Genomic DNA, 57,671 nt, shown 5'->3' on the forward strand with positions numbered 1-57,671 from the left:
TAATTTATTTGCCGCTATAGGTACAACTTTTGGAGCGGGAGATGGTAGTACAACCTTTAATCTGCCAGATTTAAGAGGACAATTTATTAGAGGTTTTGATGATGGAGCTGGAGTGGATAGCGGTAGAAGTTTTGGTAGTGGTCAAAATGATATGATAAAATCGCACAGGCATGATTTTTCAAACGGATATAGTGGAGGAAACTGGAATGCTGGTAATTATGGACAGTTAGCGAATGTAGGAAATGATGGTTCGGTACATCCATATTATGTTTCAACAACATATACAGGAGATGCCGAAACAGTTCCTAAAAATATAGCTTTACTATACTGTATTAAATATTAAGAAGGTGATTTTATGTTAGTTTATAATTATGGTTCAGATGGAAGGTATATATGTAGCGAAGAAGCGGACGAAAGTCCGTTAGAGCCAGGGGTTTATTTAATTCCTGCTAATGCTACTACTATAGAGCCACCCGAATATGATAGTCAATATATTCCTATTTGGAATGGTGAAACTTGGGATATAAAAGATATATCTTTGGGAGTACCTCCGTCAAATGATAATACAAATAATAATGGTGAAAAGACACAGGCAGAGATATTACAGCAGACAATAGATAGCCAAGCACAGCAAATTAAGACTATGCAGGACACAATAGACCAATTAGTATTATCCAGCCTATAGGAGGAATTTAGATGTTTGAAACATTAAAAAGATTGTATTTAGAAGGAAGATTAGCTGATGAAAAATTAAGTAATGCAGTAACTAAAGGCTGGATTACAGAAGATGAAAAACAGCAGATAATTAATGCTAAAAATGCAACAGTAGCCGATAGCACAAATATAGCAAGCTAAGGATTTTAGATTAATTTCTAAGTCCTTTTTCATGCTTAAAATGAAAAGAGACAGGAAAGGGACTAGATAAAGATACTATGGGCAGTTAGTGGTTGATCTAAAAATGTTAATCTCTTTCCTGTTACTGCCTATTATATATTTAGTATAAAATATTACAATGCATAAATTATGGAAATGAGGTGAGGCTTTGATTATAGCTTATGATGCAGGAAATATAGACTTTAATAACAATGGTCTTGCTGCACTTGATGAGGTCATATCCTGCGAAGTTACTGAAGAAAAGAATGGAGATTTCAGTTTAGAACTTGAGTATCCCATAACTGATAGTGGTAAGTGGCAATATTTATTTGAGAACAGTATATTAAAGATTCCATGTCCAAAAGGTAGCCAGCTTTTCAGAATATACAAGAAGATAAAAAACATGAGCAGCATTACAGTATCAGCCAAGCATATCTTCTATGATCTTCTGGATAATTTTATTGAGGACTGCAGACCAACCAATTTGAGTGGAAGTAGTGCCTTGAACTGGATATTTAGTCATTTATCCTATGGCACAAAGTTTACTGCATACAGTGATATATCCAATACTGCTTCAGCAGAATATATTCGCAAAAATCCAGTGCAAGCTCTTATATCTGATGATGATAACTCATTTATAAATAAATGGGGTGGCGAGATTGTAAGAGATAATTATGATATAAAAATGCTTGGACAGGTTGGAAGGGACAGAGGAGTCAAAATTCAGTATGGTAAGAACTTAGTAGGTATTGAAGAAGAATTGGATTTAAGCAATGTGGTTACAAGGCTTTACCCAACCTGCAGCGGTGAAGATAGCAATGATGTTATAACTGTAGACAGTAATACCTATACCAGTAAATATGTAAATAGCAAATACATTAACAATTATCCAAACTATAAAATAGCTGAAAAAAGCTACTCGGATATAAAGGTTGATGATGCCACCACAGTAGAGCAGGCAAAAGCCATGCTTTTAGCTGCAGCACAAAAGGAATTTACAGATAATAAAATAGATATCCCTCAAGTAACTTATACTATCAATTTCACAGATCTTAGCCAAACAGAGGAATACAAGGATTATAAATCTTTAGAAACTGTTTATTTGTATGATTATGTTACAGTAAAACATGATAAGTTAGGAATGGACATTCAGGCGGAAGTAATTGCATACAAGTGGGATGCGGTCTTTGAGAGATACAATGAAATTACTCTAGGAAACTATAAAACAGATTTTGCCAGCAGCTATAATAAAGAATTAAATACGGTAAAGCAGGATATAGTTACTCAAAAAAGTGACTTATTACAGGCTGTGGATAATGCTACAAACCTTATAACAGGCAACAAGGGCGGCTACGTAGTTATGCATAAGAACGCTGATGGTGAGCCTTACGAAATTCTAATAATGGATACTCCAGACATAAACACAGCTAAAAAAGTTTGGCGCTGGAATAACAGCGGATTAGGCTATTCTAGCAATGGATATAGCGGTGATTACGGTTTAGCTATGACAATAGATGGAGCAATAGTAGCAACTTATATAACCACAGGAATACTGAATGGTGATTTAATTAAAGTTGGGACTATAACCAGTAAAGACGGAAAATTATCCATTGATTTAACTAATGGAATAATGCAAATAAGCGGTGCGAGTAAATGGATAGGTAGTAATGGGAGTTATACCATGATGGACGGAGATAGCTTCGTAAGATATGATGGTACAACTAAGCAAAAATTATTTGATTTATACTACAGTCAAGTTGTTACAGTTCCAGCTAATCCACAAGGTACTGGAGGATACACTTCTACTATAGTTCAATTACCAGATAAATTTAAAAACAAAATGTTTTATCCAAAAGTAAGCCCTAAAGGCGTATCTACTAATTTTGTACCGAGTACATTTGGAGCTATAGGAGGATTAGATATCTCGGTTGGAGTTATAAGTTATGCAAATGCTACGGTTCAGGTAAGTGGCATGTTTGACGTATATGATTTGATGCACTTACCACAGTCTTATTCAGGAAATCAATATTTAGATATAAATTTAGATGTGTATGCATAGGCACTTACTTAATATAGGTGCTTTTATTATATAAATTTTTATCAAGGAAGGTGATAACATGAGCGAGAGCTACGAGGCTAAACTATGTGAGGAAAAGCACAAAAGAATTGATGAGAAATTCAATCTTCAGGAAAAAAGAATAAATAATCACTCGGAGAGAATTGACAGGCTGGAGCAGGACAGCAGGGAATATAAAACACATATTAAAAATTTATGTAGTCAGATGGAAAGCCTTATATCAACAATAAAATGGGGGCTTGGCATATTTGTTACAGTCTCTATTTTTGTTATAGGGGTTTTTATAAAAAAATAAATTAAATAATTGGAGGAATGTATTATGAACATTATTGAATCAAATTTACAATGGAATGGACAATTAACTCTTAATAACGTACCTCAAATGGTTGTTTTGCATCATGCTGAGGCTACAAACTGTAGTATAGAAGACATAGATAACTGGCATAAAGAAAGAGGATGGATAGGCTGCGGTTATCATTTCTTAGTCAGGAAGGATGGCAGCATATATAGAGGTAGACCTGAGAATGCAGAAGGAGCACATTGCTATGGTTATAATTCTAATTCAATAGGAGTATGCTTTGAGGGTAATTATATGGCGGACTCAATGCCAGATCCACAGAAAGCTGCAGGTATTGAATTAATCAAATATATATTGCAGAAATATAATTTAAGCAGGATTGAGCCTCACAGAGCTTTATATAATACAGCTTGCCCAGGAGATAAGTTCCCTTTTGATGATATAAAGAATGCAGCACTAAATAGTCAAGGCTCTACAGTTAACTATCAACCAATTCAAAACAGAAATTGGCTTCAGGTAGGAGATACAGGGGACAAGGTGAAAGACTTACAAAATAAACTTATAAGACTTGGATATAGCTTAGGAGCATATGGTGCAGATGGAGATTATGGTAAGCTTACAAAAAATGCTGTGTATAAGTATCAACAAGATAATGGACTCCAAGCTGATGGACTTGCAGGGCAGCAGACAATGAGCAGTATAAATGCTAAAATAGCAGAGCTGGATAAGCCAAAGCCTCCAGTGGTTAATGAACTTATAAGAGGCTTTCAGCATGTCTGCAATGTGATGGGTTATACTCATTTAGATGAGGATGGAATCAGAGGTAATTGCACTAATGCAGTTATAGCTAAAATATTAATACAAAAAGGAGCTAGGAATGAGCTTGTTAGATGGATACAGAATAGACTTATAAGCTTAGGCTTCTCCTGTGGAAGCTGCGGAGCTGATGGAGACTTTGGAAATGGTACATTAGTAGCGGTGCAGAATTTTCAAGCCTCCAGAGGGCTTTCTAAAGATGGCATAGTGGGAGCTAATACAATAAATGCTTTGCTCAAGTAAAGATTATAGGAAACTATAGTCTTTTTATTTTAAAACTTTGGAGGTAGAAAATATGAAAGATATAATAATAAATCAAATAATTATACCAGTTGCAGCTGCAGCTATAGGAACAATACTTGAGCTTGCCAGAAGGCAGCTAAAGAAATATTTAGATAGTAAGCAGGAGTTAATTGAAAAGCAAAAGGAAGCCTTGCAGCAGTCTATAGGCATAGATCAATATAATAAGGATAAAGCTGTGGTGCAGGATGCAGTTAAAACTGTAGAGCAGCTTGGTAAAGAATTTGATTGGCAGGGAACTCTTAAGCATTCTAAGGTATTAGAAATGATAGAAGGCAAAACAGGACTTACTGATGATGAAATATTTAATATAATAAAAGCTGCAGTTTTGGAAGTTAATAATATAAAAACACAGAACATTGCAGTTGTGAAAAACTAATGATTGAAAGGTTAGTGAAAAATATGTACTTTTATGCAATTTAAAACAAAAATATATATATAAACATAATAATGGTAAAAATTAATTATAACTATTTACTTATTTGCAGATGGGGAGTATAATAAATTTGTTTTTAAAAACATATATTGTAAAATAATAAAATAATTATAAAAAATGTGAAATTAGATATCTATACACAATAATAAACTATTATTAAAAAATTTTCATATATTGAATGTTAAATGAAGCAAATGACTTCATTTAGTTTTTTATATAAAAATTTTTTAGATATAGAAATAACGTAAACGGGAGTGTTATTGTATGAAAAAAAGAAAATTATTATCAGTAGTCTTATCAACGTTAGTTACATTTTCTATTTTATCTACGGCTTCAGTGGTGACAGCGAACGCTGCAACAAATGTAAAAGTACGAGCATTAAGCAATTGTTATGATTCTGATAGTTATATAGCAAGCATGCAGAAGCAAGTACATAAAAATAAATCAAATGTGAAGGTAGTAAGTTTATCTAGTCAATATATTAAATATCAGTATAAAAAAGATTCTGCTCATCCAGGTAAAATAATATCAAAAGCTATTGTAAGCAATCAACAAGAGTATTTAAAAGAAAATAGTGCAGAAATGTCAAAAAACGTGCAAGCAAATGATATTCAGCGATCAGATATATATCCAGGACACAACACTAGGGACTCAGGAGATGCTTATAGTTGGATTAAGTTAACACTGGAAGTAGATTATACAAGCCCTGGTAATTATGATGTTTATGGATTTTTTGATTGGTTAAAATCGCCTTATTATTACCAGACAGATTTTATTGCAATTCAACAGGATAGTAAATTAGCATTTACACATGGTAGTGGAGAAGCATATGTTTATATGGATAGTTTTCAGCCAAGCATAAATAATAATTTTTATGATTGCGGTGTTTATCCTGTGACAAATCATATTGTATCTGGACAACCAGGCTCAACAGATCAAATCTATGGAGTTGGAACTAGATTTGATTTGGAAAAAATGGTAACGGGTCCATATGCAATGGATCCTCATTGTTATGGTGTTGAACATGTAAAGGCTATAAGAGATACAAGTGATCCATTAGCAGAATTAGCAGTTGGATATGAGCATGAAGAAGAGAATTTGGCTATAGATCCGCAGTTAACTATAACTCCTGCTGGTGGAGATCTAAAAGTAACTGTAACAGGAAAAGCACATTATGATTCTGCTACTGTAGCGGGATCAGTTGATCTTTCTTACGGAGCTCAAATATAAAGTTAAGCCACTGTGTATATATTATAAAATAATAGTTTGCAGTGGCTTTATATTTTTTAGTCAAGTATAATATAATAAGTTAGAAAATAATTTATTTGTAAATACTGAACAGGAGGATAAAGTAAGTGAGTAATATATGGTTAAGAATTATAGTTTCAGTGATTTTGGCAATTATGATAGGCAACGTTTTTTTATATGTTACTTTATTAATATACAATACTGGTCAATTAGTAGCTGATGCTATGGGAGTAGCTTCAATAGCTACAATGATTTTTTGTACTTTTACAATTATAGAAGAAATAAAGAAAAATAAAAATCATTGATTTCTATAGTATATTTAAATCAGTATGCATATGAAAAAATTAATTAAAATATATTAAAGAATTGACGACATTTTGACGACTACATATATAATTTAGTATTATTTTATATTTTTTTCTAAATACATAAATTATGAGTAAGAGCAGTAATACCAATGGTTTTGTGCCTTTGTATTAATTCATATTATCTCTAATTTTCTAATTGGGAGTAATTCGTAATCAGTAGGTCAGCGGTTCGATTCCGCTTGGGAGCTTAGTGATATCAAGAGCTCTAGGATTTCCTAGAGCTTAAATTCTATTTAATATACCTAAATATACACCTACAAGTATAATTTAAAGTCAAAGTCAGATAGTAATGTGAATAAATTGAAACTGTGTATAGGAAATATAACTATACACAGCTTTCTAATAAGTATAATCAAATTGGGAAAGCTTGAGCAACATTTAATAAGCAATATACGACTGACTCGGCTCATTTATCATATTATTCAAAAACATTTCTAATTTACAAGTACCTTAAGCCTGTTTTTCTGGTGAGCTATAAGCCTAGGTATTCTTAGTTACTTTAATATCTTTATGTCCTATAAGTCTTTCAATTGTTTTAGAATCAACGCCTATAAATAATTAAGGCTTGTACCATGAATTCAATTAAAGTATCTAAAAAGTAAATCAGACAATTTGAAATAATCTAGTAGAATTGATAGTGTAAATCAGTACCTTCTAATAATTGATAAAACTGCTTCTAGAGGTGTGTTGAAAATATATGTATAGTACGTATATATACCATATATAAATATAAGTAATCTTATGGGATTATTGCCGAATATATACATTTAACGTATGTTATTTTATAATACCTATAAGGAGATATATAGTATGAAAATATACATAAATAAAAATACAATTTCTTTTATTATACTAGTTTTAGTTATAATAAGTATTTATGGTTTTTGTAGCATTTTATCACAAAAAGGAATTCCTTCACTTCCACCAAATGTTTTAATAAAATATTCTAATAAAGCTATCCCAACTACAATGGGGGAACATACTTGGCTTACAAAAAATGGCAGCAATAGTTATCTAACTGAAGATTCATATTCTCTAGGAGAATCAACTTCCATTTTTACAGCAAAATCATGCGATTTTATAGAAATACATTTCTCTTCAAAACCACAAAAAGTAAAATTATTACAATGGATTGGCAAAAACAACAGCTGCATATATAAGATATTAGATGGTGAAAATGACTATAAAGTGTCTTTGCCTTTAAAAAGTGGAGAATACATATTCGAAGTTTTGGCTTATTGGGATGCTAATGAGCATAACACTTCAAATATTTTTAGAGTTAAGATATTTCGATAGTAAATCATGGTAAAAACAAGAGCACCATAGAAAAATGTTGATATCACTGATGAAATTATCTTATCTTCCTCCGTTATAATGAATCATTTATGTTTTTTATACATTATAGAAAGTTAAAAGTACAATGTAAATATCAAAATTAATCTTTTGTATCTATTTACAATGAATTAAATTATTTGGAATTGAACTTGTAAATTTATTAATATATACTATATTTATGCAAGTAAATGGGGAGATTTAATGAAAAAATCAGTTTATGTAGAAGCTATATTAATAGCGAGCTTAGTATATTTAGTATCTGAATTTGGTTCAACTAATATTGGATTTTTATTTGATGGTGGATCAGTTGAAAATGCTCGAGCTTTTGTGATACAAGATGCAATTATTTTTCTTACTGCTGTGATTGCTTTTTTGGCTATATAATAATAAGAGAATTAAGAGAATTAAATAAAAAAAAGTGATTAAGTTGGAGATGAATTCATAGTTTTGATTTTAAGATGATTTTTTATAAGACGTTTAAAAATATCTTTAAGCTTAAAAGTAGATGTGAACGAAATTGATGACGAAAGAATTTATAATATATAAATGGCATATTCTCAAATTACACTATTAATATATTTATTAAAATATAGATATATTAGCAAAATAGAATTAGCTGAAAAATTAATTAAGACATTGCCTTCATCTAAAAATAAAGGTTATGTTTTGTGTAATAGTTGGTATGGTTGCAGGATATTTTTGACGCTTCGCTAGAAACTAACAAAGTTATTTATCTTAATGGTTATGAAAGACTATGAATTAAGCTTCATAAATTCCCATAAACACTAAATATAGAAGATTTTGAACTTGTCACCGTCAATAGACAACAATACTATATTTACAACTACATTGAGAATTTAAAAGATATAAAAAGTGTTTTCATAATATTTAGCTATCCCCAAAAATTCTTTCAAATGGAATGAGCTTTAAAAACATTTATTTCTTTAGATAACTATTTAAGCTCATTTGATTTCTTAATTCAGTACGCCGATAGGGGGAGCATAGAGCCATTTTTTTAAGATTTTAAATCTTACCTTGGCTTACATGGCTGCCGAATAAGAAGCGAAAGAAGCATTAACAGATATCTAATAATAATGATAACAAATTATACTTACTGTAAAATTATTTAAGTAAAAATGCACTAGTATAATAATATATTTTAAAGAGGTATTGAAAATGAATTATAAAGCTTTATTTATTGGAATAAAAGTATTTTTGGTTGGCTTTATCCTGTCTTGGGTTATTGTTGCTTACCTTGATACTAAGGCAAACTCAAATTAAGCGTACATAGGTTGTATTTGGATAGCCCTTTTATATATCACTTCAATAGTGAGCATAGGAATATTTTTGTTACTTGATAAAAAGGAATCTTGATATTTTTGCTTAGTGAATAGAATTTAGCATTAAAGATAAAAAGCTCCTTATTCAATAGGAGCTTTTTTATCACTACGCTTTTTCTTTATCATGTTATTTAGTGTATTTTTTTCTTGGAGCTGATTTTTAAGCTGAATATATCCATATCTAAATCTACGTCTGACCACCTAAGACCGCATATTTGGACTAATCTCATACTTGTTGTTGCAGCTAACATGACAGGCATATAAATAGTTAAATCTTTTATAGAGTATAAAAGATTGTCTAGTTGCTCTTGGTTATAGACTTTGAAATTGTTTTTGAATTTTTAGGCTTTTTCATTTTGGCACAAGGATTTTTTATTACATAATCCCTATCAATTGCCCAATTATATGCAATATTTAATAGGGTATAATAGTGACCAGCAGTTGTGAAACTTATACCATCTTCTAAAAGTCTGTTAATACTCAATTCTATATTTTCAGTTTTTAAACTAGGAACCTTGATTAGATTTCTTCTTAATTTCAAGCTCTCTTCTTTCGCATTCCTCACGAGCTGCTGTCTTTGTTAGAAAACCTCTTATTGCTTCTCTAATTCTTTTTTGTTGAGTTATGACTTCTATTTCATAGCCAAAAGTCTTTTTTTTGAACCTTTTCGAATAGTAATTAAGAACATGATTAGTTGTTAAATTGAAATAATTAGATATTCTATTTAATGTATTAAAATCAGGCTATCTTCCGTGTTATAGAATAATAGTGTTCAGTAGCTTTACGTTTTTAAAAAGTATTTTTATTATATATTTTAGTTAGGTATTGTATAATAGAATTGAGTTGAAATTAATTTATTTGTGAATATTTATATAGAAGGAAAAATAAAATTCATTTATTTTTTATAGTAAGATTAAGACCGTATAATTATAAAAGGCTTAACGACTTTTTCACAACGACACATATGAATTAGGGTTATTTTATATTGTTATTTAGAAATGGAGAAAGCATGTTATCATGAAAATTGATAGATTACTAGGAATTTTAAATATCCTTGCCAATATAGATAGAATTACAATACAACAATTAGCAGAAAGGTTTGAGGTTTCCAAACGTACAATTTTTCGAGATTTAGATACTTTGAACCAGGCGGGAGTTCCAATTGTTACATATTCAGGGATTGGTGGGGGAGTAGCAGTCAGTGAAGGATATAAACTCAAAAGCAGTATTCTTTCTAAGAACGATATAAAAAATGTATTTACTGCACTTAATGGACTCATGAGCATTGATGAAAGCACCGATTTAACAAATCTAATAGCAAAACTAATTCCAGAAGAAACAAATATAGTATTTTCAGAAAGTGATTATGTAATTGATTTGTCCTCATGGTTTCAAGACAGTATTACACAAAAAAAGGTATCTGCTTTGCATAAGGCGATTAAAAATCAAAATTATATTTGTCTAGAATATATCTCTAGAAGGTCACATTCATCAAGAATTATTCAGCCTCATAAACTTGTTTTTAAGCAAGCATACTGGTATTTATATGCTTTTTCCGAGGATGATCAGGAGTTTCGTTTGTTTAAGCTTAATAGAATTGTTGACTTTAAAATCATGAATTCAAGATTCACTTGCAAGGCAATTGAAGAAATAGTTTTTAAAAAAGATTTTGGCGCTGATTTGTTTTCATCTCAAGACCCGACAGCATTGTTTGAAGTTATACTACAATATGATTTTATTAATGAATTTTTTTTAACAGACAAGATAGATGCAAATTTTTTTCAAATGATAGACGATTCAAATGGAAAGGGTAACATTAGATTTTTTGCTTCTAATTTAGAATGGGTGGCCGATTTAGTTTTTAGTTTGCAAGATAAAGTTAAAGTTATAGCGCCGCTTCAACTAAAAGAAGCAATAAAAATCAGAATAAAAAGAATACAGAAACTCTATAAAGATGACATATAGGTGTCATCTTTTTCGTTGTACAATACTTAAGAAAGGAAGTGTTACAATGAAAAAAGAAGTGCTTGTATTTATTTTTGATGGATATGCAGATTGGGAGAGTGCTTATATTTGTTCAGAACTCAATGGAGCAGAAACGGATTATATTGTAAAAACTTTAAGCTTGGACAAAGAACCTAAAACTTCTATGGGAGGTTTTAGGATCATTCCTGACTATTCTGTAAGTGATTATCCAAAAAATTTCGAGATGTTGCTTTTAATTGGAGGTCACGCTTGGGTGGAGCATAAAAACAATGATATTGGACCTGTGGTTGAATATGCCGTTCAACAGCATATTCCAGTATCAGCGATCTGCAATGCTGCCAATTTTATGGCGGAAAACGGATACTTGGATAATATCAAACATTCAGGCAATACGCTGGAGTATATGAAGTCACAAGCTCCCCACTACAAAGGCGATTGCAATTTTACTGAAAAACAAGCAGTTTGTGATTCTGATATCATAACTGCCAATGGTACGGCTTCTTTAGAATTTGCCAAGGAAATCATGTTGTATTTGAATGTTAAGCCTGTAGAAAAAATCAATGAATGGTATAAATTTAACAAGTCAGGTTTCTACCAACAGTAGAGCATAGTTCTATTTTAAGACAAATTAGAAATGTGCGCTTGGAAAACAATTCAATCACTGTTGGAATTGTATTAAATTTGTAGTTAAGTATCTAGAATCGTTTTGGAAGCTATTCGATATTAATATCAAAAGTTATGTCAATGAATTCGCTATTTTTTCGTACCTTTGATTCATACCTTAAATCTATTTTTTCACTGCCAGCATTTAAGGTATTGAAGTAAAAGTTCTCTCTTGAATGATTAACACCGTCTTTGCCATAATCCGATTTTGGAGTAGGGATAGAAATAGAGCTCTTTTTATCAAATTTAATAACCTTGTTATTTAGGCTGCTTTTTATATTCCAGGTATAAGCTATAGTGGAGTTAGCATGAAGAGATATGATAAAATTATTATCTTTAGATATGGTTAAGTCTATGCTGCCGTTCTCATTAACTAAATATTGTTTCATGGAAGCCTTATTTTCTTTATAAGTAATGAGGGCTATATATACTTTGTCTGAGCTTACAGTGTAATAATAACTCTGCCTGCTCAAGGATTTATCCATATCCTTTAAGTTTGATATTCTAAAATCATAATTTACATGGTTACTATCTTTGTCATCAAAGTACACCTGCTTTAGAGAGTAGAATATTGCAAAAATAAAAAGCATAATTAACGGTACTAAAATTAACTTTTTATGTTTCATAAGTTTCCTCCTTGATTTAGTATTAAATTATTTATCATAATACAAAGCAGCTACTACGTCGGACAAGCTATTGGCTATCTTATACCATTTATCCGTTATTACCTTATGGTCTCTTTCCACTAAATAGTTGAAGGTATTTCCATATGGAATTACTAGTATAGAATTATTGGTTGGAGCCATAGGGATTATTTCTACTACATAGACTGCGCCTATGATACCGTCTCGGGAATCTATTGCCTTTTTAGAACTATTTGAATCAATAAGCTTAATAATTTTTTCTATATCTGAACTCTTTGATATTGTTATCTTTTTTCCGAACTGAGAAATAACTAATTTTTTTATTTCGTTGGAGCTTGGTATTTTATCTAACCCCACTTGATTAGACTTGGCATTTTCAGTGAAGAAAATGACTGAAAGTGCGGATATAAGGATAATTATCAAGGATAGAATACATATTTTAATAGATTTCGGCATGTTATAACTTCCCTTCAATATTTTAAAATATAGGGAAATATATTTAAGATAAGTATGGAAGATCTAATGAGTTATATGAAGTATTACTAAAAAACTTAATTATTGAATACTAACCATATATCATGATATCGCGATAACTAGTTAGCTTGATATCTAGTTATTAGCCAACTAAACTATTCACTAGTGCAGGTATTTACTAATATCAATCCTAACTATGTTAATATCTATATTATACCTTATATAACATATTATAGTAATAATAAAATTGATAAACCTAATGTAATTTATAAGTTTTGAAGACCACTAATTTTAAATTATAGTATAATATGGATATAATTTAAGTTTGGAACATAATTCTTAGAGAATTGCATAATCAGCTGCAATAACATATAGAAGCAATTTGGTAATATGAAAAATATTAATATTCGCCTGAGGAATAGTGTTATATTTATTGTTTGTTTTATTATAGTGATGCGTTTACTTGATATTAAACCAATAGATAATTTTATAAGATACAATATAAGTTATAAATTAACTTCATTCGTAAAATTTAAATGGGCAGATCGAGATATGAAGATAAAAAATAAGATATTAGATCTAAAAGAATTAAAGCCATTGAGCATTTTAGTTTTTTCCTCAGCTAGCGAATTTAAATCTTTTTTTCCTTCTAAAGTAAGAATATACAGTATGGTTTGATGAAGGCTTAGCTGAATATAGTACAGATTTAGTGACAAATGAAAATTTATATAAAAAACCTCCTGACAGAGTTAAAAATTTTAAGGAGCTAAATACAGGAGAAACTATTGAGAATATTGAAAATGTAATCTTGAATAAGAAAGCTTCCCAAGTTTCAATGGGAAACCTTCTTGTTTTATAGATAATTATATTCCGAAATTTGAAATATTATAAGCTCCAAAATATTTTACAGGATATGAACAAGTACTGTAATATTCTGAAGCTACGGATTCATAAACAACATATGCGTAAGTTGAACCCATTACAACACCCTCTGATAATGGAGGAAGAGTTGTTGTGCTCTTAAGTGTTTTTGTCTTAGAACTCTGATTCCAAGTATATGAATACAATGTAGAATTATTGTTTCTTCCATAAGAAGAAGAAATCATCATCCTATTATCTCTAACTGAAATACCCTGTGTTTTTAGAGGAACTGAAATTTGAGACTGGTAAGGTATGATTTTCACTTAGATATATCATTATGTAAAAATAATTATTTACATAATTTTATTTCATGGTATAATAGTTATGGGTAAGAGATTTGGTAACTTAAAATAAGAAGCTCCTTAATCTTAATATATAAGATTGAGGAGCCCTTATTTTAAAAATCTATATGAATAGTTTTTATGAAAGTTTAATATTATATAACAACCATATTTATAAAGGAATTTGATATGTTTAAAGCAATTTTAATAAAATCCTATCAATTAATGTGATAAAAGTACTTAGATTTATGATCTTTTATTTGCTGCATGTATCAAACTTTATAATATGATAAAAAAAATAAAAAATGTGAAAAAAATCCTTTACTATGGTATAATAATATATATTTTTATTACATGGTGGTGAGATATGATTGGAATGTAGAGTTATACCTGTAGGCGAGAAGATTAAAAAGCTTAGAGAAAGATACGGATTAAATCAAGATGAAATTGTAGGAACGGATATAACTAGAAATCTTATAAGTCAGATTGAAAACAGCAAAGCTAAACTGACCAAAAGTACCGCAGAAATAGTCATTAAACACGCGACAGAAAAGCTTAAAGAAAGAAATATTACTTTAGATGTAGATATTGAATATCTATTGGAAGATGAAGAAGCTCAAGCTCGAAAAATACTTGATGGATTTATAGAGGAGCTTAGCGAACTTGCTAAAAATAAAGATTCCAGCTATGTAGAAAGCTTTAAGAAAGCAGAAGAGTTTATGCTTAAATGGAATTTCATTGATAAGAAAATAATTATTTGTGAGATAACTGGTGACTATTTTTATGGCAAGAATGATTTTTACAAAGCTTCAGTCTATTATGAAAATACTAAGTGCCTTATGAATTTAGATATGGAAACTGAGCCATTAATTCAGCTGTTACAGAAGCTTTCTAACACTTATTATTTTATGGGTAATCTCAGCGAAGGAATAAATACTTGTAATTATGCCCTAGACAGATTTCCTGAAATGGATAATGAAAAGAAAGTAGGCTTTTTATTCAATATTGGACTTTACTATAATTATCTTCACGAGTATGACAAATCTGTAAGCTTTATAGATAAAGTGGCCAGTATGATTGATAAAAAGGAAAAAGGATATGCGAAAATATTGCTGCTAAGGGCTTCAAGTCTAAGCAGTCTGAAATTTTATGAGGAAGCTTTAAATATTTACAACGAATTGATAGAAATGACAGAGAGCAAGGACTATGCACATAGAGCGCTATACTATAATAATATTTGTGAAACTTATATAGAACTTCAGCAGTTTGATACAGCAAATAAGTATTTGCGATTAGCATTGGACAATCTTACACTTGTCCAAAAAGATTTTAGTATGCTTCCACATATATATTTTGATATAGCCAAATGGTACGTAAGGCTGCAAGATTCAGAAAAATCTAGTATATTTTTTAAGCAAGCCTTGAGTTTATCAAAAGATTTCAAATATTCGCTTGTAATAAAAGATATTCTCCATGAAATAATACATATAAATGATTACAAGGTAGACATAGATATAAAGGATGAGTTTAAGCAGCTGCTTATGGAAACTAAAACCTTAGACAATTTACTCTTAGTGGACATATTAAAATATTTTACTTCATTAGATGACAAAGAAAGTGTTTTAGAACTATGCGATTTTTGCAGAGTTAATTTTGAAAATATTAAGGAAGGAAGTGAGATAAATGTTTAAAAAACATAAAAAAATATCAGCAGTATTATTTCTATTGACAGTAACAGTTTTGACAAGCGCTCCAATAATTACTATTTTAGTTGCTGGCGTTCCATGGGGTGTAGACTAATAAAATATAAAAGCTTTTACAAAAATAGAGCGGTTCATGACCGCTCTATTTTAATTTCTGGGAAACTATTTACCTAGTCATAGTGATATTCTCTATTAGTAAACAATTATTTATAATCAAAGTACGGATATTAAACGTATTGATAAAATAATCAGAATAATATAAACTGATAATAATTGTTGAATAAAGTCGATGAATGTATGTTGATGTATTTATTTGTAGATTTGGGGGGGATGTGCACATGATATCTGAATTGTTTTTGAATTCTTGTATTTTGATAACTTTCTTAAGTATATCCCATATTTTTATAAAGAAAAAAGATATAAAGCTTAAATTATCCCTGCCATTAAAAGTTTCAATGGGAGCAATAGCTGGGCTATTAGGAATTTTGCTTATGAATTATTCCTTTAGAGTTGATAATGCTACAATAGCTGATTTAAGATCCATTTCAATTATGATAGCAGCCATCTATGGAGGCTTTTTTTCTTCAGTATTGGCGTCTGTTATTATAGCAGCGTATAGGATTTTCCATTTTGGAGCTTGTTTTACATCCATAAGTTCGGTAGCAGTTATCCTTTTAAGGGGTTTTGGCTTTGGAATAATTAGCTTTCTTAAGGTGAAAAGGAAGAGAAAGTGGGTTTATTGCATTATTTACTCAATTATATTAAGCTTATCCGCCATATTGATTGTTACAGATCGTTCAGCAGCTATGGTGAAGACGTTTATAATATTTAATATGTCTTTGAGTATAATTTCTTTTTTTACCTATAGCTATATAGAATATATAATTGAATCTGTAAAATTATACAGAAGATATAGAAATGAATCTATTGTTGATTTTCTGACTGGATTAAACAATGCTAGGCAGTTTAACAATATTTTTAATAATATAGCACAGCGTGCTGTGGAAAAAGGTGAATATTTATCATTATTATTTATAGATATAGATTTTTTTAAAAATGTTAATGATACCTATGGTCATGGTGCTGGTGATAGTGCATTAAAGAAAGTAGCTGAAATTTTGCGAAAGACTTGTAGATACTATGATATTGTTTCTCGTAATGGGGGAGAAGAATTCACTGTGATTTTGTTGGATTGTACATCTGCTCGTGCCGTGGAAATTGCAGAAAAGATAAGAAAAAATGTAGAAGCGAGCAAATTCTATGTTTCCAAGGATATAGAAGTGAGCATTACGATTTCTATTGGAATTTCCACATATCCAAATTTGACTGGCAATATAAATGAACTGTTAGAAGATGCTGATAATGCATTATATCAGGCTAAAAGTAAAGGAAGAAATAAAGTAGTATTATTTAATGATAAAGCTATGTTTTAAAAGAATGTTGATAAAGGCTTTGTTCACCTTGCATGGTTTCTCTCAGAACCCATAGAAGAAACTCTAAGGATTGTTTTATTATAATTGGCTACCCAAATTTATAAAAAGACGATAAATGATACAATCATCCACCGCCTGATCAATTACTCTAAGCTTACGCTTTCACTTTCAATGCTGCTTTTTCTTTTGAAATATAGAAGCATAAAGCCTAAAATTAGTGCAGCTATAAAGAAAACAGTGAAAAATCTAAAGCTAGAATCTATAGAGCTAACTAATCCTTCCTTTGCTTTTACATTATTAAAATGTCCTATTCCCACCATTGCTTTTGAAACTACATCTGCAGGTATAATGGCTTCTATAGTCAATATTACAAAGGTCTGGCTCAGAGCCTTACCAACATTCATAATAGTGTATTGCATGCCAGAAGCGGAACCTGTCTGATCTTTAGGGGCTGCTGATAATACAGTTTTAGCTAATGATGGCCAAGCTAAGCTGTTGGCTATTGACATTATGACTAATGGTGTAATTAAAGCTGGAATTGATAGCTCAGCCCCAATATTGCTAAGCATTATTATACCTAGGATGAGAAATATAATTCCGCCCACAAGAGTGTGCAAGGCTCCTGTATAATCTACTAGCTTACCTGCAAAGGGTCCAAGTATAAGCTGAGGCACTGAGAGAGAAATCATTAATAGCGCTGAAGTGCTAGGACTTAGATTGAGAACACTTTGCAGGTATATACTTAATAATAAAGGCAATGCAAAATAGGCGATACAATAACATAATGTAATAACTAATCCAATGGAATAATTCCTGTATGAGAGTAATTTGAAATTAAATAATGGATTTTCTTCATGCAATTCTGTAAATACAAATGCTGCCCATAGAATAATTGCAATTATGCTTGATATCACTGTCTCCGTAGATAACCATCCCCAAGATTGACCCTCTGAAAGTACTACCATTGTTAATATAAGACCTAAGCTGAAGGTTAATATTCCAAGCCAATCAGTTTTCTGATGAATTACAGCTGCAGTTTCTTTAAGAACCCAAAATGCACCTATTATGCAGATGATTACAAAAGGTACTGTAACGAAAAAGATTGAACGCCAGTTAAAGTGAGCAAGCAAAGCACCTCCAACTACTGGCCCTATTATAGCTCCAATTACCCAAGAGGTGGCATTGATGCCTAAGGCTAGGCCAAGCTGCTCATTAGGAAAGGTTTTTACTATGGTTGGACTAGCTGTGGCTAAAGCTAGAGCAGCTCCTGATCCTTGTATTATTCTGTATATATTTAAAGTTAGTCCTGACCCTGCAATTCCACAGAGCATTGTACCAATAGTAAATATAATTAGACCTGATATAAAAATACGTTTGGTGCCTACTGAATCTGCCCATTTCCCTGCTGGCAATATGAGCACAGTGCTGGCAATAATATAACCTGTAATAATCCATAACCCAGTGGTTATAGAGATATTTAATCCTTCCATCATTTTAGGTAAACCTATTATTACTATAGTGGAATCTAAGTTTGTAATAAATGAAACTAGGGTAACAACAAATAGAATAGTCCACTTGTGCGATTTTGAATGCATAATCTGATTCTCCTTATTCTTATAAATTTAATTTTCTATGTATAGTTTACAAGAGATTATATATCATGTAAAATGATTATAAACGATATGAATATTCATTTTTAGTGATTTATATAGAGGTGAAGAGATGGAAAGTAATGAATTGAGAATTTTCAGAGCTGTAGCTCAAACGGGAAGCATAACAAAAGCTGCACAAGCTTTAGGCTATGTTCAATCAAATGTTACGGCAAGAATTCGCCAATTGGAAAGTGAATTGAATACTCAATTATTTTATAGGCAGAGAGGCATGGTATTAACTCCTACAGGTGAGAAGCTGCTGGCTTATGCGGAAAAAATTATTTATTTGCTGGATGAAGCGGATAAAGCTATAAATGATTATTGTGATCCTTCAGGAAGCTTATCTATTGGAGCCAATCATACTATATCTGCTCTCCGTCTTCCTGAAATATTATCTCAGTACCATAAAGCTTATCCTAAAGTTGATTTATCCCTTATTACAAGTGACTCGGATGAACTTATTTACAAGGTAAATCATTTTCAACTGGATGGAGCTTTTGTTAAATCCTTATCCTTTAGCAATGAAAATATTGAAAGAGAGCTCGTATTTGAAGAAAATCTGGTGCTTATTTCTAGCCCTGAGTATAAGGAGGTTAGTGACTTGTATTCCAGACCGTTTTTAATGGCAAGCACCGGATGCCCTAATAGAACGCAGCTGGAAAACTGGCTTAGAACAAAAGGAGTTTTAAATATAAGGTATATGGAATTTAATAATTTAAATTCAATTATTGAAGGGGTAATGGCTGATCTTGGGGCTTCTTTTGTTCCCCAATCCACTATTGAAGAATATGAGAAAAAGGGTCTGCTTAAATCCTTTACAGCACCAGCTCAGTATAGCATCACAAGAACCTATTTCATAAGGCGTAAGGATTCTTTAATGACTAGTGCACTTTCAAAGTTTATTGAAATGATTGAGAAAAATACACCTTATGAAAAGCTGCTGAAGGAAGAAGTCCTATAGAAAAAAGTGCTATATGTTCGTCTTATAGCTTTAATGATATATCTGGCATTAAGATTAAGTATTTAGTTTGTTCTAGTTAAATATTTCCAAAATTATTTGATTTATACCATTTATTACATTATAATAATGTTATATATTAACATAAATGGGGGAGAGAATAATGGAAGAAAATAAACCACAAGGAGTAGGCGGAGGAATTAAAACCATATCCGTACTATATTTTATTGTTGCTTTTTTTATGATTCTAGGAGATTTAATACTGCTAGGAGGTAAAGACTTCCTTGAGAGTCAGTATAAGAGCATGGGAATCACTATGCCGTCAATATCGGATACTGCTATTGCTATAAGCTTATTATTGGAAGTTATATTAGTAGCATCACTTATTTTAATCTTAATGAAAAAAGCTGCAGGGGTATATGCTTACTTTGCCATTTCAATAATTGATTTTATTTATTCTATCATATCAAGCGGTTTTAGTTTCACAGTCCTTTTGGGGCTTATATTGCCTATTTTAATGGCAGTGTTCATATCAAAGAGGAAAGAAGTTTTTGGACTTGGAGTTAAGGATGAAAATATAAGTTCCAATTCACAAGTTTAAAGAAAGCTTACCAAACATATTTAAAGAGCTGCCAGGCTGGTAGCTCTTTTTGTTTTCCTCAAAAGACAATAATACATGCCTTTGCCCAAAAGTACATGTTTTTGCCCGAAGGTACAATTGCTGCAGCTAGCCTTAGGAGGTACCATAAATATATAGATATTTGTGAATGTGCAAAATATACTTTTAAAAATGAATGGGTGATTACTAATGCAGTATTTAAAAGATGAAGTGAAGGACAAAATATTGAAGGCTGCAGTGCTTGAGTTCAAGGAAAATGGTTATATGGATTGTTCTATAAGAAAAATTGCAGAGAGAGCGCACATAACCAGCGGAAATATTTATAGGTATTTTTCTAATAAGGAAGCTTTATTTGATGCCATAGTAGCCCCTGTTTATGGTGAATTTATGGAGTATATTCTCAATATCAAGAGTGAATTAAAGAGCTGCTCCTACATGAAAAAAGCTGAGGTGCTTGAATATATCCAAAAGATTAACAATACTTTTCCTAGACTTTTTGAGGAGTACGGCAATGAGCTAAAGATACTTTTAAACAAAAGCAAAGGATCAAAATACAGCAATGTTAAGGAGGAATTAATAGAGGTTATAGATGACTTGCTTAAAGAAAATATAGCTAAGGAATATTTGGAGGCAGAGGACTCCATCACTTATGTGCTTGCCTCTACTCTGGTAGAGGGCATGTGCATAATACTTAAGCAATACGAAGATACAGAAAAAATAAAAGTTGTGTTTGATAAATTCATAGTTATTTATTCACTTGGAATCAATGAAAGCTTATCAAAAAAGTAGCTTAATTAGTGTTTATAGGAGGAATTAAACATGAGAAAAATAATAAAAGGAAGATATGCAATCTTTGCGCTGTGGCTTGTAGCAACAATTTTGCTTACGGCTTTTCAGCCAGACATTAATGCAATACTAAGGATTAAAGGGCAAAAGGTTTTAAGTGACAGCAGTCCATCAGTAGTGGCAGATTCTATAGTAAGTAAGATGGAGACCACAAAGGGTTCCAATGACATCATAGTTTTTTATGATAAAAATAAGATTTCAGAGGAAGAAATGACGCAGATTGGGGATGGAGTAAAGGCACTTGCTGGCAGCAAGGCAGAGCTTGGCATAAATGACATGATTGACCCCTTCAGCATGCCTGAGGCAAAGGCTTCCTTAATTTCTAAAGATGGTACAACCCTTATGGTAAGCTTTAAGCTAGATAAAAAATCTAGGGAAGTATCCGATATAAAGAAGCAGCTAGACAGCAAGCTTACAAATATAAAGGCAGAGCATTATTTCAGCGGAGAGGACTTCATAAACGACGACTACCAAAGAGCGGCTGAGTCAGGAGTAGAGAAAAGTGCTGCCCTTACAGTTATATTTATTCTTGTGGTGCTGGTAATAATGTTCAGGTCGGTGATTACGCCAATTATATCCCTAGTAGCCGTGGCTTTTTCCTATATGTGCTCCATGGGAATCGCAGCTCAGCTTATAGATAAGGCTAATTTTCCTGTAACAAGCCTTACCCAGATGCTCCTTATACTCATTCTTTTTGGTATAGGAACAGATTATAACATTCTTCTCTTTAATAGATTTAAGGAGGAATTAGCTCATGGATATTTCGTAGATGATGCTATAGTAAAGACCTATAAAACAGCGGGGAAGACTATTTCCTTCAGTATATTAACCGTGTTTATTGCCTTCTTAAGCCTTATGTTTGCAGAATCCCCAACCTACCAGTCAGGGGTGGTAGTGGTAATAGGTGTAGCAATACTTCTTTTAGAGATACTCACGCTTACTCCTTTTATGATGAAGCTTTTAGGAAAGAAGCTATTCTGGCCTTCTAAGAGTATAGGAGGACATAAACCAAATAAGTTCTGGGGAAACACCTCTACCTTTGCTACTAAACACCCTATTGTTTCTGTACTCATTATATTGGCACTAATAGCGCCAACAATTTATTTTCATCAGCAAAAGCTTAACTTTGATACCATAGGTGAGCTTGGAGATTCACAGCCTTCCTCAAAGGGGTTTAATCTTATAGCACAGCATTTTGGCAAAGGTCAAGCTATGCCAGTTACTGTGGCCATACAGGCTGACAAGACAATGGATAATAATGAAGAGCTTTCTATAATAGATAACCTAACTGAAAGAATTAAGAATATCCAAGGAGTTAAGCAGGTAGCATCACCAACTCAGCCACAGGGCTCTCAGATAGAAGGACTTTATATAAGCAACCAGACTAAGTCTGTAACCGATGGACTTTCTAAAACCCAGGAGGGAGTAAATCAAATTTATGACGGACTAAAGCTTGCGCAGGATAAGCTTGGCTCAGCAGATTTCTCTAAGGTGAATCAAATGTTGGAGGGTACTGGAAAGCTTCAGGAAGGTATGAGTGGCCTAACTAACGGACTTCAGCAGCTACAGGCTGGTTTAGGGGATAACTCCTCAAATTCGCAGTCCATAGAGAGTGGCATAGCCTCAATACAGACTAATCTTCAGAGCGTGAGCAATGGAATAGGAATTTTATCTGACAATTACAGCAAAATGCAGGCTGGATATGCAGAAATGGGCAAAAACTATCAAGGAGCAGCTCAGGCTCTTCTTGGAGTAAAAAGTGGACTTGGACAAATGGACGCTATGGTTAAGGCTTTAGGAGAAAGTTATTCAAACTCACAAAATGATAATAATTATAAGGCATTAAAGCAAACCCTGCAAGGACTAGAAGCTGCTTTAAGTCAAATTACTCCTGAGGGAATAGAAAAGCTAAATCGAGGCTATAATGATACAACCTCTGGCTTTGATACTGCAAATAAAAATCTTAAAGCTATGAGTGCAGGTTTAGCGCAGATGGCAGCTGGACTCAAGCAGCTAGAAGCTGGCCTTAGCCAGGCCTCCTCAGGCATAGGAACCATAGTTACCAATATGAATAGTGTAACTAAGGGGCTAGGGGATATGAAAGCCGGTCAGCAACAGCTAGTAGATGGCTTAAATGGCTTCAGTACCTTTGGTCAAAAGCTATCAGAGGTAAACACTGGCTTAAAGCAGATATCTGATGGACTTGGTCAAACTAATGGTTTTCTTATGCAGCTTAATACAAATAAAACCTTCTTTATGCCAAAGGAAGCTTTAACAAGTGCAGATTACAAGAAGGTATTTGATAACTTTATGTCTCCAGACAGAAAAATTACAAAGCTTACGGTCATTTTAGATAATGATCCATATTCAGAAAAGGCTTTGGCTACCGTGGATAAAATAAACCAAACTGTTGCAAGCGGACTAAAAGGCACAGCGCTTTCAAACGCTAAATTTGGGGTATCAGGACCAAGTGCCACTACAAACGATATGAACAATGTACTTAGCAGAGATTTAAATAAAACCACCATTGTAGTAATCATAGGAGTGCTTTTGGTACTACTTCTAGTTATAAGATCTTTATGGGAGCCTGTGGTAATAACTGCAGCACTTATGGGAGCATACTATGCAGCTATGTTTGTGTTAAACTTTATATTCCTAAATCTTAAAGGTCTAGAAGGTATATCCTCCTTTGTGCCCTTCTTCTCCTTCATAATAATAGTAGCCCTGGGAGTGGATTATAGCATATTCCTAATGATGCGCTTTAAGGAATACCCTAATATGTCACGTAAGGAAGCAATAGTTTTGGCTTCAAAGCATATAGGCGGTGTGGTAATGTCTGCAGTTATAATCCTTGGAGGTACCTTTGCAACCCTTATGCCTTCAGGCTTGGTGCTTCTAGCAGAGCTAGCTGTAGCGGTAATTACAGGACTTATAGTACTTTGCTTTATACTGCTGCCTGTATTTCTTCCAGCTATGATTGCTCTTCCTGCTGTTATAAAGAGGCTTACACAAGCAAGCAAGGAAAGCAAAGAGGATACTGATCTAGAGGAAAAGAATGCATAAATTTTAAGCTTAATAAATTGCTGCATAATAAAATGATAAATTGTTATGCAGCAATTTTCTACTGCCTAAAGGTACAGAGACTTTTTCCCCAAGGTACAATTGTTAGCTAATAGCTCTTCCATATATGATAAATATATAGCCGGCTGCGGAAGATTAAACATTTTATTTATCATTAAGGAGGAAAACTAATGGCAAGATTACTATATAAACTTGGGGCTTGGTGCTATAAGAGACCTAAAAGAATTATTTTATTTTGGATGATGATCATAGCAGTTGCAGTAGGGTTAACTTTGAATTATGGTATTAATTTTAAAGGGGATATGACTATTCCTGGCACAGAATCTGAAAATGCTGGGAACTTATTAAAAGATGCCTTTGGACAAACTAAAGATTATGGCAGCGTAAGAGTTATTTTTAAAGTTCAGGACGGCAAAACCGTAGAGGACGATTCAGTAAAGACTGCAATAAATAATACTCTTGAAAAAATTCAAAAGGAAGATTCAGAGGTTAAGGCTGTAACCAGTCCATATACTTCTAAGACCATTAGCAAGAACAATAAAATTGCCTATGCTGATATAACCTATAAGGAGGAATCGGATAAGGTTACTAAGGAATCTAAAGATAAAGTATTGGAAGGGCTTAAAATAGCTAATGCTGCAGGTCTTGAAACAGGTGTGGGCGGAAGTGTCAGCTTCTCACAAACCGAAATTGGCGGAAACTCTGAGCTTGTAAGTATTATTACCGCCTTTGTTATTCTTGTTTTTACTCTTGGCTCCTTTTTAGCAGCAGGACTTCCTATAATAACAGCTCTTATCGGACTTATGGCAGGCTTAATGGCAATCATGGCAGGAACCAATGTGGTAGATATGTCTTCTTTCTCATTATCTCTAGCTTCCATGGTAGGTCTTGCGGTAGGTATTGATTATGCTTTGTTTATAATCTCTAGATATCGTCAAAATCTTTCTGAAGGCTATGACATGAAGGAAGCAGCAGCCATAGCTATGGGAACAGCAGGCAGCGCAGTTTTGTTTGCAGGAGTAACAGTTATCATAGCTTTATGCGGACTATCCTTAGTGGGGGTTCCCTTCTTAGGAGTCATGGGAAAGGTTGCAGCCTTTATGGTGCTCATAGTAGTTATGGTTTCCCTTACTGCGGTGCCAGCAGTTATAAGACTTGCAGGGCGTCATATACAGCCCAGGAAGAAAAATAAAAATGAAGTTAAGGAAAAAAATAATCTCAAAGTTTCAAATTCAAACTTCTGGGGAAGGCTGGTAATTAAGCATCCAATAATTATGATTATTAGTGTTATATTGCTCACAGTTTTGCTTGGTTATTCTGCACCGGATATGGAGCTAGGGCTTCCTGATAATGGCATGCTGCCTAAGAACTCTGTGGAAAGAACAGGCTATGATTTATTATCTGAAGGCTTTGGAGCAGGAGTTAATGGATCTCTAGTAATAGTGGAGCAGGTATCAGGCTCTGGGGATAACGCTATGCAGAATCTTCAGGCCACAGCAAATGAGATTAAGAGCTTACCTGGAATAGCTAACCTTTCACCAGTGATTCCAAGCAAGGATGGAAAAATAGCAATGCTTTCTCTGACTCCAACCACAGGCCCTAATGATAAAGAAACTAAGGATCTGGTTAATGCTATCCGTGAAAAAAGTAAGGATACAGAAAAAAATTACAAGGTTAAGCTGATGGTAACAGGAAGAACTGCTGTTAACATAGATACTGCCAGCAAGCTGTCAGATGCAATTCCTACCTTTGCTATTGTTGTATTAGGACTTGCTTTTGTTCTAATGGTATTAGTTTTCAGATCTATACTAGTACCAATTAAAGCGGTTTTAGGCTTCTTGATGACTTTAGTAGCAACTATAGGCTTTGATGTTTTAACCCTGCAAAAAGGTAATTTCAGCGATTTATTAGGAATAGCAAAGCCGGGACCAATATTATGCTTCATACCTATCATAGTTATAGGAATTTTATTTGGATTGGCTATGGATTACGAAGTGTTTTTAGTAAGCCGTATGAGGGAGCATTTCAGCAGAACAGGTAATGCAAGAGAGGCGGTTACTTCTGGTATTAAGAGCAGTGGAGTTGTGGTAGCTGCAGCTGGATTAATAATGACGGTGGTTTTTGCAAGCTTTGCCTCTCAGGTAGACGTGAATATTAAATCTATGGGAATTCCTATGGCCTTCGGTGTTTTATTTGATGCCTTTGTTGTTAGGATGACCTTTGTACCAGCAGTTATGACACTGTTTGGAAAGAGTGCCTGGTATATGCCAAAATGGCTGGATAGACTTCTGCCTAAGTTTGATATAGAAGGAGAAGCTTTAGCTAAGGAAGAAAACATAGCATAATCAAAAATGTATTAAGAAATAAAAAGCTATAACATGGAAAAACTTTAAATGTTATAGCTTTTTAAGTATTATATTAGTATGTGTCATAATTCATAGAAAGGCAGGTGACAGCTTTGAAAAATAGGTTTAAAGAGATTTTTTCTATAGAAAATGAAGAAGTAAATATGACAAAAAAGCCTATGCTTTTAGGCATTGTTTTAATTTATGTAGCCACAATATTTGTCCAAAAAGTCTATGGTTTAGGAGTACATTCTTATATACTTTTTACTATATTTATGCTTCTTCATACCTTGCTATATATTTTTTCTAATAGATGGTTTAAAAATAAATATTGGCTCTATTTTACGCTACAGGGAATAATTATTTTTGATTGTGCTGTTATAATGCCTAAGGGCTATGAGGCTATATTTATTGGACTAATTCCTCTTATGGTTTTTCAAAGCATGATAGTCTACTATGATGCTATGAAGGTAATAATCACCTCAGTTTCATTTTATATTATATTCTGCGGTACAATTATATGGTTTGATGGTACTCGAGAGCTGATTGCTAAGCTGCCCATACTTGTAATAATAACTATTGCAGTGCGTGCCTATGCGGGTTTTTTCATTAAACAGGTAAAGCTGCATTTGCAAAGTAAAAAGCTTCTGAAGGAATTAGAGCTGGCCTATGAAAAGGTGGAAGAGCTTACTTTAATTAATGAAAGACAGAGAGTTGCAAGGGATCTTCACGATACTTTATCACAAGGCATAGCGGGAATAATAATGCAGCTGGATGCTATAAATGCAAATTTGAACAATAATAACGTAAAAAGGGCTCAGGAGATTGCAAAAAAGTCCATGGAGCATGCAAGAAAAACCTTGGCGGACTCTAGACTTGTTATAGAGGATTTGAGATTTAAGGCAAGCTCAGAAATCAATTTTCAAAGGGCAGTGGAAAAGGAAGTAATGCAATTTAAGGCTTTGTCAGATATTTCTCTGGATTCAAGCATAAACATTCAGGCAAAGCTTTCTTTAAATACGGGTAAGCATATGCTATATATCATTAGAGAGGGTTTAACTAATATAGCAAAACATTCGAAGGCAACACATGCAAAGCTTAAGATTTCAGAAGAAAACAATCAAATCAATATAAATATTGTAGATGACGGCATAGGCTTTGATGTAAAGCTTTTAGATAAGCTGCTAGGTCATTATGGCATAGTTGGCATAACTGAACGGGTTAAGGCAATTCACGGAAAAATTAACATAAGCAGCATAAAAAAGGCTGGTACCAATATAAATATCAGCATACCAATTGAGAAAGGAATATATGATAAAGATGAATAAGAAAAAGGTGTTTATCGTAGATGACCATTTAGTGGTTAGAGAAGGATTAAAATTAATTTTCGAAACTGAGGAAAGTTTTGAAGTAATAGATGAGGCGGAAAGCGGGGAAAAAGCTTTACTTCTTTTGGGCCAATTAAAACCAGATGTGATACTGCTTGATTTAAAAATGCCTAAAATGAATGGCTTAGAAGTGATAAAAGCCTTAAAGGAAAGAGGCTCTGCAGTACCTATAATTATTTTAACTACCTTTAATGAAGACAGCTTAATCAGAGAAGCACTTTTCTTAGGGGCTAAAGGATATTTGCTTAAAGATACTACCCGTGAGGAGCTGATTAGGACAGTAGAATCTGCCATAAGAGGAGAAGTGCTGCTTCAGCCTGCCATCACCAATACTCTTTTTGGGATAAAAAACGAGAATAAGCCCCAAGATAGTTCTGATAATAATTCCATAGATTTTGGAATCACGGAAAGAGAATTATTTGTTCTTCAAGCTATTGCAAGAGGCTGCACCAGCAAGGAAATAGCCTTTGACATGGGAGTTTCCGAGAGGACAGTGAAGGCACATTTAACCAGCATTTATGGAAAGCTTAATGTGGATTCAAGGTCAAGAGCTGTTGCAGTAGCTATAGAGCAGGGCATAATTCATGTGGAAAAATAACATTGCTGGACTATATTGCATATTATGTACCAGGGGATAATGCTTAATTTGTTTAAAAAGCCTATAAATGTGCAATAATATATCTGAGGTGACTGTTGTTATGTCAAAATATATTAAGAAAGCAATAGCAATTGAAGCCGAAGAGTATAAATTCGGCTTAGAGGATGGTTTCGATGAAATTGAATCTGCAATAAAAGCTGGATTGAATACGGATACCTATGTAAGTCCAATTAGCCCAAATAAGATTCCGTTTATCGTAACCCTTGAAGGAAAACATTATATTAATGATGGGGATTATATAATAACCGGAGTTGATGGAGAAAGGTATCCTTGCAAAAAGGAAATCTTCTTAAGAACTTATACTTTAGCAAATCAATGATATTTTTATTATCATGAACTCTTAGATACTTTTGGATTATTAAGTAAAAGGGATCTCCAATTTTTATTTTCTGTCTCAATAATTGAATGAATATTGGATATGAGGATGTGGTCACGGTTATCTTCATCATAGGGAGAAGATTTGGTCTTATAAAGGTATCTATGAAATTTTAATATTTCTGAGGTAGTTCGAAAGCCTACCCAGTTTTTTTGAAATGCAAAGGTAGCCTTTAAAGTAGATAAAATGGTGGCGATAGAACCCATAAATGCAATTATATATTTAATAGAGGAAAAGCTATCCATGAATAAAGTAGCGAAAGGTATGAAGGCTGATATAACCGTATCAATTATAACCAGGGTAGTATACCATCTCTTGTTTGAAACAGCCTTTGTATCATAATAATTATAAGTCTCTTCCAAATATTCTTCTGCAGTATATTTGTTACTGTCCTTCATCCTAATACCTCCATATATCAATATTTATTTGTTATTTCTTCAATTATTTTAGCTGCTTTTGCTGGCGAAGCTGCCCTGCAAAAGTGGCTTTTTATGCAACCAGGAATTCTATTATCAACTTCTACATTAATCTTATTATCAATTAAAATAGGATAAATACCTTTTATTATGCCTTCCTGAGTGAGGTTGATAGCTTTGTCTAGTTCTTTTTGCACATAGGGGCTGTTTAAAGAGTTATCAGAAGCTATCAGAATGAATAAATCTGTAGCTGACAATTTTTCAAGTATTTCTTCCATGGACATTTTAGAAATGGGATTATAATACCAAAGTTTATATTTGGAGGCTGATAAATTCAGTTTATCAATAGTGGCATCTACTGTATTTTTATCCGTTCTGCTATAAGATAAAAAAATTTCTATCATTGCATTTTACCTCATATAAAGTAGTAATATATTTTATGCTGAGTTTTAGCTATACATGCCAAAAATTAAATCTATGTTTTGTTTTTTTTGAGTAGATTCTAACATATATGTTATAATTTTTTATAAAGAGGTGGAAAAAATGATAGAAATTATTGATACGTTTTTAGATTATAGAGATTGTTTTAGAGATAAGCTAGATGCCCCTATAGATGAGAAAATTGACTTGTGGGAAAAGAAATATATGATTAAGTATCAAGAACTTGAAGCAAAGTGCAAAAATGATTATGAAAACTGTGGTTATTCCTGGAGAGATATAGCTGTTAATATGGTATTTAACAGGATTAAAGCTGATTTTAATAAAATGCTAGAGGCCTACAATAATATAAATAGGAGTCTCAAGGACATAAATCATAAGGTTCATCAGGTGTTTGAAATTGAGCCAAGCCTTTACATAGTTTTATATTGCGGGTTATGTAACAGCGCTGGTTGGGTGGATACCTATAATGGAAATAGAGCTATATTATTGGGTATAGATAAGATTGCTGAATTAGGATGGCATACTGAAGAAAAAATAAAACCTTTGATTGCCCATGAACTTTGCCATGTTATACATTTTGAAATAAGAGGAGAAGATGAACTAACAGCAGTGGAAGCAAATAACTATAACAAGGGCATATGGAGGATTTATGAAGAAGGTTTCGCTCAGTATTATCAACAAAAGCTCACTGGAGACAGTATAGATTCCAGAGGAGAAGAATGGATAAAAATATGCAATGAGAATCAATATAAGCTTAAGAACTTGTATCTAAAAGCTTTGAGTGATGAAAAAGAAGGTACAAAAAACTTTTTTGGAGATTGGTTTAAGGTTATAGGAATAAGCGATGCAGGGTACTTTTTAGGAGCGGAATTAATTAAAAAGCTAAATGAAACTTATAGTATTCAGGAAATAGCTAAGCTTGAGTTTAAAGCTATAGAAAAAGAGGTTATAAAATTTTTAAAACATAGTTCCTTCATTTGATAAAATCATTGAAATACTGCTGAGAATATTTTAATATTTATTATATTAGTGATTGATGGCAGCACAAAATTCATTTGAAGAGGATGAGTGTAATATTATGAAAATAGCAGTGTATGAAATGAGAGAAGACGAGATAAAAGAGTTTTATAAGGCAGCAGACGAATTAAAGGTAGAGATTGTAACAACTAAGGAAGCCTTAAATTCAGTGACCATATCTTTTGCTAATGGATGTGATGGCGTTACAACCTTAGGACACAGCATTTTAGATAGAGATATGCTTCAGCAGCTAAAAGCTATGGGAATAAAATATATATCTACCCGATCTATTGGGTTTAATCATATAGATATTGAAGCAGCCAAGGAGCTAGGACTTAGAGTTAGCAACGCAAGTTACGCTCCCAATGGTGTAGCGGATTATACTATCATGCTGATTCTCATGACTTTGCGTAATTATAAGCCTGCGCTTTGGAGAGGTCAGGTAAATGATTATTCCTTGGAAGGCCTTCAGGGAAGAGAGATGAGACATTTAACCATAGGGGTTATGGGAACAGGGAAAATCGGAAAGACTGTAATTCAGAATTTAACGGGCTTTGGCTGCAAAATTCTTGCTTATGACCTCTATCAAAATGAAGAGGTTAAAAAGCTTGCAACCTATGTAGATTTGGAAACGCTTTATAAAGAATGCGATGTTATCACTCTTCATACACCATTATTAGATAGCACCTATAGAATCATAAATAAAGCAGCTATAGAAAAAATGAAAAGAGGAGTAGTTTTGATTAACTGTGCTCGTGGTGAGCTTATGAATATCCAAGATATTATAGAAGGAATAGAAGAGGAGAAAATAGGAGCACTGGGGCTGGATGTATTTGAAAATGAAGAGGGAATTTATCATCAGGATAGAAGAACTCATATAATTAAGAATCGAGAAATGGCGTATTTAAGACAGTTCCCCAATGTAATACTTACTCAGCATATGGCTTTTTATACGGATGAGGCAGTAAAGAGCATGGTTCGCTGCGGTGTTAAAAGCTTATTAGAATTTCAAATTAATGGACAAAGTGTTAATCAAATAGTATAAATCATTTAAGGAGTCTGACATGAGTTTATTTGTTTTTGCATTAGAGATAATTGGCACTATTGCTTTTGCAGTATCTGGTGCCATGACAGGGATAAAGAAAAATATGGACATCCTTGGGGTAATAATCCTTGGGATGACAACAGCTATAGGTGGAGGAGTTATAAGAGATTTGATCTTAGGAGTAAGGCCGCCAAAAACTTTTTTAGATCCTTCTTATGCTCTTATATCAATATTTAGTTCAATAATCACTTTTGCTGTTATATATTATGGCAGGGAAAGAGCCTCTAAGGAAGAAAGCATATTTTATGAAAGAATATTATTCATATTTGATACTATTGGACTAGGAATTTTTACTGTAGTTGGTATGGATGTTGCTTTTAGTACAATAAATAATTGCGGCATTTTCATATCGGTATTCGTAGGAGTCGTTACTGGAGTTGGCGGAGGCATACTAAGGGACATGATGGCTGGGAACACCCCTTATGTCTTTGTAAAGCATGTGTATGCCTCAGCTTGCATTGTTGGAGGAATAATTTGTGCTTTTACATGGCACACTGCAGGAAAAACTTTTTCTATGATACTGGGAATGGCATTAGTTATAATCATAAGAATATTAGCGGCTTACTATAAATGGAACCTTCCTAAGATAGCCAAGACTGAATAGGCTTATTCAGAAAGGCTGTTTTTTACTTATTTTTAGGAGTAGTGCCGCTTATAGCTTATTCCTACGCAGCTAAAAATTCAAAGAGAATGTTAGACATAATCAGGCATACGGCTTTTTATATTGCAATTTTGGTGATATTAGTTTCCTCTATATTGATGATTTTCAGGGTTCAAGTTTTTCATATGTTTACAAGAGATGTGAAGGTTATTAATATTGGGGTTTTCATATTTATGGCAATGCTGTTTTCTTCGCTATTTACCAGTATCTCTGGATTATTTATAGGTATTTTTCAAGGACTCATATGGTCATTAACAGCTTCAGAGGTATTAGCAGCCTTAATGGGAATTAAGCTATGGATGAATTTTAAAGCTAAAAATATAATTTAAGCTTTTATCAATACTATATTGACAGTTAATTATCAGTGGCTTAATATAGTTCGTAATAAAACTGTTTATAAATGAACTAAATTAAAGGAGGTCCCTTTATGGACTATAATGAGCCAAAAGCAAAACAAGCAGCTGAGGTTGTTCAATCCTTTATGAGCATAAGCAAAACTTTAGCTAAATTTACTCAGCAGAATGCAGAAAGTCTAGGGTTAACATTACAGCAATTAGGTATTTTAAATACAATTTATTCCTCTCCGTTAATAACGCTTAAGGGTATAACAGAAAAACTTATCGTTCCTAAAAGCGCTGCTAGTGTTGTGGTGGAGGAACTTGTTAAGCTGGGACTTATCGAGAGAAAAGTATCAGAGGCTGATAGGAGAGAAATTAATTTAATAATTACTAGTGCTGGCAAAGAAATTTCTAAAAAATCTGCGGAGACCCCTAAATCGTATATTGCCATGCTTAAGGCGCTGGAAAAGCTTTCTGATGAGGAAATTGAGCAGCTGCTGCTGCTTCATAAAGAACTTTCAAATGAGTTAAAAGAAATTGAAGAACAATCAAATTAGGTAATAGTTCAACCATGGTATAAAGTTTTTAATAATGAAAGCTAGAAATCTACACAAATGTTAATATATAATATATATTATACTATATGAACAAGGGTGGATGGAAATGTGGTGTATTAATTGTGGAACTAAGCTTCCGGATAATGCAAAGTTTTGCATGAATTGCGGAACAAAGGTGGAGGATGTTGCTATTAATGAAAATGAAAAAGAACCTATAGATACTGACAAAGATATAGTAGAAAAAGATATCGTAGATGAATCTCAAGCGGCTATGCCTTTAGAAGATGAAGAATTAGATTTAATGTTTGACATACCAGTAAAGGATTTAGATAAAAGCTTAATGAAAAATCCTATATATGCAGCTATTAGAGCTAACATGCCAGATAATTTATATGAAATTATAATCAAAGCTTATAATTCCATACAAGATATATATATTAAGAAAAACATACATTTAATAGATCCTTATACCAACCCCAAAACAAAAGACAAGCTATCAATCGCAATGAAAACTTATGCTAGTATTAGAGATGAAAATGTAATAGCTTTTTATGATTCAACTACCTTCGGAAGTGGTAAAACTGGATTTATAATTACAGATAAAAAAATATATGTTCATAATTCCCTCCAAACAGCTTGGAGTATAAGCATTAAGAATTTAGAGACGGTTAAATTAGTTAAAGATTATGTATTTATAAATGATAAAAAACTTTCAATAATAACTACAAATAATAAAACTAGAGAAGATGTACGGGACTTTCTAGAGGTTGTTTTGTTTCTGGGCAAGTATTCTCGTAATTATAATATGGTGGCATATTCTTTAGAAGAGCAGAAAAATTTAAGCAGAGCAAAAACTCAGCAAAGTGTAGAAGAATTTTTTGAGGATAATTCAGCAGAAGGAGTGCTTAATTATATACATAACGTTGTGGCCAATATGAAGGAAACTAAAATTAAAAATTATTTATATGTATATAATGAAAACTCTCTTGCTAACAAAAAAATACAAGTAGCAATTGATATTTATGCACATATTTCTGAAGAAGAAAAGCCAATCTTAGTTTATGACAATACAGTAAATTCAAATGGCAAAGATGGGTTCTTATTAACTGATAATTGTATTTATGTGCATAATATATGGGAAAAGTCAGTAAAAGTGTATCTGAATGATATCAAATCTATTGAGATTAAGGGAGCAAACTTGATTATAGATGATAGTAAGATTTCTATAACTATGATTGATAAAAATTATAGAGAAAAATTCAAAGACTATATTCAAGACTTTATAACAAGATTAAATTTAATAATATAAATGAATTTTTAATTGCGAAATAAATTTAAAGAGCTATAGGGGTGCTTTCTAAAAAAGAAGTGCTTTTATACCTCTTTTTTCTATATGACAAAAGGTAAGTCCATCTTATATAATAGTAACATGCGAAAACTTTTGGGAGAAGGGTAAAAATACCATGAAGAGAATAAATGAAGTTTTTGGTGATTATAAATCAGAGGGAAATATAAGCACTGCCATGGTAGAAGGGGTGGTGCTAAGCAAAAAAGATAAAACTCTTGAGATGCAGATAAGCTCTGATAAATACATCGATATAAAAGAATTTGAATACCTTAATAAGTTCATAAGGAAGAGATTTTCCTTGCAGGATTCAGTGATTGCAGTAAGGTATGCTGAAGGTACAGATAAAAAGCCTATTGAAGATGAGCTTGAGAATATAACCTTCCTAGTGGCAGATAAGTATCCTGCGCTGAAATCAGTTTTGGCGAATAATTGTGAATATCAGGTATCCGGCAATACTATAAACTTTAATTTTAAGATTGCCGCAACAGGCTTTTTAAAGGCTATGAAGTATGATAAAAAAATACATAAGGCTATAAAAAATCTTTATGGCTCAGAATATAAAATAAATTTTATTGATGATGTAAGCGCTGAGGAATTACTGAAATTTGAAGAAAGTCAGCGTGCCAGCGAAATGCAGTTTATCAAACAAGAGGTTAGTGCACCTAAACAGAACTATGCTCCTAAGGCACCAAGCATAGCTGCTGAAAAGAGTCCCATGACACAGGAAACAGAGGGTAGGAAGATTTCTAATCCATTCCTTATAGCGGGCAGAAATGCTAATATCAAGGAGCCTGTGATAAAGATAATTGAAATTACGCCAGATGAAGGTAGGATTGCCTTGGAAGGTGAGATATCAAATATGGAGGCGAAGGAATTAAAGAGCGGTAAAACTCTAATATCCTTTGATTTATATGACGGTTCAAGCTCAATGACCTGTAAGACTTTCTGCAAACCTGGCGAAGGAGAGGAAGTATTATCAAGACTTAAAAAAGCTAATGGAGTTAAACTTTCGGGAAATGCAGGCTACAGTAAGTTTTCTCAGGAGGTTGAGCTTATAGCCAATACCATAGTAGAAACAGAAGGCATAAAGAAAACTAAAAGGCAGGATAAGGCAGACCTGAAGAGAGTGGAGCTTCATATGCATACACAAATGAGTCAGATGGATGCTATGAGCAGTGCTACAGATTTGATAAAGAGAGCAATGAGCTGGGGTATGAAGTCCATAGCCCTGACAGATCACGGAGTAGTGCAGTCCTTCCCGGAAGCCCATAAGCTTTTAGGAAGAGATAATCAGGATATGAAAATAATCTATGGAGTGGAGGCCTATCTTGCTCCAGATAAAAAGCCATCTGTGACTAACGCTAAGGGTCAGAGCATAGATACTACCTACTGCGTGCTAGACTTAGAAACTACAGGCTTTTCTGCCGTAACTGAGAAAATTACAGAAATAGGAGCTATGAAGGTTAAGGATGGAAAAGTAATAGAGGAATTCAGCTGTTTTGTAAATCCTGAAAAGCCAATTCCTTTAAGAGTTGTAGAGGTTACTAACATAACGGATGATATGGTAAAGGATGCAGAAACCATAGACCAGGTATTCCCTAAACTCCTAGAGTTCATTAAGGACAGCGTTTTAGTTGCACATAATGCAGAATTTGATGTTGGATTTTTAAAACATAATGCAAAAGTATTAGGCTATGATTTTGATTTTACATATGTGGATACCTTATCTTTAGCAAAGGAAGTCTTTCCTGACTATAAAACTTATAAATTAGGGAGAATAGCTAAAAATCTTGGTATAAAGGTGGAGGTAGCTCACAGAGCTTTAGATGATGTAGACACTACTGTTAAGGTATTTAATGTAATGCTTCAGATGTTAAAGGATAGAGGCGCAGAGACTTTGGAGGAGATAGATACCTATGGCTCCGATGAGGAAGCTAAGAAGGAAGAGTATAAGAAGCTTAAGACTTATCATGCCATAATACTGGCAAAGGATTATGTAGGATTAAAGAATCTATATAAGCTTGTATCTTACTCTCATTTAGACTATTTTTATAAAAAGCCTCGTATACTTAAAAGCGTATTCAAGAAATATTCTGAGGGCTTAATCCTAGGAAGTGCCTGCAGCGAAGGAGAGCTTTATCAGTCCATACTTTTAGGAAAATCTGATGATGAAATCGAAGCTATTGCAGAGGAATATGATTATCTAGAAATACAGCCTTTGGGGAATAATGATTACTTAGTAAGGACAGAACAGGTACCTGATAAGGAATACCTGAAGGAGATAAATAGAAAGATTGTTGCCTTAGGAGAAAAATTAAATAAACCTATAGTAGCCACAGGAGATGTCCACTTTATGGATCCCGAGGATGAAATCTACAGGCGTATACTTGAGGCGGGACAGGGCTTTAAAGACGCGGATAATCAGGCACCGCTATATTTGAAAACCACTGAAGAGATGCTTAAAGAATTCTCCTATTTGGGAGAAGAAAAAGCTTATGAGGTAGTAGTTACAAATACTAATCTTATATCGGATATGTGCCAGAGAATTAGTCCCATTTCACCAGAGAAATGCCCTCCTCACATAGATGGCTGCGAACAGACCATTAAGGATATTGCTTATGAAAAGGCCCATGAGCTCTATGGTGATCCTCTTCCTGAGATAGTTCAGCAAAGGCTTGATAAGGAGTTGGATTCCATTATAAAAAACGGTTTCTCAGTAATGTATATCATAGCTCAGAAGCTGGTTTGGAAATCTAATGAAGATGGATATCTGGTTGGTTCCAGAGGATCTGTAGGTTCCTCCTTCGTGGCTAATATGACGGGTATAACGGAGGTAAATTCACTTCCTCCTCACTATAGATGCCATAAGTGCAAGTACTCAGACTTTACTGACTATGGAGTTAAAAACGGTTTTGACTTGCCAGATAAAACTTGTCCAAAATGTGGAGAGAAGTTAACAAAAGATGGCATAGATATACCTTTTGAAACCTTCTTGGGTTTCAATGGAGATAAGGAGCCGGATATAGACTTAAATTTCTCTGGAGAATATCAGGCAAAGGCTCATAGATATACCGAGGTTATCTTTGGAAAGGGCACTACCTTCAAAGCTGGAACCATAGGAACTATAGCAGAAAAAACAGCTTTTGGCTATGTAAAAAAGTATTTTGAGGAAAAAGATATAACTGTGAACAAGGCAGAAATAATGAGAATTTCCAAGGGATGTACAGGAATCAAAAGAACTACAGGGCAACATCCAGGAGGAATTATAGTTGTGCCAAAGGGAAGGGAGATTTTTGAATTTTGTCCAGTACAGCATCCAGCAGATGATCCTACCTCAGATATCATAACTACGCATTTTGACTACCACTCCATAGACCAAAATCTATTAAAGCTTGATATACTTGGGCACGACGATCCAACGGTTATAAGAATGCTTCAGGATATAACTGGTATAGATCCTCAAAGTATACCAATGGATGATAAGGAGACAATGTCTCTATTCTCTTCCACAGAGGCTCTTGGAGTAACCCCTGAGCAGATAAATTCAAAGGTAGGAACCTTTGGAATCCCTGAGTTTGGAACTAAGTTCGTAAGAGGCATGCTTCTAGATACAATGCCTAAGACTTTTTCAGATTTAATATGTCTTTCAGGACTTTCCCATGGTACTGATGTGTGGCTTGGAAATGCTAAGGACTTGATTGATGCTGGTATAGTTACACTTAGTGAAGCAGTATGTACAAGAGATGATATAATGATTTATCTTATCAAGAAGGGACTGCCGCCTAATACATCCTTTAAGATAATGGAAACAGTTCGTAAAGGTAAGGCTCTGAAAGATGGTAAGTGGCCAGAGTATGAGGCGCTTATGAGAGAGAACGGAGTTCCTGAATGGTACATAGACTCTTGCAAAAAGATAAAATACATGTTCCCAAAAGCCCATGCGGCTGCTTATGTTATGATGGCCTTTAGAATAGCCTGGTTTAAGGTTCATATCCCTAAAGCTTATTATGCAGCTTACTTTTCCATAAGAGCAAAGGCCTTTGACAGTGAATTTATGATCTTCGGAAAAGAAAAGGTCAAAATGAAAATGAAAGAAATAGAAATGATGGGAAATCAGGCAGCTCCCAAGGATAAGGATATGTATGATGACTTAGAAATAGTTTTGGAGATGTATGAGAGAGGCTTTAAGTTTTTACCTATTGATTTGTATAAGTCCCATGCTACTAGATTTATAGTGGAAGAGGACGGCTTAAGACCTCCTTTAAACAGTATAGCCGGCATGGGAAATGTAGCAGCTGAAGGTATATACAAGGCTGCACAGGAAAAAACCTTCCTTTCCATTGATGATGTTAGAAAGAGTGCAAAGATAGGAAACGCGGCTATAGATTTGTTAAGAAGCTTTGGATGCTTAAAGGGACTTCCTGAAAGCGACCAAATAAGCTTTTTTGATGCTATTTAGCAGTAATTATATAGAATATTGGAGAAAATGTATGAAAGTATTAAAAACTATAATTTTATTTATTATTTCAATAGTTACTGCTATTTTAGGATTTTTAATTTTTGCTTTGCTGATATCTCTTATTCAGCAATTAATGTTGGAACCAAAAGAATATATTATGAGTGTTTATAAAGATCCTAATAGAAATTTAATATTTATTTATGAGATATATTTTATAGCTTTATCTTTTTGTATATTTAATAAAAGCTTCAGAAATCAAATGAATGCAAGATTGGAGATTTTAATGAAGCATAAGAAAATTTTGGGCTCTTTTATAATTATTAACCTAGTGATTCTATATGCTTCTATTTTTGATATATCAGTAATAACCCAGGATAAAATAATAGATTACCGATTTTTAGCTCCACAAGGAAAGACCTATTCCTATAATGATATTGTTAAAATAGATACTGGAATCTACGGAAGAAAGTCTAGCTTTATTTCTTCACATTCAAAAGGTGATTTTTATTATGTTATTGAGCTTAAGGATGGGAATAAGATAGATTTAGGCGACTTTGCAGGTTCTAACAGTGATGAAGATTATAGATTTACATTAGAAAGGCTGGATAAAAGGCTCGTAGGTATGAATATAGATAAAGTATCAAGCACGGCTAATCTTAATGATTGTGCTGAAAATTTAGATAAAGTATATGTAGATAAGATAAAAAATATATTAGAAAATATAAAAAAGTAATTATAAACTAAAGTCTTGCAGATAATAAACATGCAAGGCTTTAATTTTTATCAAATCAAAAGGAATTATAAGATAACAAGAAATAAAAATGATTACATGAGGTGTGTTTAGCTGAAATTGTCTAAAATAGGGGTTTTAAACTCCTTAATAAAATAGTAGAATATATTTTGCACACGAAATATTTATACAATAAATATTTACTAGCGAAATGTTTACATTGAAAATATTTAGGAGGGAGAGAAAAATCTGTGGAGGAAGTCGATAGCAGTATAACCTTGATTAAATCGATGAAAAGAATAATGCAATCAATAAAGCGTTCTATGGACCAGGAATTTAAAGATATAAATATGACTGGACCACAAGGTATGCTAATAGGTATATTACTGCATTTTAATAAAATGAAAATCAGTGAGTTAAGCGAAAAGCTTCAATTGAGTAATAGCACTGTATCAGGAATTATTGATAGATTAGAGAATCAGGGCTTGGTAGAGAGGACTAGAAGCAAGGAAGACAGAAGGGTGGTATATGTAAATGTAACCCCTGAGTTCAAAAAAAACGCTGAAAATCATTTTAAAAAAATAGAAGCTAAGTACGAAGAACTAATGAAAGAAGCAACTCCTGAGGAAGTTGAATCAATCAGAAAAGGACTAAGGACTTTAGAAAATGTATTAGAAAGACAAAAATTGATAAGGAGTGAATGTGACGATGTTTAAGTTGGCAAAATATTTAAAGCCATTTTTAGGGCTAATTCTTGCATCCCTTGTACTTTTATTTATTCAGGCCATGTGTGACTTATCTTTACCAGATTATATGTCAGACATAGTAAATAAGGGTATACAGCAGGGAGGAATTGTTAATGCTGTACCAGAAGCCATAAGACAGTCCCAAATGGATAAAGTGACTTTATTTATGAGCGATAGTGATAAAACTAAGGTGTTAAGCGATTATACTCTCGTAGATAAATCAAGCTCAGACTATGATAAAGATGTTAAAAAGTATCCAAATCTTTCAAAGGAATCAGTTTATGTATTAAAAGATGTGGATTCCTCAGAAATTGATAAATTGAATCCATTGATAGGAAAATCACTTATGACTATAACTGGTATTCAGCAAATGCAGGCTAATGCTAAGAATGGAGTCATTGAAATACAAGGACAAAAGATGCCTGCAAAGACAGATTTATTTGCACTTTTGGCAAAGATGCCTACAGATAAGAGACTAGATTTAATGAAGAGTGCAAGTACAAGTAATACAATAACAGATACTAACCTAATTGTTCAGGCTGCATCATCTTCAGTGAAAGCTGAATACAAAGCCTTAGGCATGAACACTGACAAGATTAAGAATAACTACATTGCCATTGCTGGTGCTAAGATGCTTGGAGTCTCCTTGATAAGTGCATTATGCGTTGTATTGGTTGGTCTATTAGCTTCAAGAGCAGCAGCAGGACTTTCAAGGAATTTGCGTAAGAATGTATTTTCAAAGGTAGAAAGCTTCTCCTATACAGAATTAGATAAATTCTCTACAGCTTCACTTATAACGAGAACCACTAATGATATTACTCAGATACAGATGCTGATGGTTATCATGATAAGAATGATATTCTATGCACCTATTTTAGGTGTTGGCGGTGTAATAAGAGCTATGTCAAAGAGTACTTCCATGTCATGGATAATAGCTGTGGCAGTTATAGCATTGTTAGGTTTAATAGGATCAGTATTTGCAGTAGCACTTCCTAAATTCAAGATTATACAAAAACTTATAGATAGACTTAACCTTGTAACCCGTGAAAATCTATCTGGTATGATGGTAATAAGAGCCTTCAATACTCAGAAGTTTGAAGAAGCTCGTTTTGATAAGGCAAATAAGGATCTTACAGATACAAATTTATTTGTAAACCGTGTTATGGTAGTTCTATTCCCATTCATGATGCTTATAATGAATGGAATTACTCTTCTTATAGTATGGGTAGGTGCTCATCAGATTGCAGATTCAAAGATGCAGGTTGGAGATATGATGGCCTTCATGCAGTATGGCATGCAGATAATATTTGCTTTCTTAATGATGTCCTTCATGTTTATAATGCTTCCAAGAGCTTCCGTTGCTGCACAGCGTATCTCTGAAGTTTTAGAGACAGATCCAGCAATTAAGGATCCAAAGAGTGCTAAGAAGTTCACTGGAGCAAGCAGAGGCTTAATAGAATTTAAAGATGTATCCTTCAGGTATCATGGTGCTGAAGAGGATATGCTGAAGAACATAAGCTTCACTGCAGAGCCAGGCAAGACGACCGCTATAATAGGTTCTACAGGAGCGGGTAAAAGCACTCTTATCAATTTAATACCAAGATTCTATGATGTAACTGGCGGACAAATTCTTGTAGATGGCATAGATGTAAGAGAAGTTTCACAGAGTGATTTAAGAGATAAAATTGGTTATATTCCTCAAAAGGGTTCTTTATTCAGCGGTACCATAGAGTCAAATTTAAGATACGCTAAGGAAAATGCAACTGAAGAAGAATTAAAGGAAGCATCTGATATTGCTCAGGCTATGGAATTTATAGGCGAAAAACCAGAAGGCTTTAAGACAGAGATCTCTCAGGGTGGAACCAATGTATCCGGTGGTCAGAAGCAAAGATTATCAATTGCTCGTGCCCTTGTTAAGAAGGCAGCAATATATATATTTGATGATAGCTTCTCCGCTCTTGACTTTAAAACAGATTCAGCTCTTAGAAAGGCTTTAAAGGCTAAGACTGGTTCAAGCACAATGATAATTGTTGCGCAGCGTATATCAACTATTAAAAATGCTGAACAGATAATAGTTCTTGATGAAGGTAAGATGGTTGGAATAGGAACTCATGAGGAGCTTATGAAAAACTGTGAAACTTATCAGGAAATAGCATTATCACAGCTTTCAAAGGAGGAATTAGCATGAGTGAGGAAAAAAAATCACATGGCTCAAGAAGGCAAGGGCAACGTCCTGGCGGCGGACCAATGGCAATGATGCCCGGACAGAAAGCTCGTAATTTTAAGGAAACCATGGGAAAACTTATAAAGTACTTAAGCGCTTATAAAATTTCCATAATTGTAGTATTTATATTTGCAATAGCAAGTTCAGCCTTTAACGTGGCTGGTCCTAAGATATTGGGTCATGCGACTACTAAGCTTACAGAAGGTATCGTAGCTAAGCTAACAGGCAAAGGTAATATAGATTTTGATTACATCGGCCAAATAATGTTGATTCTAATAGCATTATATGTGCTAAGTGCATTGTTCGGATATATCCAAGGATGGATAATGTCAAATGTGTCCATGAAGGTGAGCTATGATTTCAGAAAGCAGATTTCAGAGAAGATAAATAGAATGCCTCTTAAATACTTTGATGGTACAAATCACGGTGAAGTGTTATCTCGTGTTACTAACGATGTAGATACATTAAGCCAGACCCTTAACCAAAGCTTAGGGCAAATAATTACCTCAGTTACTACTGTAGTAGGCGTACTTATAATGATGTTTACTATAAGCTGGCAGATGACTATCGTGGCTCTTTTCATAATTCCTATATCTATGGGACTTATAATGTTCATTGTTAAGAAGTCACAAAAGTACTTTAAGCAGCAGCAGGATTTCCTTGGAAATGTAAATGGTCATGTAGAAGAAATGTATGGTGGACATGTAGTTGTTAAGGCTTTCAATGGTGAAAAAGAAAGTATTGAAAAGTTTGACAAACTAAATAATCAGCTATACGGAGCAGCTTGGAAATCTCAGTTCTTAACAAGTATCATGATGCCTCTTATGAATTTTGTAGGTAATTTAGGATATGTTGCAGTATGTATACTTGGAGGATACCTGGCTTCCAATGGAAGCATAACTGTGGGCGATATTCAGGCTTTCATACAATATGTTCGTCAGTTTACTCAGCCAATTGCACAGATTGCAAATATTTCAAATATACTTCAGCAGACAGCAGCTTCAGCAGAGCGTGTGTTTGAATTCTTAGATGAAGCTGAAGAAGTTGCTGAAACAGATAAACCTACAAAGCTTGAAAATGTTGAAGGAAGCGTTGAATTTAAGGATGTTCACTTTGGATATAATCCAGATAAGATTATCGTTAATGACTTCTCTTCTAAGGTTAAGCCAGGTCAGAGAGTTGCTATCGTTGGACCTACTGGTGCCGGCAAAACAACTATGATTAAGCTACTGATGAGATTCTATGATGTAAACTCAGGTGCTATACTTGTAGATGGTCATGATATAAGAGATTTCACTCGTAATGATTTACGTTCAATGTTTGGTATGGTTCTTCAGGATACTTGGGTTTACAATGGAACTATCATGGAGAATATAAGATACGGAAGACTTGATGCTACAGATGAAGAAGTGAAAGCAGCAGCTAGGGCCGCTCATGTAGATAGCTTCGTTCACAATCTTCCAGATGGATACAATATGGTGCTAAATGAGGAAGCTTCTAATGTGTCACAAGGTCAGAAGCAGCTTATAACTATAGCAAGAGCAATACTGGCAAATCCTAAGATATTAATTTTGGATGAAGCTACAAGCTCTGTTGATACTCGTACAGAAGTTCAGATTCAAAAGGCTATGAATAATCTTATGAAGAATAGAACAAGCTTCATAATTGCTCACCGTCTATCAACCATTCGTGACGCTGACTTAATACTTGTTATGCAGCATGGAGATATTGTTGAGCAAGGTACTCATAATGAGCTTCTTGAAAAAGGCGGAGTTTATGCTGGTCTTTACAACAGCCAGTTCGAAACAGCAGAAGTGGGTTAATAAAAAAGCAGTGGATTTGTGTCCACTGCTTTTTCAATTTATTGACTGCTAAAATTGCTATATTAAGAAAGTATACTTAAAATTTTAGATATGTCTCCATCCCAAATCGCATATTTGCTTGTTACTTCAGTTATTTTTCTGGACTGATTACTATGGATATAAAGGCAATCCAAAGATGCAGCTTTTGCACCTTCCACATCACAGATATGATCATTTCCAATAAAAACGCTCTCTTCTTTAATTAGATGTTCACTTTTTACAAGGTAATTAAAAAAAGTCTTATCTGGTTTACAGATTTCTATATCAGAGGAACTATATAAACCATCAAAGTAATCATGTATTCCTAGGTATTTCAGCTCATTAGGCTTATAATTGGCTCCATTATAACTATAGAATAGAGAAAGCTTTTTCCAAACAATGCTCTTTTCTTCATTTGTATGTATATTTATTAGAGTTCCATATAAATCAAATACAAAATTCCTATACATAAAAAATCTCCTCTGCATTTTAAATACATATTTATATTACCATAAATTGCTGTAATGGGATTAATATCAAAATATAAAATATCCATTGACAGGGTAAGTATAAGGGAGTAGTATATATTTAATAATTAATTCCGATAGGATTAGTAGGAATAATGCTGTGATAAGAAATAGTAGCATAGGGAAACTGCCAGAGAGAAATTCTTTAAGCTGAGAGGAATTTTAAGTGTAAACTATGTGAATGCATCTTTGAGCACTGCTTCGAAATTTAGTAGACAGCAGCAGGTACGCCTGTTAAAGCGTTAGGGTATGTATGTGCCTGAATGGACGAGATGCCATAAGCATAAGTATTTTGGCAAGTAGAGTGGAATCGCGGAAGTTAACTTCTGCCTCTATAATTAGAGGCAGATTTTTTTTACAAAAAATAAATTAATATTAAAAATGGGGGTATAAAAATGAAAAAGAAAGGTTTATTTTTAAGTATTGCATTAGCACTAATTGTAGCAGTGGGGGCAGCGGGCTGCATATCCAAGACAGGTCAGAATACTGGGTCAACTTCATCAAAAAACCTTCTAGAACAAATAAAGAGTGAGGGCAAAATTCGTATTGGTACTGAAGGAACTTATGCTCCTTTCACATATCATGACAGCACAGGAAATTTGACTGGCTTTGATGTAGATATAGCTAATGAAATAGCAAAACGTATTGGAGTAAAAGCAGAGTTCGTTGAGACGAAATGGGATGGTATGTTTGCAGGTCTGGATGCCAAGAGATTTGATGCAGTTGTAAATGAAGTTACAATAAAAGATGACCGTAAGGAAAAGTATGATTTTTCCACACCATATATAACTTCAAGAGCGGTGCTTATAGTAAGACAAGATAATAATAGTATTAAATCCTTTGAAGATTTGAAAGGGAAAAAGAGTGCACAGTCGCTAACCAGTAATCTAGCTGACATTGCAAAAAATTACGGAGCAGAACTTGTACAAGTTGACGGCTTTAATCAGGCTATTGATCTTCTTTCATCAAAGAGAGTAGATGCTACTGTAAACGACAGCTTATCTTATCTGGATCTAAAGAAGCAGAAGCCAGATGCTCCAGTAAAATCAGTGGCTGATTATGATAATGCATCTCAAAGTGCAGTACTGTTTAACAAGGGGAATAAAGAACTTGTAGATGCAGTAAATAAGGCACTTAAGGATATGACCTCAGACGGCACATATCTGAAGATATCAAATAAATGGTTTGGTACTGATGTATCAAAATAGTAAGGTGATAGCATGAATTTCGATCATAACACATTAAGAATATTAAATATATTAAAAGATTCTTTTTTCCCATTATTGAAGGCGGGACTAGAATATACAGTCCCTCTTGCTGTTATATCTTTTATACTTGGATTAGCATTGGCTCTTGTTACTGCACTAGCAAGGATATCAAATATGAAACTCTTGTCTTTTATAGCTAGAGTTTATGTTTCCATCATAAGAGGGACTCCTCTTCTGGTTCAGCTTTTCATAATTTTTTACGGGCTGCCAGATATAGGAGTAACTTTACAGCCATTAACTGCTGGAATAATAGGATTTACCTTAAGTGTAGGAGCTTATAATTCAGAGGTTATAAGAGCGGCTATTTTATCTATACCTAAGGGGCAGTGGGAAGCGGCTTATTCTATAGGCATGAATTATAATCAGGCCTTAAGAAGAGTTATACTTCCTCAGGCGGCAAGGGTTTCGGTGCCGCCGTTAGCAAATTCTTTTATTGGACTTGTTAAGGATACTTCTCTTGCTGCCACTATAACCGTTACAGAAATGTTTCAGGTAGCCCAGGTAATCACAGCAAGAACCTATGAACCTCTTTGGTTGTATATTGAAGCAGCAGTAATATATTTTATGTTTAGCAGCGTACTGACAGCATTTCAGAATAGAATTGAGAAGAAGCTCTCTATGTATGTAACAAGGTAGATTGGAGGTTGCTATGATAGAAATAAATAATTTACACAAAAGTTTTGGAAATACAGAAATTCTAAAGGGAGTAGACCTTCAGGTTAATAAAGGAGAGACAGCAGTTATTATAGGTCCATCTGGTTCCGGAAAAACTACCCTTTTAAGATGTATAAATCTGTTGGAAACTCCTAATGAAGGGCATATAGCTATTGCTAATTTACGATTAGACTTTGATGGTAGAAAGAAAATTTCTGCTAGTGAAATAATAAATCTCAGAAAGAAAACAGGTATGGTTTTTCAAGGCTTTAATTTATTCCCTCATATGACAGCGATAGAAAACATAATGGAAGGGCAAGTAACTGTGCTGAAACGTTCAAAGCAAGAGGCTAGAGATAAAAGCCTTATTCTTCTTGAGAAGGTTGGACTTTCAGAAAAGAAAGATCAATATCCTTATGAGCTTTCAGGAGGTCAGCAGCAAAGGGTGGCTATTGCTAGAGCTATGGCTATAGAGCCTGAGGTGCTGCTATTTGATGAACCCACTTCCGCACTAGACCCTGAATTGGAAGCGGAAGTTCTGAAGGTAATGAATGAACTGTCTCAGGAAGGCATGACTATGATTGTAGTGACTCATAAAATGAGCTTCGCAAGGGATGCTGCTCACAAGGTAGTATTCATGGATCATGGGGCAATTGTGGAGGCCGGAACTCCTGACCACATATTTAAGGATACAGATAATCAGCGATTAAAACAATTTTTAAGTATCGTAAGTGATTAAAGTTTTAGTATGGTTATGGCTTTTAATACAAGCTGCTCTATTTTAACATGGTTTTAAGGCGGAAAAATATATTAATTTCCGCCAGCAAACTGCCCTCCGAATATGTCTTTTAAATCATTAATAATTTTGGTGTTATTTCCTGCATATAGAACTATAATATTGCCTTTCTTGTATAAATGAGGCGGGTAAGCATAATCTACTTTAGTTATTTTATTGTCATTTGTAAATGTACTCCCAGTGTTATCTATATATTTGGAGTGCTTTTCCATTTCTTTGTTGCTTTCAAATAAGTATATGCTTAGGATATCTTTATTAATTATCATAACCTTCCTTGGAGCATCAATGAATTCTTCTCTTGCTGTATCTTTAATTTCAAAACTATAATTCTTAGCTTTCATCTTTTCTTGGAGTTCATTAATGCCAAAGGTACCTCTGGCGGCTGTCTTATTTCTACAACCTGCAAAGCTGCAGAGAACAATTATAAATGATATAAATAATACAATAGAACTATTTAACTTTTTCATAACAGCACCACCTGTAATATAGACTCATAAAGCCTAGGAAGGGTTCACTGTGTTATAGATAAGTTTTCAAATTGTATTATATTTTAATTTCAGATATATATTTATGATTGTAAGTTCTCTTGAACCTCTTGCTTTACCAATTCAGGTTCCTTAAGAGAGAAACACATAAGTACACCTATTATTAATATGGCAATAAGCAGATTCATAGGCAGGGACATGGAGTCTGTCTTAGGTGACTTCAAGGCATCTATTCCTACGATGAATATAACACCTGCTATTTGTCCCATCATCATCAATAAGCCTGTAGAAGTTCCTTCAGGTGCAGGAAAAGCAATTTCTGAACCATATTGGAAACCTAATGGAGCGCAGCTTAGCATGAAGAATCCAAGTATGCAGGCTGAAATCATCACTACTAGGAAGCTGGTTCCGTAGGTTATTCCTATGAGACCAGGAATAGATCCTGCCAAGGCTAAAATTATGACTTTCACTCTGTTTTTTACTATGTCAGAAAACGTTGGAATAACAGCAGAACCAATCACACCGCTGGCGATCATCCCTCCTCCTATTATTCCTGCTTGAACTGAAGTGAATCCATGTGGCTTTAATATGTCTTCAATCCAAGTGGAGATACCGTTAAATATGCCTAGGCATACGAAAAATACTATCATAAGCATTAAAAAATCTTTTTTCTTCAGCATCTGCTTCAAGCCATCAAAGACTAAAGATCTTTCCTCTTCCTCAGGCTTGCATTGCGGGGTAGGCGGATTTTCTTTTGTAAGCAGGATAAACAATATTGCAGAAGCAAAGGCAGCGGCTCCATATATAACAAGCATTGATGGTATGCTACCAGAAGCTATGAGATAGGGAGTCAGAACCAGCCCTATGATTAATCCTGAATATCCGGCAAGCCAAGATAGGCCAGAAGCAAGTCCTCTTTCCCTTATAGGAAACCATCTAGTTGAAACAGTGGTTACCGCATTAACAACAAAAGGTTGTCCAATAGCTATGCCAATTTGAAAAATTAATACTAAGGTATAGTTAGCGGCAAAAACTCCTCTCAGAAGTCCAAATATGCCTGTTAAAAGGGCACCTATGCCAACGCCTATACGAAAACCAAAGGTATCGATTATCCAAGATGCAGGTATTGATACAAATATGTATACCACCATAAATACCATTGATAATAATCCTACATCTAATTCAGATATTTTATAGAAGGCAGCTGTATCACTAGTGATGGCTGCGAAGGTTATCCATAAAAGTTGCTGCATGGCCATCATAAGCATGAAAATAAACAGGATGATCCATCTGTATTTATAAGTCTTGATTTTATAAGTCTCCATAATATATTCCTCCCATTATTAATATAATTTCCTTAATACCATATATATTTTAATACTTTTTTAGCTGAGTAGGTGTATAAAAATAAAAATTTTAAATATTTGAAAATTAACTATAAAAGTGGTTTTAAAATGTAAAATTACTAGTTATAATACAAAAATTAGAAGTAAAATGGTAGTTCGATAATGAACAAAGCTCCATCTTCAGAGTTTTCAGCCATGATTTTGCCCTTTGACTTTTCAATTATATTTTTGCTTATGGACAGCCCAAGCCCGAAGTTTCCCTTTTTCCCTTTATAGAATCTTTCAAATATATTTAAAAGCTCGTTAGCGTTAAAACCTGGACCATCATCTGATATTTTCAGTATAGCTAGGTTTTCATTTTCTAAATTTAAGTCCACTTTTACATAGGAGTTAGCATATTGTATGCAGTTGCTTATAATATTTATTATAGCTCGTGAAAGTCTTTCCTTATCTCCAACAATGTTTATTGCATTATAAGGGAAACTAGAAAGTATCTGTATATTTTTTTTAGCAGCTATTAGATTCATTCGGCTTACACAATCATGGATGAGTTCATTAAAGTTCACGCTGCTTATATTATAATTTTCTTCAATAGCTTCTAGTCGTGACAAATATAATAGATCCTCAACTAATTTAGTCATTCTGCTGGTTTCATCCATTATGATTTCGGCAGCACTTTGGCTTTCGACCACATCATATTTTATGCCTTCAGCATAGCTTTGAATGGACATCAATGGAGTCCTAAATTCATGAGATACATTTTCAAGAAAGGTTTTTTGAGCCTTATCATAGTTTTCAAGTTTTTCAGACATTATATTTATGTTTTCTACCAATTCATTTAATTCCTCATACACAGGAGTTTCTATTTTATTTCCAAAGTTTCTCTCAGCAATAGCTCTTATATATTTATTAAGGTAGGCAAAAGGCTCTGTGATTTTTTCAGAGATTCTTAAAGTTATGAATGTAGTTATTATAGCGGAAAAAATCAAGATGGAGAGCAGAATAATATTTACATCAAGCTGAAGCTGATTTATTTTTTCAAGACTTGAGTATATTATTATCCAGCCTAAACCAAAAGAATTCTTGTCAGATACAGGTTTCACTACTGCTATGTATTTTATATTAGATAATTTAAAGGTTAAGTATCTATCTTTATTAGAAGCCATGGATTTATCAATTTCATCCTTCAGCTGTTCCATAACATTTTCGGGTATGGAGGCGCTTTTTTCTGAATAGGGAACTACTCTGTTTTTATTATTGTCTAATAAAATAAAGTCAGCATTTAGAAGAGTGAGAGGTTCCTTTAAGGAATGCTCAAGCATGTAGTAGTATCTAAAGGGATCACTACTAGGCTCAATAGGATTTGAAATAAATTTATTTTTTTTATCGGAAGGAGGAGTTTGAGGAGTAGGAAAGAAATCTGGACCATGCTCTAAGGCAGTAAATTCAGCGTTAGAAGCTATTTTATTTAATTGAGTTAATGTATCTTTTTTCATGTACATGTGCGCTGCAAAATTAAAAATTATAGTAGTTAGGGTAATCAATGTAATGATAGCTATTATGTTATATTTAAAAATTCTCCATTTAATTGAGTTACTTTTCATCAAATCCTTCCCTTTCGTATAGTCTAAAGCCAAAGCCCCATATAGTATGTATTTCTACCTTTGATCCAGAGGAAGAAAGCTTCTTTCTCATTCTTTTTATCATATCATCTGTAGCTCTAGTCTCAACTTTATTTTCAAACCCCCAAATCTTCCCTAGAAGCTCTTCCCTGCTAACAGCTCTATTTTTGTTTTTAGAAAGATAGATAAGCAGAGATAATTCCATAGAAGAAAGGTTCAGGGAAACATCGTTTACCACAGCTTCCTTGGTATCTATGTTTATAGTAATATCTGAGATTTTTAATATGTTAGAAGATTGGATGCTACTACTATCTAATTCTATTCTTCTGAAAATGCTATTGATTCTTGCAATAAGCTCTAATGGACTGAAGGGTTTAGTTAAGTAGTCATCTCCTCCTAGGCCAAGACCAGTTATTTTATCCATTTCTGTATCTTTAGCGGAAACAATTATTATAGGGACACTGCTTTTAGACCTGATCAAGGAGCAAAGTTCAAAACCGTCTATTTCAGGCATCACTATATCAAGAACAAGAGCATCAGCTTCTTTTTCATTAAAGGCTTGAAACAGAGAAAGTCCGTCATTAAAAATTCTCACCTCAAAGCCTTCTTTTTCTAGGAAGGACTTTATAATATTACAAATATTTATTTCGTCATCTGCTATATAGATAAGTTTGCTGTTCATTAGTTAAGTTCACCTCAATATACATTCTATCATAAGCCAATAATTTAAATAAGTATTGATATAGTATGTATATCGCTCTTTTTGTATATAACATTATTTTCACAAAAAGTTGCCACAGTTTTGCCACAGTATCACAGTAAAATAAGAGCAAAAGCTTATCGATAAATTACTATAGGAAGAAAATAAATGCAGGGAAGCAGACTAAAGGAGAGAAACATATGAATACAATAAGTAGTACACAAAACACAATTGACGGGTATACCCAGCAGGCAATAAAACAAAAGGAAGCACTAGAAAAATATCAGGCTGAGCAGGAACAAACTCAAAAGAATAATGATTCAATTAATATCAGCAATAGTGCTAGTCAAGCATTAACAAATACTGCTCAATCTTCAGTTATGAGCAGTCCTTTATCTAGTTTAGTGGAAGCAGGAACTATTACTCAGGATCAGGCAAATTCTGTTTTAAGCGCATTCCAGTCTATAGGAAATCAAATTCAGAATTCAGGAACATATAGTAATACATCAAAACCACAAAATCCATTGGATACCCTAGTTTCAAATGGAACAATAACACAAGATCAAGAGAATTCCATTAAAACAGCTTTGAAGGAATCTATGAAATCTCATAAACATCATCACAAGGATCAATCAGAAAAGCCTCCAGCAAATCCATTAGATAACCTAGTATCTTCAGGGACTATCACTCAAGATCAAGAGACTGCAATAAATAACGCTTTCCAGGCATCAGCACAATCTAATGATCAAGGACAGGATGGCTCTCAGCAATCACCTACAGATATTTTAGATAGTTTAGTTTCTGCAGGAACAATAACACAGGATCAGGAAAATGCAATTCAAAATGCATTTCAAAGTGATATGAATGAATAATTTAGGAGGTTATTATGAGTATTTCTTCGATTTCATATGCATCAAATAATTCATCTGCAGCAACCACACAAAGCAGCGATGTAACCAGCCTTGAAAAACAGAAGGCAAATCTTCAGCAGCAGTTGGAGCAGGTTAATAATAGCAAGGAGGATGAAAAGACTAAGCAAGCTAAGACTAAAGAATTGGAAGCCAAAATCCAGCAGTTAGAAGCTGAGATTCAGCAAGCGGAGTCAAGCAAAGCAAGCAGTGCTTCTGGTAAAAGCGACGATTCTTTAAAGTCTGTTAGTAGCGATAATAATAAAAGCAAAACAAGTAAAGAAGAAACCAGTGAAAACTCAACAGGCAGTACAGTTGATGTTTATGCTTAATTAAATTAATACTATGCTTTAAACCATAACCTATTCAATTTAAGGAATGTTATAGATCAGTGTTAAAAATAAACACTGATTTATAACAGCACCTAAACTTCAGTCAAATTGCTTTGCTTAATTTGTAGAGCAGAGCACCATGAGCTGGAATGTACATAGCAGGCAACTCATTTAAAGCCCCCAAATCTTTATGCTTCCACAAATCCCTCACTATGACGTCCTCTTTAATTCCAAGAGCCTCTAAAGAAATATTTAATGCCTTTGTTTCATCTGATAAATTGAAAAGTGCCACATAATCACTTCCGTCATTATCATCTTTGCTTCTCCAGACAGCATGGCTCTCGTCTTTTTCAATCTGCTCAGCTCCATGAGCTCCAGTTACGAGATGCAGCACTTCATGATTGGTAAGCAGAGCAAGAGTTTTCTCATCAAGCTTTGTAAGCTCAGCTCCAATCATAAGAGGTGAGCGGAATATACACCAAAGGGTCATTAAGGTTATTTGCTCATCATAAGTGAAATTTGTATAACGCTCATGTCCAAAGCCTTTGCCCAGCCAGCCTATAGGCAGCATATCGCAGTCTGGATAACAGCCTTCTGAAACATGCTTTTGCCAAACTTCGCAGCGAAAAAACATATTTTTAAGCAAGTTCCAATTGTCCCAGAAATCATCAGTTATACGCCACATATTGGAATATTTCTCTAAGTGCCAGGCTTTTTCTATTACAGCTGGCCCAGGGGAAAGGCTTAGCACTATATTTCTGCCGCAGTTAGCAATTGCATTATGGATCAGCTCAATTTCTTTTTCAGCGGAATAAGGATTTTCAGGATACATATTGGTATTGCATATGTCATCAACCTTCACAAAGTCGATACCCCATTCTGCATATAACTGAAAAATTGAATTGTAATATTCTTCAGCTCCCTTCATTTTATAGTTTACTCCGTACATATCTGGGTTCCATTTACTTATGGAGTAGGGATCAGCAATTTGGTCCGCTGTTAATTCTGTATCCTTTATTTTTAAATGCATATGAGCAGCATATCTAGGAATTCCTCTCATGATATGTATACCTAGTTTCAATCCAAGGCTGTGAATGTAATCAGCTAGAGGTCCAAAGCCTAAGCCATTTTTTGAAGATGGAAATCTGTTTTCTGCAGGAAGTTGTCTTGAATATTCATCCATGTTAAAGTGGCTGAAGTTTATATACTGAAACTCATCTCTCTTGCTGCCAGCATTAGGGTCCGACCATTGAATGTCTATTACTACATATTCATAGCCATAAGGCCTTAGGTATTTTGCCATATATTCAGCATTTGCTCTAACTTGTTCTTCGTTTACTGTAGTGTCGTAATAATCATAGCTGTTCCAGCCCATAGGAGGGGTTTTTACATAAGAGTTTTTTAAAAGCATAAATTATCATCCTTTCTAATGATAAAGTAATATTTTGATTAGATTTTATTAGTGTGATTATTCTCCAGTGATATAATATATACTGAGTATATAGCTGCATAAAGGCTGTAACAAGAGAATTAAATTGATAAAAGGGGTAAATTTTTGATGCCATATGAATTTAGAAATTTTGGCTTTGTTTCTTTTGATGATATACCCAATCCTCCCTTTGAACTAAAGGATATGGGAATAGAGAAACGAAATACCATGGATTATTATTTTGAAAACAACAATAGAGATATTTCTGGCTACTTATTTCAATATACATTGAAAGGATATGGAATATTTGAAACCGGCAATGAGGTACATAGAATTGAAGCTAATAAAGCTTTTTTTGTTGAAATACCAGGTGAGGATAAATATTATTGTCCTTCAGGTATTGATGAAAACGGATGGCAAATTCTGTATTTCCATTTTGAAGGAGCTGCAGTAAAGCCCTACTACGATAAAATAGTGCAGAAAACGGGAAAGATTTTAACTCTTCCTGAAAGCAGCAAAGTGATACAGTATCTTCTGAACTTTCATCAGCAGCTGATAAATGGAAGGAAGCTTAAGCCTTTTATGGGCAGTGAAATAGTATTCCATTTTTTGTCCTTGTTATGCAGAACCATAGCATATAATGAGGAAGATTACTCCTTGAGAACCAGACTTGCTATAGAAAAAATGGAAAATGAGTTTTCAAGCATCAGCGGAATCGACAGCTTGGCTAGGAGTTTAGAAGTTTCTTCAAGTCACTTTGTCAGAGAATTTACAAGGGAAACAGGAATAAATCCTATAAGATATTTAACAAATATTCGAATTGAAAAAGCAATGAACTTACTTCAGAATACAGGGCTTTCAATAAATGAAATAGCTGCAAGGTGCGGCTTCTCCTGTGGCAACTATTTCAGCAAGGTATTCAGAAAAAGCACCAAGCTTTCACCCTATCAATTTAGAAACGAAAGAAGGTGAAAAAGCTAGGATTTTTCAAAGCTATCTTTATAAACTTCATCGGATGATGAAAAAACAATTTCTGAACCCAAAATCTTTCCAGATAGAAGCGAATTACTAAGAATGCTTTTATCTTTAGGATTGTAATTCAAAGCTATATGATTATCTTTTATGGTATATTTCCCTTCTACACTTTCCGAATTTTTATCTAAAATATAATATAGTTTAAAGGTATTGTCAGCCTTTAACAGCAAAATTTTATTGGTGTTTTTAAGGCATACGTACTTACCGGAATAAGAAGTTTTTTTATGAGGAAAAAATACAAGCAATGAAAAACAAACTATAAATATGGTAAAAACCAATCTTTTTTTCATATATAGCACCTCTCTTAAATTAGGTTCTGTTTTAAATCAGTGTTGATTTTTACACTGATTTAAAACTTCCTTTAAAAAATACTGAAGCCATCTCCTTGAAGTCTGAATTAATTATATTCCCTGCAAAACATAAAATGAAAAATTCTATAGAGGATTATTGATATGACCATGAATGAAATTTTAAAAAATAAGCCTAAATAGCTATAGTTTTCATAATTTTATTAAATCAGAGCCAGCTGATTAAAATATTTTCATAAGTGCATATTGGGGCAAGATAAATTTTGAACAAATGTTTAAATTTAAACTGCTTTAAAAATGCAAATGTCAAAAATACAAAGGACAAATTTTCATTTAAATAATGAATTTGTTTACAAATAAGATAATAATATTCCCACCTTACAAAACGGCTTGAAACTGAGAATAGGCTATGAAAAAGCACATTAATTTGTTTAAACAAGCTATAACAGTAGCAAGAATTATTTAGTTTAGAAAAGCTGAAGTTTTAGTTTTAATATGGACCTGCACTATAATCTATATATCCTAAATGTAAACAAAAAGTTAAGAGGGGGATTAATTATGCTAGATCTTTTATTTGTGGTATTGCTTGCAGCTGGTTTTGGTTTTCTCGGTTTAGTTATAAATTTTTGTGAAAAGCAAATCGGAGAGAAGAAAGAGTAAAGGGGAGATATATTATGTGGGCACTGATAGCAATAATAGTTTTTATTTTCGTCTACCTTAGCTATGCACTCATAAATCCAGACAAATTTTAGGACACATTAGAATAAATTTTATGAAGCAGGAAGTCAGGAGGTACTTCAAATGGAAATTTTACAGATAATCATACCATTAGTCATATTTATGCTTTTGGTGGTTCCTACGGGAAAATATCTTTACTATGTTAGCACAGGTGAGAAGGCTTTTGGAGATAAGGTTTTTAATCCAATAGACAATTTTATTTACAAAATATGCGGGATAGACAAGAAAGAGGAAATGGGATGGAAAAAGTATGTGGTAGTACTTATTTTAGTAAACGCGGTTATGACCTTTGCAGCGTATCTAGTGCTTAGGGTACAGTCCTATCTTTTTCTAAATCCAAACGGCATAGGTAATATGGAGCAATCCTTGACCTTTAATACAGTAATAAGCTTTATAACCAATACTAATCTTCAAGATTACAGCGGAGAGTCTGGGGTATCCTATTTAAGCCAGATGATCGTAATGACATTTTTCATGTTTACTTCCGCTGCCAGCGGATTCGCAGTGGCTTTAGCCTTTAT

General features: G+C 33.6%; 56 protein-coding genes and 1 other annotated feature (1 of these 57 running past the window's edge). Of the genes, 42 read left to right on the forward strand and 14 right to left on the reverse strand.

What is annotated here, in order from left to right:
• From IAI10_RS13885 to IAI10_RS13935, 11 genes are all read left to right on the forward strand, one after another.
• Positions 1-343: tail fiber protein (locus tag IAI10_RS13885; RefSeq protein WP_315673883.1), on the forward strand; the 343-nt coding region annotated here is incomplete at its 5' end.
• Between the two features lie 12 nt (positions 344-355).
• Positions 356-685, forward strand: coding sequence for a hypothetical protein (locus tag IAI10_RS13890; protein WP_315673884.1), 330 nt, complete (start codon positions 356-358; stop codon positions 683-685).
• An 11-nt stretch (positions 686-696) separates the two neighbouring features.
• Positions 697-855 carry an XkdX family protein gene (locus IAI10_RS13895; protein ID WP_315673885.1) on the forward strand — a complete coding sequence of 53 codons (159 nt, stop codon included), beginning with the start codon at positions 697-699 and terminating at the stop codon, positions 853-855.
• Between the two features lie 187 nt (positions 856-1,042).
• A complete protein-coding gene (locus IAI10_RS13900; RefSeq protein ID WP_315673886.1) occupies positions 1,043-2,932 on the forward strand; it encodes a phage tail spike protein in 1,890 nt (629 codons plus the stop codon).
• A 58-nt stretch (positions 2,933-2,990) separates the two neighbouring features.
• Positions 2,991-3,245 (forward strand): hemolysin XhlA family protein, encoded by a 255-nt coding sequence (locus tag IAI10_RS13905; protein ID WP_315673887.1) that lies wholly within the window; start codon positions 2,991-2,993, stop codon positions 3,243-3,245.
• Positions 3,246-3,269: 24 nt separating this feature from the next.
• Complete coding sequence (locus IAI10_RS13910; protein WP_315673888.1) at positions 3,270-4,307, forward strand: N-acetylmuramoyl-L-alanine amidase; 1,038 nt, start codon at positions 3,270-3,272, stop codon at positions 4,305-4,307.
• Positions 4,308-4,359: 52 nt separating this feature from the next.
• The gene (locus tag IAI10_RS13915) at positions 4,360-4,743 is read left to right on the forward strand and encodes a hypothetical protein (protein ID WP_315673889.1); all 384 of its coding nucleotides are present in this window, start codon (positions 4,360-4,362) and stop codon (positions 4,741-4,743) included.
• 321 nt (positions 4,744-5,064) lie between these two features.
• Positions 5,065-6,030, forward strand: a complete 966-nt coding sequence (locus IAI10_RS13920) for a hypothetical protein (RefSeq protein WP_315673890.1) — start codon at positions 5,065-5,067, stop codon at positions 6,028-6,030.
• Positions 6,031-6,155: 125 nt separating this feature from the next.
• Positions 6,156-6,353: a hypothetical protein gene (locus tag IAI10_RS13925; RefSeq protein WP_315673891.1), complete on the forward strand. Its 198-nt coding sequence runs from the start codon at positions 6,156-6,158 to the stop codon at positions 6,351-6,353.
• Positions 6,354-7,226: 873 nt separating this feature from the next.
• Positions 7,227-7,712 carry a hypothetical protein gene (locus tag IAI10_RS13930; protein ID WP_315673892.1) on the forward strand — a complete coding sequence of 162 codons (486 nt, stop codon included), beginning with the start codon at positions 7,227-7,229 and terminating at the stop codon, positions 7,710-7,712.
• 240 nt (positions 7,713-7,952) lie between these two features.
• Positions 7,953-8,135: a permease gene (locus IAI10_RS13935; RefSeq protein ID WP_315673893.1), complete on the forward strand. Its 183-nt coding sequence runs from the start codon at positions 7,953-7,955 to the stop codon at positions 8,133-8,135.
• A gap of 1,254 nt (positions 8,136-9,389) precedes the next feature.
• On the opposite strand, the gene IAI10_RS13940 is transcribed toward IAI10_RS13935, so the two are convergent.
• Positions 9,390-9,632, reverse strand: coding sequence for a hypothetical protein (locus IAI10_RS13940; protein WP_315673894.1), 243 nt, complete (start codon positions 9,630-9,632; stop codon positions 9,390-9,392).
• Between the two features lie 476 nt (positions 9,633-10,108).
• On the opposite strand from IAI10_RS13940, the gene IAI10_RS13945 reads away from it, so the two are divergent.
• Together IAI10_RS13945 and IAI10_RS13950 are read left to right on the forward strand one after the other, a co-directional pair.
• A complete protein-coding gene (locus IAI10_RS13945) occupies positions 10,109-11,056 on the forward strand; it encodes a YafY family protein (RefSeq protein ID WP_315673895.1) in 948 nt (315 codons plus the stop codon).
• 46 nt (positions 11,057-11,102) lie between these two features.
• Positions 11,103-11,681: a type 1 glutamine amidotransferase family protein gene (locus IAI10_RS13950; RefSeq protein ID WP_315673896.1), complete on the forward strand. Its 579-nt coding sequence runs from the start codon at positions 11,103-11,105 to the stop codon at positions 11,679-11,681.
• A gap of 109 nt (positions 11,682-11,790) precedes the next feature.
• On the opposite strand, the gene IAI10_RS13955 is transcribed toward IAI10_RS13950, so the two are convergent.
• The 3 genes from IAI10_RS13955 to IAI10_RS13965 form a co-directional block, all read right to left on the reverse strand.
• Positions 11,791-12,366 carry a protease inhibitor I42 family protein gene (locus IAI10_RS13955; protein ID WP_315673897.1) on the reverse strand — a complete coding sequence of 192 codons (576 nt, stop codon included), beginning with the start codon at positions 12,364-12,366 and terminating at the stop codon, positions 11,791-11,793.
• A gap of 27 nt (positions 12,367-12,393) precedes the next feature.
• Positions 12,394-12,840 (reverse strand): hypothetical protein, encoded by a 447-nt coding sequence (locus IAI10_RS13960; protein ID WP_315673898.1) that lies wholly within the window; start codon positions 12,838-12,840, stop codon positions 12,394-12,396.
• Positions 12,841-13,721: 881 nt separating this feature from the next.
• On the reverse strand, positions 13,722-13,967 hold the full coding sequence (locus IAI10_RS13965) for a hypothetical protein (RefSeq protein ID WP_315673899.1): 246 nt from the start codon (positions 13,965-13,967) through the stop codon (positions 13,722-13,724).
• A 464-nt stretch (positions 13,968-14,431) separates the two neighbouring features.
• Between IAI10_RS13965 and IAI10_RS13970 the strand changes: the two genes are divergently transcribed.
• The gene (locus IAI10_RS13970) at positions 14,432-15,751 is read left to right on the forward strand and encodes a helix-turn-helix transcriptional regulator (protein WP_315673900.1); all 1,320 of its coding nucleotides are present in this window, start codon (positions 14,432-14,434) and stop codon (positions 15,749-15,751) included.
• Positions 15,752-16,101: 350 nt separating this feature from the next.
• Complete coding sequence (locus tag IAI10_RS13975) at positions 16,102-17,196, forward strand: diguanylate cyclase (protein WP_315673901.1); 1,095 nt, start codon at positions 16,102-16,104, stop codon at positions 17,194-17,196.
• Between the two features lie 143 nt (positions 17,197-17,339).
• Here the strand turns inward: IAI10_RS13975 and IAI10_RS13980 are convergent, their stop codons facing one another.
• Positions 17,340-18,794 carry an MFS transporter gene (locus IAI10_RS13980; RefSeq protein ID WP_315673998.1) on the reverse strand — a complete coding sequence of 485 codons (1,455 nt, stop codon included), beginning with the start codon at positions 18,792-18,794 and terminating at the stop codon, positions 17,340-17,342.
• A gap of 124 nt (positions 18,795-18,918) precedes the next feature.
• Between IAI10_RS13980 and IAI10_RS13985 the strand changes: the two genes are divergently transcribed.
• From IAI10_RS13985 to IAI10_RS14020, 8 genes are all read left to right on the forward strand, one after another.
• Positions 18,919-19,809 carry a LysR family transcriptional regulator gene (locus IAI10_RS13985; protein ID WP_315673902.1) on the forward strand — a complete coding sequence of 297 codons (891 nt, stop codon included), beginning with the start codon at positions 18,919-18,921 and terminating at the stop codon, positions 19,807-19,809.
• Between the two features lie 160 nt (positions 19,810-19,969).
• On the forward strand, positions 19,970-20,407 hold the full coding sequence (locus IAI10_RS13990; protein WP_315673903.1) for a hypothetical protein: 438 nt from the start codon (positions 19,970-19,972) through the stop codon (positions 20,405-20,407).
• A gap of 207 nt (positions 20,408-20,614) precedes the next feature.
• The gene (locus tag IAI10_RS13995) at positions 20,615-21,214 is read left to right on the forward strand and encodes a TetR/AcrR family transcriptional regulator (RefSeq protein WP_315673904.1); all 600 of its coding nucleotides are present in this window, start codon (positions 20,615-20,617) and stop codon (positions 21,212-21,214) included.
• 30 nt (positions 21,215-21,244) lie between these two features.
• Entirely contained in the window at positions 21,245-24,334 is a 3,090-nt protein-coding gene (locus tag IAI10_RS14000; RefSeq protein WP_315673905.1) for an MMPL family transporter, read from the forward strand.
• A gap of 188 nt (positions 24,335-24,522) precedes the next feature.
• Positions 24,523-26,697, forward strand: coding sequence for an MMPL family transporter (locus tag IAI10_RS14005; protein ID WP_315673906.1), 2,175 nt, complete (start codon positions 24,523-24,525; stop codon positions 26,695-26,697).
• Positions 26,698-26,801: 104 nt separating this feature from the next.
• A complete protein-coding gene (locus tag IAI10_RS14010; RefSeq protein ID WP_315673907.1) occupies positions 26,802-28,025 on the forward strand; it encodes a sensor histidine kinase in 1,224 nt (407 codons plus the stop codon).
• Positions 28,009-28,683, forward strand: coding sequence for a response regulator transcription factor (locus tag IAI10_RS14015; protein WP_315673908.1), 675 nt, complete (start codon positions 28,009-28,011; stop codon positions 28,681-28,683). Before IAI10_RS14010 ends, IAI10_RS14015 begins: the two co-directional genes overlap by 17 nt.
• Positions 28,684-28,783: 100 nt before the next feature.
• A complete protein-coding gene (locus IAI10_RS14020) occupies positions 28,784-29,062 on the forward strand; it encodes a hypothetical protein (protein WP_315673909.1) in 279 nt (92 codons plus the stop codon).
• Between the two features lie 11 nt (positions 29,063-29,073).
• Here IAI10_RS14020 and IAI10_RS14025 read toward each other — a convergent pair whose 3' ends face one another.
• Together IAI10_RS14025 and IAI10_RS14030 are read right to left on the reverse strand one after the other, a co-directional pair.
• Positions 29,074-29,517: a DUF4231 domain-containing protein gene (locus IAI10_RS14025; protein ID WP_315673910.1), complete on the reverse strand. Its 444-nt coding sequence runs from the start codon at positions 29,515-29,517 to the stop codon at positions 29,074-29,076.
• Positions 29,518-29,534: 17 nt separating this feature from the next.
• The gene (locus tag IAI10_RS14030; protein WP_315673911.1) at positions 29,535-29,939 is read right to left on the reverse strand and encodes a toll/interleukin-1 receptor domain-containing protein; all 405 of its coding nucleotides are present in this window, start codon (positions 29,937-29,939) and stop codon (positions 29,535-29,537) included.
• A gap of 139 nt (positions 29,940-30,078) precedes the next feature.
• Between IAI10_RS14030 and IAI10_RS14035 the strand changes: the two genes are divergently transcribed.
• From IAI10_RS14035 to IAI10_RS14085, 11 genes are all read left to right on the forward strand, one after another.
• A complete protein-coding gene (locus IAI10_RS14035) occupies positions 30,079-30,957 on the forward strand; it encodes a hypothetical protein (protein ID WP_315673912.1) in 879 nt (292 codons plus the stop codon).
• Between the two features lie 97 nt (positions 30,958-31,054).
• Positions 31,055-32,038 (forward strand): D-isomer specific 2-hydroxyacid dehydrogenase family protein, encoded by a 984-nt coding sequence (locus tag IAI10_RS14040; RefSeq protein ID WP_315673913.1) that lies wholly within the window; start codon positions 31,055-31,057, stop codon positions 32,036-32,038.
• A 19-nt stretch (positions 32,039-32,057) separates the two neighbouring features.
• Complete coding sequence (locus IAI10_RS14045; RefSeq protein WP_315673914.1) at positions 32,058-32,702, forward strand: TRIC cation channel family protein; 645 nt, start codon at positions 32,058-32,060, stop codon at positions 32,700-32,702.
• Entirely contained in the window at positions 32,699-33,088 is a 390-nt protein-coding gene (locus IAI10_RS14050) for an MATE family efflux transporter (protein WP_315673999.1), read from the forward strand. The genes IAI10_RS14045 and IAI10_RS14050 overlap by 4 nt, the downstream gene beginning before the upstream one ends.
• Positions 33,089-33,186: 98 nt before the next feature.
• Positions 33,187-33,654 carry a MarR family transcriptional regulator gene (locus IAI10_RS14055; protein WP_315673915.1) on the forward strand — a complete coding sequence of 156 codons (468 nt, stop codon included), beginning with the start codon at positions 33,187-33,189 and terminating at the stop codon, positions 33,652-33,654.
• 106 nt (positions 33,655-33,760) lie between these two features.
• Positions 33,761-34,963: a zinc ribbon domain-containing protein gene (locus IAI10_RS14060; RefSeq protein WP_315673916.1), complete on the forward strand. Its 1,203-nt coding sequence runs from the start codon at positions 33,761-33,763 to the stop codon at positions 34,961-34,963.
• Between the two features lie 154 nt (positions 34,964-35,117).
• A complete protein-coding gene (polC, locus tag IAI10_RS14065; RefSeq protein WP_315673917.1) occupies positions 35,118-39,461 on the forward strand; it encodes a DNA polymerase III subunit alpha in 4,344 nt (1,447 codons plus the stop codon).
• Positions 39,462-39,492: 31 nt separating this feature from the next.
• Positions 39,493-40,194, forward strand: a complete 702-nt coding sequence (locus IAI10_RS14070) for a hypothetical protein (RefSeq protein WP_315673918.1) — start codon at positions 39,493-39,495, stop codon at positions 40,192-40,194.
• Positions 40,195-40,442: 248 nt separating this feature from the next.
• The gene (locus IAI10_RS14075; RefSeq protein ID WP_315673919.1) at positions 40,443-40,907 is read left to right on the forward strand and encodes a MarR family transcriptional regulator; all 465 of its coding nucleotides are present in this window, start codon (positions 40,443-40,445) and stop codon (positions 40,905-40,907) included.
• The gene (locus tag IAI10_RS14080) at positions 40,900-43,125 is read left to right on the forward strand and encodes an ABC transporter ATP-binding protein (RefSeq protein ID WP_315673920.1); all 2,226 of its coding nucleotides are present in this window, start codon (positions 40,900-40,902) and stop codon (positions 43,123-43,125) included. Before IAI10_RS14075 ends, IAI10_RS14080 begins: the two co-directional genes overlap by 8 nt.
• Positions 43,122-44,984, forward strand: a complete 1,863-nt coding sequence (locus tag IAI10_RS14085; protein WP_315673921.1) for an ABC transporter ATP-binding protein — start codon at positions 43,122-43,124, stop codon at positions 44,982-44,984. The genes IAI10_RS14080 and IAI10_RS14085 overlap by 4 nt, the downstream gene beginning before the upstream one ends.
• 62 nt (positions 44,985-45,046) lie before the next feature.
• On the opposite strand, the gene IAI10_RS14090 is transcribed toward IAI10_RS14085, so the two are convergent.
• Positions 45,047-45,472 carry an HAD hydrolase-like protein gene (locus IAI10_RS14090; RefSeq protein WP_315673922.1) on the reverse strand — a complete coding sequence of 142 codons (426 nt, stop codon included), beginning with the start codon at positions 45,470-45,472 and terminating at the stop codon, positions 45,047-45,049.
• A 148-nt stretch (positions 45,473-45,620) separates the two neighbouring features.
• Positions 45,621-45,866, forward strand: a binding site (T-box leader).
• Positions 45,867-45,924: 58 nt separating this feature from the next.
• Here IAI10_RS14090 and IAI10_RS14095 point away from each other — a divergent pair.
• From IAI10_RS14095 to IAI10_RS14105, 3 genes are read left to right on the forward strand one after another with little or no spacing between them, the layout of a single operon-like run.
• Complete coding sequence (locus IAI10_RS14095; protein WP_315673923.1) at positions 45,925-46,737, forward strand: amino acid ABC transporter substrate-binding protein; 813 nt, start codon at positions 45,925-45,927, stop codon at positions 46,735-46,737.
• A 12-nt stretch (positions 46,738-46,749) separates the two neighbouring features.
• Complete coding sequence (locus IAI10_RS14100) at positions 46,750-47,433, forward strand: amino acid ABC transporter permease (protein ID WP_315673924.1); 684 nt, start codon at positions 46,750-46,752, stop codon at positions 47,431-47,433.
• A 13-nt stretch (positions 47,434-47,446) separates the two neighbouring features.
• A complete protein-coding gene (locus IAI10_RS14105) occupies positions 47,447-48,190 on the forward strand; it encodes an amino acid ABC transporter ATP-binding protein (RefSeq protein WP_315673925.1) in 744 nt (247 codons plus the stop codon).
• A 71-nt stretch (positions 48,191-48,261) separates the two neighbouring features.
• Here IAI10_RS14105 and IAI10_RS14110 read toward each other — a convergent pair whose 3' ends face one another.
• The 4 genes from IAI10_RS14110 to IAI10_RS14125 form a co-directional block, all read right to left on the reverse strand.
• Entirely contained in the window at positions 48,262-48,714 is a 453-nt protein-coding gene (locus IAI10_RS14110; RefSeq protein ID WP_315673926.1) for a hypothetical protein, read from the reverse strand.
• Positions 48,715-48,815: 101 nt separating this feature from the next.
• Positions 48,816-50,057: an MFS transporter gene (locus IAI10_RS14115; RefSeq protein ID WP_315673927.1), complete on the reverse strand. Its 1,242-nt coding sequence runs from the start codon at positions 50,055-50,057 to the stop codon at positions 48,816-48,818.
• A 158-nt stretch (positions 50,058-50,215) separates the two neighbouring features.
• Complete coding sequence (locus IAI10_RS14120; RefSeq protein ID WP_315673928.1) at positions 50,216-51,682, reverse strand: HAMP domain-containing sensor histidine kinase; 1,467 nt, start codon at positions 51,680-51,682, stop codon at positions 50,216-50,218.
• Positions 51,672-52,382 carry a response regulator transcription factor gene (locus tag IAI10_RS14125; RefSeq protein WP_315673929.1) on the reverse strand — a complete coding sequence of 237 codons (711 nt, stop codon included), beginning with the start codon at positions 52,380-52,382 and terminating at the stop codon, positions 51,672-51,674. Before IAI10_RS14125 ends, IAI10_RS14120 begins: the two co-directional genes overlap by 11 nt.
• Positions 52,383-52,600: 218 nt before the next feature.
• On the opposite strand from IAI10_RS14125, the gene IAI10_RS14130 reads away from it, so the two are divergent.
• A complete protein-coding gene (locus IAI10_RS14130; protein WP_315673930.1) occupies positions 52,601-53,272 on the forward strand; it encodes a hypothetical protein in 672 nt (223 codons plus the stop codon).
• A 14-nt stretch (positions 53,273-53,286) separates the two neighbouring features.
• A complete protein-coding gene (locus tag IAI10_RS14135; protein WP_315673931.1) occupies positions 53,287-53,640 on the forward strand; it encodes a FlxA-like family protein in 354 nt (117 codons plus the stop codon).
• Positions 53,641-53,743: 103 nt separating this feature from the next.
• Here the strand turns inward: IAI10_RS14135 and IAI10_RS14140 are convergent, their stop codons facing one another.
• The gene (locus IAI10_RS14140) at positions 53,744-55,051 is read right to left on the reverse strand and encodes a glycoside hydrolase family 27 protein (protein WP_315673932.1); all 1,308 of its coding nucleotides are present in this window, start codon (positions 55,049-55,051) and stop codon (positions 53,744-53,746) included.
• 147 nt (positions 55,052-55,198) lie between these two features.
• On the opposite strand from IAI10_RS14140, the gene IAI10_RS14145 reads away from it, so the two are divergent.
• Positions 55,199-56,041 (forward strand): AraC family transcriptional regulator, encoded by an 843-nt coding sequence (locus IAI10_RS14145; RefSeq protein ID WP_315673933.1) that lies wholly within the window; start codon positions 55,199-55,201, stop codon positions 56,039-56,041.
• Positions 56,042-56,046: 5 nt separating this feature from the next.
• On the opposite strand, the gene IAI10_RS14150 is transcribed toward IAI10_RS14145, so the two are convergent.
• A complete protein-coding gene (locus IAI10_RS14150; protein ID WP_315673934.1) occupies positions 56,047-56,394 on the reverse strand; it encodes a hypothetical protein in 348 nt (115 codons plus the stop codon).
• 692 nt (positions 56,395-57,086) lie between these two features.
• On the opposite strand from IAI10_RS14150, the gene kdpF reads away from it, so the two are divergent.
• Together kdpF and kdpA are read left to right on the forward strand one after the other, a co-directional pair.
• On the forward strand, positions 57,087-57,164 hold the full coding sequence (gene kdpF, locus IAI10_RS24675) for a K(+)-transporting ATPase subunit F (protein WP_396334395.1): 78 nt from the start codon (positions 57,087-57,089) through the stop codon (positions 57,162-57,164).
• A gap of 49 nt (positions 57,165-57,213) precedes the next feature.
• Positions 57,214-57,671, forward strand: partial view of a potassium-transporting ATPase subunit KdpA gene (kdpA, locus tag IAI10_RS14155; RefSeq protein WP_315673935.1) — the 5' end (the start) only. Its footprint extends 1,222 nt past the window's final position; 458 of the gene's 1,680 nt are visible here — the first part of the coding sequence; its start codon is at positions 57,214-57,216; its stop codon lies beyond the right edge, outside the window.

This window comes from Clostridium sp. 19966 (genome assembly GCF_032335695.1).
Lineage (GTDB): Bacteria > Bacillota > Clostridia > Clostridiales > Clostridiaceae > JACTOJ01.

Bases quoted from the DNA above. Each gene is read 5' to 3' on its own strand.
- IAI10_RS13890 (WP_315673884.1), top strand. From the start codon at position 356: ATGTTAGTTTATAATTATGGTTCAGATGGAAGGTATATATGTAGCGAA.
- IAI10_RS13895 (WP_315673885.1), top strand. From the start codon at position 697: ATGTTTGAAACATTAAAAAGATTGTATTTAGAAGGAAGATTAGCTGAT.
- IAI10_RS13905 (WP_315673887.1), top strand. From the start codon at position 2,991: ATGAGCGAGAGCTACGAGGCTAAACTATGTGAGGAAAAGCACAAAAGA.
- IAI10_RS13910 (WP_315673888.1), top strand. From the start codon at position 3,270: ATGAACATTATTGAATCAAATTTACAATGGAATGGACAATTAACTCTT.
- IAI10_RS13915 (WP_315673889.1), top strand. From the start codon at position 4,360: ATGAAAGATATAATAATAAATCAAATAATTATACCAGTTGCAGCTGCA.
- IAI10_RS13920 (WP_315673890.1), top strand. From the start codon at position 5,065: ATGAAAAAAAGAAAATTATTATCAGTAGTCTTATCAACGTTAGTTACA.
- IAI10_RS13930 (WP_315673892.1), top strand. From the start codon at position 7,227: ATGAAAATATACATAAATAAAAATACAATTTCTTTTATTATACTAGTT.
- IAI10_RS13935 (WP_315673893.1), top strand. From the start codon at position 7,953: ATGAAAAAATCAGTTTATGTAGAAGCTATATTAATAGCGAGCTTAGTA.
- IAI10_RS13945 (WP_315673895.1), top strand. From the start codon at position 10,109: ATGAAAATTGATAGATTACTAGGAATTTTAAATATCCTTGCCAATATA.
- IAI10_RS13950 (WP_315673896.1), top strand. From the start codon at position 11,103: ATGAAAAAAGAAGTGCTTGTATTTATTTTTGATGGATATGCAGATTGG.
- IAI10_RS13955 (WP_315673897.1), bottom strand. From the start codon at position 12,366: ATGAAACATAAAAAGTTAATTTTAGTACCGTTAATTATGCTTTTTATT.
- IAI10_RS13960 (WP_315673898.1), bottom strand. From the start codon at position 12,840: ATGCCGAAATCTATTAAAATATGTATTCTATCCTTGATAATTATCCTT.
- IAI10_RS13965 (WP_315673899.1), bottom strand. From the start codon at position 13,967: ATGATGATTTCTTCTTCTTATGGAAGAAACAATAATTCTACATTGTAT.
- IAI10_RS13975 (WP_315673901.1), top strand. From the start codon at position 16,102: ATGATATCTGAATTGTTTTTGAATTCTTGTATTTTGATAACTTTCTTA.
- IAI10_RS13985 (WP_315673902.1), top strand. From the start codon at position 18,919: ATGGAAAGTAATGAATTGAGAATTTTCAGAGCTGTAGCTCAAACGGGA.
- IAI10_RS13990 (WP_315673903.1), top strand. From the start codon at position 19,970: ATGGAAGAAAATAAACCACAAGGAGTAGGCGGAGGAATTAAAACCATA.
- IAI10_RS13995 (WP_315673904.1), top strand. From the start codon at position 20,615: ATGCAGTATTTAAAAGATGAAGTGAAGGACAAAATATTGAAGGCTGCA.
- IAI10_RS14000 (WP_315673905.1), top strand. From the start codon at position 21,245: ATGAGAAAAATAATAAAAGGAAGATATGCAATCTTTGCGCTGTGGCTT.
- IAI10_RS14005 (WP_315673906.1), top strand. From the start codon at position 24,523: ATGGCAAGATTACTATATAAACTTGGGGCTTGGTGCTATAAGAGACCT.
- IAI10_RS14015 (WP_315673908.1), top strand. From the start codon at position 28,009: ATGATAAAGATGAATAAGAAAAAGGTGTTTATCGTAGATGACCATTTA.
- IAI10_RS14020 (WP_315673909.1), top strand. From the start codon at position 28,784: ATGTCAAAATATATTAAGAAAGCAATAGCAATTGAAGCCGAAGAGTAT.
- IAI10_RS14025 (WP_315673910.1), bottom strand. From the start codon at position 29,517: ATGAAGGACAGTAACAAATATACTGCAGAAGAATATTTGGAAGAGACT.
- IAI10_RS14030 (WP_315673911.1), bottom strand. From the start codon at position 29,939: ATGATAGAAATTTTTTTATCTTATAGCAGAACGGATAAAAATACAGTA.
- IAI10_RS14035 (WP_315673912.1), top strand. From the start codon at position 30,079: ATGATAGAAATTATTGATACGTTTTTAGATTATAGAGATTGTTTTAGA.
- IAI10_RS14040 (WP_315673913.1), top strand. From the start codon at position 31,055: ATGAAAATAGCAGTGTATGAAATGAGAGAAGACGAGATAAAAGAGTTT.
- IAI10_RS14045 (WP_315673914.1), top strand. From the start codon at position 32,058: ATGAGTTTATTTGTTTTTGCATTAGAGATAATTGGCACTATTGCTTTT.
- IAI10_RS14055 (WP_315673915.1), top strand. From the start codon at position 33,187: ATGGACTATAATGAGCCAAAAGCAAAACAAGCAGCTGAGGTTGTTCAA.
- IAI10_RS14060 (WP_315673916.1), top strand. From the start codon at position 33,761: ATGTGGTGTATTAATTGTGGAACTAAGCTTCCGGATAATGCAAAGTTT.
- polC (WP_315673917.1), top strand. From the start codon at position 35,118: ATGAAGAGAATAAATGAAGTTTTTGGTGATTATAAATCAGAGGGAAAT.
- IAI10_RS14070 (WP_315673918.1), top strand. From the start codon at position 39,493: ATGAAAGTATTAAAAACTATAATTTTATTTATTATTTCAATAGTTACT.
- IAI10_RS14080 (WP_315673920.1), top strand. From the start codon at position 40,900: ATGTTTAAGTTGGCAAAATATTTAAAGCCATTTTTAGGGCTAATTCTT.
- IAI10_RS14085 (WP_315673921.1), top strand. From the start codon at position 43,122: ATGAGTGAGGAAAAAAAATCACATGGCTCAAGAAGGCAAGGGCAACGT.
- IAI10_RS14090 (WP_315673922.1), bottom strand. From the start codon at position 45,472: ATGTATAGGAATTTTGTATTTGATTTATATGGAACTCTAATAAATATA.
- IAI10_RS14095 (WP_315673923.1), top strand. From the start codon at position 45,925: ATGAAAAAGAAAGGTTTATTTTTAAGTATTGCATTAGCACTAATTGTA.
- IAI10_RS14100 (WP_315673924.1), top strand. From the start codon at position 46,750: ATGAATTTCGATCATAACACATTAAGAATATTAAATATATTAAAAGAT.
- IAI10_RS14105 (WP_315673925.1), top strand. From the start codon at position 47,447: ATGATAGAAATAAATAATTTACACAAAAGTTTTGGAAATACAGAAATT.
- IAI10_RS14110 (WP_315673926.1), bottom strand. From the start codon at position 48,714: ATGAAAAAGTTAAATAGTTCTATTGTATTATTTATATCATTTATAATT.
- IAI10_RS14115 (WP_315673927.1), bottom strand. From the start codon at position 50,057: ATGGAGACTTATAAAATCAAGACTTATAAATACAGATGGATCATCCTG.
- IAI10_RS14120 (WP_315673928.1), bottom strand. From the start codon at position 51,682: ATGAAAAGTAACTCAATTAAATGGAGAATTTTTAAATATAACATAATA.
- IAI10_RS14125 (WP_315673929.1), bottom strand. From the start codon at position 52,382: ATGAACAGCAAACTTATCTATATAGCAGATGACGAAATAAATATTTGT.
- IAI10_RS14130 (WP_315673930.1), top strand. From the start codon at position 52,601: ATGAATACAATAAGTAGTACACAAAACACAATTGACGGGTATACCCAG.
- IAI10_RS14135 (WP_315673931.1), top strand. From the start codon at position 53,287: ATGAGTATTTCTTCGATTTCATATGCATCAAATAATTCATCTGCAGCA.
- IAI10_RS14140 (WP_315673932.1), bottom strand. From the start codon at position 55,051: ATGCTTTTAAAAAACTCTTATGTAAAAACCCCTCCTATGGGCTGGAAC.
- IAI10_RS14145 (WP_315673933.1), top strand. From the start codon at position 55,199: ATGCCATATGAATTTAGAAATTTTGGCTTTGTTTCTTTTGATGATATA.
- IAI10_RS14150 (WP_315673934.1), bottom strand. From the start codon at position 56,394: ATGAAAAAAAGATTGGTTTTTACCATATTTATAGTTTGTTTTTCATTG.
- kdpF (WP_396334395.1), top strand. From the start codon at position 57,087: ATGTGGGCACTGATAGCAATAATAGTTTTTATTTTCGTCTACCTTAGC.